Origin of the sequence: Citrobacter sp. Cf088 (assembly GCF_030334295.1) — a bacterium.
In the GTDB taxonomy this organism is placed as follows: domain Bacteria; phylum Pseudomonadota; class Gammaproteobacteria; order Enterobacterales; family Enterobacteriaceae; genus Citrobacter; species Citrobacter freundii.
Map to the genome: position 1 here is coordinate 113208 of NZ_JAOWEE010000054.1, position 57671 is coordinate 170878.

At 51.9% G+C, this 57671-nt stretch carries 52 protein-coding genes and 1 tRNA gene (2 of these 53 cut by a window edge); 24 read left to right on the forward strand and 29 right to left on the reverse strand.

Going from position 1 to position 57671, the window contains the following annotated elements; translation table 11 throughout:
• The 4 genes in view from OGV71_RS19085 to OGV71_RS19100 are tightly spaced (at most 21 nt apart) and all read left to right on the forward strand, a layout consistent with a single transcriptional unit that may run on beyond the window.
• Nucleotides 1-324, forward strand: partial view of an amidohydrolase/deacetylase family metallohydrolase gene (locus OGV71_RS19085; protein WP_032948404.1) — the 3' portion only. It extends 810 nt beyond the left edge of the window; only the last 324 of its 1134 coding nucleotides appear in the window; the start codon falls outside the window, past its left edge; its stop codon occupies nt 322-324.
• A complete protein-coding gene (locus tag OGV71_RS19090) occupies nt 308-1426 on the forward strand; it encodes a DgaE family pyridoxal phosphate-dependent ammonia lyase (RefSeq protein ID WP_048219848.1) in 1119 nt (372 codons plus the stop codon). The genes OGV71_RS19085 and OGV71_RS19090 overlap by 17 nt, the downstream gene beginning before the upstream one ends.
• The gene (gene dagF, locus OGV71_RS19095) at nt 1423-2163 is read left to right on the forward strand and encodes a 2-dehydro-3-deoxy-phosphogluconate aldolase (protein WP_003025772.1); all 741 of its coding nucleotides are present in this window, start codon (nt 1423-1425) and stop codon (nt 2161-2163) included. Before OGV71_RS19090 ends, dagF begins: the two co-directional genes overlap by 4 nt.
• Nucleotides 2164-2184: 21 nt before the next feature.
• Nucleotides 2185-4098, forward strand: a complete 1914-nt coding sequence (locus OGV71_RS19100) for a BglG family transcription antiterminator (RefSeq protein WP_204584196.1) — start codon at nt 2185-2187, stop codon at nt 4096-4098.
• 33 nt (nt 4099-4131) lie between these two features.
• On the opposite strand, the gene nrdG is transcribed toward OGV71_RS19100, so the two are convergent.
• From nrdG to OGV71_RS19130, 6 genes are all read right to left on the reverse strand, one after another.
• On the reverse strand, nt 4132-4596 hold the full coding sequence (gene nrdG, locus OGV71_RS19105; protein WP_003839580.1) for an anaerobic ribonucleoside-triphosphate reductase-activating protein: 465 nt from the start codon (nt 4594-4596) through the stop codon (nt 4132-4134).
• Between the two features lie 184 nt (nt 4597-4780).
• Nucleotides 4781-6919, reverse strand: coding sequence for an anaerobic ribonucleoside-triphosphate reductase (gene nrdD / locus OGV71_RS19110; RefSeq protein ID WP_048234081.1), 2139 nt, complete (start codon nt 6917-6919; stop codon nt 4781-4783).
• Between the two features lie 377 nt (nt 6920-7296).
• A complete protein-coding gene (locus OGV71_RS19115; RefSeq protein ID WP_071696505.1) occupies nt 7297-7881 on the reverse strand; it encodes a fructose PTS transporter subunit IIA in 585 nt (194 codons plus the stop codon).
• Between the two features lie 3 nt (nt 7882-7884).
• Entirely contained in the window at nt 7885-9594 is a 1710-nt protein-coding gene (locus OGV71_RS19120) for a sugar phosphorylase (RefSeq protein ID WP_199400142.1), read from the reverse strand.
• Complete coding sequence (locus tag OGV71_RS19125) at nt 9591-12200, reverse strand: glycoside hydrolase family 38 N-terminal domain-containing protein (protein WP_204584194.1); 2610 nt, start codon at nt 12198-12200, stop codon at nt 9591-9593. The genes OGV71_RS19120 and OGV71_RS19125 overlap by 4 nt, the downstream gene beginning before the upstream one ends.
• A gap of 1 nt (nt 12201) precedes the next feature.
• On the reverse strand, nt 12202-13611 hold the full coding sequence (locus OGV71_RS19130; RefSeq protein ID WP_204584192.1) for a PTS fructose transporter subunit IIC: 1410 nt from the start codon (nt 13609-13611) through the stop codon (nt 12202-12204).
• Between the two features lie 180 nt (nt 13612-13791).
• Here OGV71_RS19130 and OGV71_RS19135 point away from each other — a divergent pair, with 180 nt between their 5' ends.
• Nucleotides 13792-14451: a MurR/RpiR family transcriptional regulator gene (locus OGV71_RS19135; RefSeq protein WP_003844915.1), complete on the forward strand. Its 660-nt coding sequence runs from the start codon at nt 13792-13794 to the stop codon at nt 14449-14451.
• A gap of 4 nt (nt 14452-14455) precedes the next feature.
• Here the strand turns inward: OGV71_RS19135 and OGV71_RS19140 are convergent, their stop codons facing one another.
• The 5 genes from OGV71_RS19140 to treR all read right to left on the reverse strand — a co-directional run bounded on the left by OGV71_RS19140 (nt 14456) and on the right by treR (nt 20215).
• A complete protein-coding gene (locus OGV71_RS19140) occupies nt 14456-15199 on the reverse strand; it encodes an oligogalacturonate-specific porin KdgM family protein (RefSeq protein ID WP_071696509.1) in 744 nt (247 codons plus the stop codon).
• 193 nt (nt 15200-15392) lie between these two features.
• Nucleotides 15393-15827, reverse strand: coding sequence for an IS200/IS605 family transposase (gene tnpA, locus OGV71_RS19145; protein ID WP_041162689.1), 435 nt, complete (start codon nt 15825-15827; stop codon nt 15393-15395).
• A 163-nt stretch (nt 15828-15990) separates the two neighbouring features.
• Complete coding sequence (gene treC / locus OGV71_RS19150; RefSeq protein ID WP_204584190.1) at nt 15991-17643, reverse strand: alpha,alpha-phosphotrehalase; 1653 nt, start codon at nt 17641-17643, stop codon at nt 15991-15993.
• Nucleotides 17644-17692: 49 nt separating this feature from the next.
• On the reverse strand, nt 17693-19111 hold the full coding sequence (gene treB, locus OGV71_RS19155; protein ID WP_003025786.1) for a PTS trehalose transporter subunit IIBC: 1419 nt from the start codon (nt 19109-19111) through the stop codon (nt 17693-17695).
• A 156-nt stretch (nt 19112-19267) separates the two neighbouring features.
• Nucleotides 19268-20215, reverse strand: coding sequence for a trehalose operon repressor TreR (treR, locus tag OGV71_RS19160; RefSeq protein ID WP_003025788.1), 948 nt, complete (start codon nt 20213-20215; stop codon nt 19268-19270).
• Between the two features lie 191 nt (nt 20216-20406).
• Between treR and mgtL the strand changes: the two genes are divergently transcribed.
• The 4 genes from mgtL to OGV71_RS19175 all read left to right on the forward strand — a co-directional run bounded on the left by mgtL (nt 20407) and on the right by OGV71_RS19175 (nt 24620).
• Nucleotides 20407-20460, forward strand: coding sequence for a mgtA regulatory leader peptide MgtL (gene mgtL / locus OGV71_RS25520; RefSeq protein ID WP_191229402.1), 54 nt, complete (start codon nt 20407-20409; stop codon nt 20458-20460).
• Nucleotides 20461-20604: 144 nt separating this feature from the next.
• On the forward strand, nt 20605-23313 hold the full coding sequence (mgtA, locus tag OGV71_RS19165; RefSeq protein WP_048216915.1) for a magnesium-translocating P-type ATPase: 2709 nt from the start codon (nt 20605-20607) through the stop codon (nt 23311-23313).
• A gap of 181 nt (nt 23314-23494) precedes the next feature.
• Complete coding sequence (locus OGV71_RS19170; protein WP_286533840.1) at nt 23495-24211, forward strand: hypothetical protein; 717 nt, start codon at nt 23495-23497, stop codon at nt 24209-24211.
• Nucleotides 24204-24620, forward strand: coding sequence for a hypothetical protein (locus tag OGV71_RS19175; RefSeq protein ID WP_286533842.1), 417 nt, complete (start codon nt 24204-24206; stop codon nt 24618-24620). The genes OGV71_RS19170 and OGV71_RS19175 overlap by 8 nt, the downstream gene beginning before the upstream one ends.
• 414 nt (nt 24621-25034) lie before the next feature.
• On the opposite strand, the gene ridA is transcribed toward OGV71_RS19175, so the two are convergent.
• The 5 genes from ridA to pyrL all read right to left on the reverse strand — a co-directional run bounded on the left by ridA (nt 25035) and on the right by pyrL (nt 27078).
• A complete protein-coding gene (ridA, locus tag OGV71_RS19180) occupies nt 25035-25421 on the reverse strand; it encodes a 2-iminobutanoate/2-iminopropanoate deaminase (protein ID WP_071696512.1) in 387 nt (128 codons plus the stop codon).
• A 108-nt stretch (nt 25422-25529) separates the two neighbouring features.
• Complete coding sequence (pyrI, locus tag OGV71_RS19185) at nt 25530-25991, reverse strand: aspartate carbamoyltransferase regulatory subunit (RefSeq protein ID WP_003025816.1); 462 nt, start codon at nt 25989-25991, stop codon at nt 25530-25532.
• Between the two features lie 13 nt (nt 25992-26004).
• Nucleotides 26005-26940, reverse strand: a complete 936-nt coding sequence (pyrB, locus tag OGV71_RS19190) for an aspartate carbamoyltransferase (RefSeq protein ID WP_003025818.1) — start codon at nt 26938-26940, stop codon at nt 26005-26007.
• Between the two features lie 2 nt (nt 26941-26942).
• Nucleotides 26943-26996, reverse strand: a complete 54-nt coding sequence (locus OGV71_RS25525) for a pyrBI operon leader peptide (protein ID WP_106875647.1) — start codon at nt 26994-26996, stop codon at nt 26943-26945.
• Nucleotides 26977-27078 (reverse strand): pyr operon leader peptide, encoded by a 102-nt coding sequence (pyrL, locus tag OGV71_RS19195; protein ID WP_003025819.1) that lies wholly within the window; start codon nt 27076-27078, stop codon nt 26977-26979. The genes OGV71_RS25525 and pyrL overlap by 20 nt, the downstream gene beginning before the upstream one ends.
• Between pyrL and OGV71_RS19200 the strand changes: the two genes are divergently transcribed.
• Entirely contained in the window at nt 27058-27180 is a 123-nt protein-coding gene (locus tag OGV71_RS19200; RefSeq protein ID WP_085951582.1) for a hypothetical protein, read from the forward strand. The two genes, pyrL and OGV71_RS19200, sit on opposite strands and share 21 nt — an antisense overlap.
• On the opposite strand, the gene OGV71_RS19205 is transcribed toward OGV71_RS19200, so the two are convergent.
• The 5 genes from OGV71_RS19205 to arcA all read right to left on the reverse strand — a co-directional run bounded on the left by OGV71_RS19205 (nt 27177) and on the right by arcA (nt 32484).
• The gene (locus OGV71_RS19205) at nt 27177-27656 is read right to left on the reverse strand and encodes an arginine repressor (protein ID WP_003839609.1); all 480 of its coding nucleotides are present in this window, start codon (nt 27654-27656) and stop codon (nt 27177-27179) included. The two genes, OGV71_RS19200 and OGV71_RS19205, sit on opposite strands and share 4 nt — an antisense overlap.
• Nucleotides 27657-27800: 144 nt before the next feature.
• Nucleotides 27801-29204, reverse strand: a complete 1404-nt coding sequence (locus OGV71_RS19210) for a YfcC family protein (RefSeq protein WP_204584188.1) — start codon at nt 29202-29204, stop codon at nt 27801-27803.
• 55 nt (nt 29205-29259) lie between these two features.
• Nucleotides 29260-30264, reverse strand: a complete 1005-nt coding sequence (argF, locus tag OGV71_RS19215; RefSeq protein ID WP_003025826.1) for an ornithine carbamoyltransferase — start codon at nt 30262-30264, stop codon at nt 29260-29262.
• A gap of 57 nt (nt 30265-30321) precedes the next feature.
• A complete protein-coding gene (gene arcC, locus OGV71_RS19220) occupies nt 30322-31254 on the reverse strand; it encodes a carbamate kinase (protein ID WP_088902785.1) in 933 nt (310 codons plus the stop codon).
• 9 nt (nt 31255-31263) lie between these two features.
• On the reverse strand, nt 31264-32484 hold the full coding sequence (gene arcA, locus OGV71_RS19225) for an arginine deiminase (protein ID WP_003025834.1): 1221 nt from the start codon (nt 32482-32484) through the stop codon (nt 31264-31266).
• A 672-nt stretch (nt 32485-33156) separates the two neighbouring features.
• Between arcA and OGV71_RS19230 the strand changes: the two genes are divergently transcribed.
• Complete coding sequence (locus OGV71_RS19230; RefSeq protein WP_003839618.1) at nt 33157-33609, forward strand: YhcH/YjgK/YiaL family protein; 453 nt, start codon at nt 33157-33159, stop codon at nt 33607-33609.
• A gap of 106 nt (nt 33610-33715) precedes the next feature.
• Here the strand turns inward: OGV71_RS19230 and argF (OGV71_RS19235) are convergent, their stop codons facing one another.
• Nucleotides 33716-34720, reverse strand: coding sequence for an ornithine carbamoyltransferase (gene argF, locus OGV71_RS19235; RefSeq protein ID WP_003844898.1), 1005 nt, complete (start codon nt 34718-34720; stop codon nt 33716-33718).
• Nucleotides 34690-34785: a putative translational regulatory protein ArgL gene (argL, locus tag OGV71_RS25630; RefSeq protein ID WP_370766361.1), complete on the reverse strand. Its 96-nt coding sequence runs from the start codon at nt 34783-34785 to the stop codon at nt 34690-34692. The genes argF (OGV71_RS19235) and argL overlap by 31 nt, the downstream gene beginning before the upstream one ends.
• Before the next feature lie 98 nt (nt 34786-34883).
• Here argL and rraB point away from each other — a divergent pair, with 98 nt between their 5' ends.
• The 3 genes from rraB (at nt 34884) to OGV71_RS19250 (ending at nt 37114) form a co-directional block, all read left to right on the forward strand.
• On the forward strand, nt 34884-35309 hold the full coding sequence (gene rraB, locus OGV71_RS19240; protein WP_003025845.1) for a ribonuclease E inhibitor RraB: 426 nt from the start codon (nt 34884-34886) through the stop codon (nt 35307-35309).
• 51 nt (nt 35310-35360) lie between these two features.
• Nucleotides 35361-36119, forward strand: coding sequence for a tRNA isopentenyl-2-thiomethyl-A-37 hydroxylase MiaE (miaE, locus tag OGV71_RS19245; protein ID WP_204584186.1), 759 nt, complete (start codon nt 35361-35363; stop codon nt 36117-36119).
• Between the two features lie 164 nt (nt 36120-36283).
• The gene (locus tag OGV71_RS19250; RefSeq protein WP_086504852.1) at nt 36284-37114 is read left to right on the forward strand and encodes a topoisomerase II; all 831 of its coding nucleotides are present in this window, start codon (nt 36284-36286) and stop codon (nt 37112-37114) included.
• Between the two features lie 26 nt (nt 37115-37140).
• Here OGV71_RS19250 and OGV71_RS19255 read toward each other — a convergent pair whose 3' ends face one another.
• The 4 genes from OGV71_RS19255 to pepA form a co-directional block, all read right to left on the reverse strand.
• Entirely contained in the window at nt 37141-37644 is a 504-nt protein-coding gene (locus OGV71_RS19255; protein WP_003025856.1) for a GNAT family N-acetyltransferase, read from the reverse strand.
• A gap of 218 nt (nt 37645-37862) precedes the next feature.
• On the reverse strand, nt 37863-40718 hold the full coding sequence (locus tag OGV71_RS19260) for a valine--tRNA ligase (protein WP_032948415.1): 2856 nt from the start codon (nt 40716-40718) through the stop codon (nt 37863-37865).
• The gene (holC, locus tag OGV71_RS19265) at nt 40718-41161 is read right to left on the reverse strand and encodes a DNA polymerase III subunit chi (protein WP_003025862.1); all 444 of its coding nucleotides are present in this window, start codon (nt 41159-41161) and stop codon (nt 40718-40720) included. The genes OGV71_RS19260 and holC overlap by 1 nt, the downstream gene beginning before the upstream one ends.
• Nucleotides 41162-41297: 136 nt before the next feature.
• Nucleotides 41298-42809 (reverse strand): leucyl aminopeptidase, encoded by a 1512-nt coding sequence (gene pepA / locus OGV71_RS19270; protein ID WP_204584184.1) that lies wholly within the window; start codon nt 42807-42809, stop codon nt 41298-41300.
• Nucleotides 42810-42962: 153 nt separating this feature from the next.
• Here pepA and OGV71_RS19275 point away from each other — a divergent pair, with 153 nt between their 5' ends.
• The 3 genes from OGV71_RS19275 (at nt 42963) to lptG (ending at nt 45258) form a co-directional block, all read left to right on the forward strand.
• Nucleotides 42963-43013 carry a hypothetical protein gene (locus OGV71_RS19275; RefSeq protein WP_212723231.1) on the forward strand — a complete coding sequence of 17 codons (51 nt, stop codon included), beginning with the start codon at nt 42963-42965 and terminating at the stop codon, nt 43011-43013.
• A gap of 62 nt (nt 43014-43075) precedes the next feature.
• A complete protein-coding gene (lptF, locus tag OGV71_RS19280; protein ID WP_032948416.1) occupies nt 43076-44176 on the forward strand; it encodes an LPS export ABC transporter permease LptF in 1101 nt (366 codons plus the stop codon).
• Nucleotides 44176-45258, forward strand: coding sequence for an LPS export ABC transporter permease LptG (lptG, locus tag OGV71_RS19285; protein ID WP_003025875.1), 1083 nt, complete (start codon nt 44176-44178; stop codon nt 45256-45258). The genes lptF and lptG overlap by 1 nt, the downstream gene beginning before the upstream one ends.
• Nucleotides 45259-45359: 101 nt before the next feature.
• Here the strand turns inward: lptG and OGV71_RS19290 are convergent, their stop codons facing one another.
• The gene (locus OGV71_RS19290; protein WP_003025876.1) at nt 45360-46862 is read right to left on the reverse strand and encodes a helicase HerA-like C-terminal domain-containing protein; all 1503 of its coding nucleotides are present in this window, start codon (nt 46860-46862) and stop codon (nt 45360-45362) included.
• A 147-nt stretch (nt 46863-47009) separates the two neighbouring features.
• Nucleotides 47010-48029: an NADPH-dependent aldehyde reductase Ahr gene (gene ahr, locus OGV71_RS19295; RefSeq protein ID WP_003839634.1), complete on the reverse strand. Its 1020-nt coding sequence runs from the start codon at nt 48027-48029 to the stop codon at nt 47010-47012.
• 220 nt (nt 48030-48249) lie between these two features.
• Between ahr and OGV71_RS19300 the strand changes: the two genes are divergently transcribed.
• The 7 genes from OGV71_RS19300 to dpdF form a co-directional block, all read left to right on the forward strand.
• Nucleotides 48250-48334: transfer RNA gene (locus OGV71_RS19300), tRNA-Leu, on the forward strand.
• 199 nt (nt 48335-48533) lie between these two features.
• Nucleotides 48534-49781: a tyrosine-type recombinase/integrase gene (locus OGV71_RS19305; protein WP_174349140.1), complete on the forward strand. Its 1248-nt coding sequence runs from the start codon at nt 48534-48536 to the stop codon at nt 49779-49781.
• Between the two features lie 540 nt (nt 49782-50321).
• Complete coding sequence (locus tag OGV71_RS19310) at nt 50322-51173, forward strand: hypothetical protein (RefSeq protein ID WP_050487632.1); 852 nt, start codon at nt 50322-50324, stop codon at nt 51171-51173.
• A 73-nt stretch (nt 51174-51246) separates the two neighbouring features.
• Nucleotides 51247-52497 (forward strand): tRNA-guanine transglycosylase DpdA, encoded by a 1251-nt coding sequence (gene dpdA / locus OGV71_RS19315; protein WP_032175786.1) that lies wholly within the window; start codon nt 51247-51249, stop codon nt 52495-52497.
• Nucleotides 52494-53621, forward strand: a complete 1128-nt coding sequence (gene dbpB / locus OGV71_RS19320; RefSeq protein WP_032175787.1) for a DGQHR domain-containing protein DpdB — start codon at nt 52494-52496, stop codon at nt 53619-53621. The genes dpdA and dbpB overlap by 4 nt, the downstream gene beginning before the upstream one ends.
• A 313-nt stretch (nt 53622-53934) precedes the next feature.
• Nucleotides 53935-56997 carry a protein DpdE gene (gene dpdE / locus OGV71_RS19325; protein WP_077762940.1) on the forward strand — a complete coding sequence of 1021 codons (3063 nt, stop codon included), beginning with the start codon at nt 53935-53937 and terminating at the stop codon, nt 56995-56997.
• A 3-nt stretch (nt 56998-57000) separates the two neighbouring features.
• Nucleotides 57001-57671: the 5' portion of a protein DpdF gene (gene dpdF, locus OGV71_RS19330; protein ID WP_174349141.1), read on the forward strand. The gene runs 1810 nt beyond the window's last position; the window shows 671 of its 2481 coding nt (coding positions 1-671); its start codon is at nt 57001-57003; its stop codon lies beyond the right edge, outside the window.

Below are 57671 nucleotides of genomic sequence, written 5' to 3' on the forward strand. Positions count from 1 at the left end.
CGCAACCGTATCAGCGGCCCGGTGCATTCTCTGGCGAATGTGATGTCGAAATTTCTCGCCATTGGGATGTCGCTTCCGCAGGTTATTGAGTGCGTTACCGCCAATGCTGCCGACGGCCTGCGCCTGAAACAGAAGGGGCGACTGCAGGTCGGTCTGGATGCTGATTTAACCCTCTTTACGCTTAAGCGCCAGCCAACCGTGCTGGTAGATGCAGAAAACGACAGCCTGCAGGCTGAACAACTGCTGGTGCCGCTTGCCGCAATACGTGCGGGCAAGGGCTATATGACCGAACAAGGGAGCGCGGAACATGCCTTCGATTTTTGAGAAATACGATTTAAAACAGGTGATTAATACCTCCGGCCGCATGACGGCGCTTGGCGTTTCCACGCCGCGACCAGAAGTGGTTGAAGCGGCGATGGCGGGGATGAATCAATACTTTGAGATGAAAGACCTGGTCAATAAAACCGGCGACTACATCGCGAAATTGCTGGAAGTGGAAGGGGCAACCGTTGTCTCCTGCGCCTCGGCGGGGATCGCCCTGTCGGTGGCTGGCGTATTGGTTAAAGACAGCGACTGGCTGCTGGAGAACCTGCACGTCACGCCCATCGAGAACAACGAAATCGTGCTGCCCAGAGGCCACAACGTCAACTTTGGCGCTCCGGTGGGTACCATGGTGGCGCTTGGCGGCGGTAAGTTAGTGGAGGCTGGTTATGCCAACGAATGTTCCGCGGCGCAGCTGGCTGCAGCCATTACACCGCGTACGGCGGCCATTCTGTATATCAAATCTCACCACTGCGTCCAGAAAAGTATGCTCAGCGTGGAGCAGGCTGCGGTGGTGGCGCGTACGCATAACCTGCCGCTGATCGTGGATGCGGCGGCGGAAGAGGATTTGCAGTGCTACTACCGGGTTGGCGCAGATCTGGTTATTTATAGCGGCGCGAAGGCGATTGAAGGACCAACCAGCGGTCTGGTGATAGGTAAAACCCAATATGTTGAGTGGGTGAAGCGCCAGACGGCGGGAATTGGCCGGGCGATGAAGGTGGGGAAAGAGGGAATTCTTGGCCTGACCTGCGCTATCGAACTGTATCTGAACGCACAGAAAGAGAGTGGCGCGGAGATGGTCGAGAAAATGACGCCGTTCATTAATGCGTTGAACCAGCTTAACGGCGTGAGCGCCCGCGTGGTGTGGGATAGCGCAGGGCGCGACATCGCACGCACGGAAATTAAGTTTGATGAAGCGGTAACCGGGATCGCCACGGGCGAACTGGTTGAAGCCCTGAAACAAGGCGAGTACGCGATTTACTTCCGTGGTTACAAAGCTAACGAAGGCATTATCGAAGCCGATGTGCGCAGCGTCGATCGTGCGCAGCTGGAGATTGTGGCCCGTCGAATTGGTGAAGTGATTTCGCAGGAGAAAGAAGTATGAAACTGACCCCTAACTTTTATCGCGACCGCGTCTGCCTGAACGTGCTGGCAGGCTCCAAAGAAAATGCCCGGGATATTTACGCGGCGGCGGAAGGACACGTGCTGGTTGGTGTGTTGTCAAAAAATTACCCGGATGTCGCAAGCGCAGTAGCGGATATGCGTGAATACGCAGCGCTTATCGACAATGCGCTCTCCGTGGGGCTGGGGGCGGGCGATCCTAACCAGTCGGCGATGGTCAGTGAAATTTCCCGTCAGGTACAGCCGCAGCATGTTAATCAGGTCTTTACCGGTGTGGCCACCAGTCGCGCGCTGCTGGGCCAGCAGGATACAGTAGTCAACGGTCTGGTCTCGCCAACCGGCATGCCGGGCAGGGTGAAAATCTCCACCGGTCCGCTGAGCAGCCAGACGCCGGACGGTATTGTGCCGGTAGAAACCGCGATTGCGCTGCTCAAAGATATGGGCGGTAGCTCGATTAAATACTTCCCGATGGGCGGCCTGAAATGCCGTGAAGAGTACATTGCCGTAGCGCAGGCCTGCGCCCGTCATGACTTCTGGCTGGAGCCAACCGGCGGTATCGATCTGGATAATTTCACTGAAATCCTGCAGATTGCCCTCGATGCCGGAGTGAGTAAAATCATTCCTCACATCTATAGTTCGATTATTGATAAGGTGAGTGGTAACACTCGTCCGGATGACGTACGCCAGCTGATGGCGATGACCCGGGCCTGCGTAGGCTAACTGACTGATGAGGAAACTGACGTGCGATTCCCCAACCAACGTTTAGCACAGCTGTTTGACATGTTGCAAAACGAAGCGCTTCCACAGGACGAGCTGGCGCAGCGGTTGTCGGTTTCCACACGCACCGTACGGGCGGATATCACCGCGCTAAACGCGCTGCTCACCCAGTACGGCGCACAGTTTGTCCTCAGCCGGGGTAACGGTTATCAGCTCAAAATTGACGACCCGGCAAGTTATAACACCCTGCAAACGCAGCAGCCTAACGCGTTGCTACGCATCCCTCGAACCAGCCAGGAACGGATACACTGGCTGGTGGTGCGTTTTCTGACGTCGGCTTTCTCGCTAAAGCTGGAAGATTTGGCTGATGAATGGTTTATCAGCCGCGCGACGCTGCAAAACGATATGGCTGAGGTGCGCGAGCATCTGCAATGTTATCATCTGACGCTGGAAACGCGTCCCCGTCACGGCATGAAACTGTTCGGCAGCGAAATGGCGATTCGCGCCTGTTTGACCGATCTGCTGTGGACGCTGGCACAGCAGGATCCGCAGCACCCGTTAGTGACGCAAGAAGCGCTGAATGCCGGGATCCCTGAGCAGTTACAGCCCGTTTTGCAGGACATTTTTGCCCGTTTCCATATTCGTCTGACCGATGAGGGCGAGCTGTTTTTACGCTTGTACTGCGCGGTGGCGGTACGGCGGATTAGCGAAGGGTATCCACTCCCGGATTTTGCCGCAGAAGAGGCCGATCAATCGGTGTGCCTGGCCACGCGGGAAATCGCGGCGGTATTGCACCGCCTGGCAGACAAACCGCTTTCCGTTTCCGAAGAAAACTGGCTACAGGTGCATATTGCTGCCCGCCAGGTACAAGAGATCGCGCCCAGTGCTATCAACGCGGATGATGACGAAGCGTTGGTCAATTACATCCTGCGTTTTATCAACACCCAGTACAACTACAACCTGTTGAATGACAAACAGTTACATGCTGATCTGCTGACGCATATTAAGACGATGATCACCCGCGTGCGTTACCAGATAATGATCCCCAATCCGCTGCTGGAAAATATTAAACAGCACTACCCCATGGCGTGGGACATGACGCTGGCTGCCGTCTCGGGATGGGGAAAATATACGCCGTACACCATCAGTGAAAATGAGATCGGCTTCCTCGTGCTGCATATTGGCGTCGGGCTGGAGCGTAGTTACAACATCGGTTACCAGAGACAGCCGAAGGTTCTGCTGGTATGCGATGCCGGAAATGCGATGGCGCGGATGATTGAAGCGGTGCTGGCGCGTAAGTATCCGCAGATAGAGATCGTCGATACCGTGACGCTGCGTGACTACGAACAGCGGGAAAGCATTAGCGAAGATTTTGTTATCTCTACCGCGCGGATCGGTGAGAAAGATAAGCCCGTAGCGATGATTGCGCCGTTTCCGACCGATTATCAACTCGAGCAAATTGGCAAACTGGTGCTGGTGGACAGAACCCGCCCGTGGATGTTGAACAAATTCTTCGATGCCGCCCATTTTCGTGTAATTGACGAGCCAATGGATCAACAAACGTTGTTCAAAACCTTATGCCGTCAGTTGCAGGATGAAGGTTTTGTCGACGCGGAGTTCCTTGATTCAGTGGTTGAGCGTGAGGCCATCGTCAGCACCATGCTGGGTGACAGCATTGCCCTGCCGCACGCCCTCGGTCTGCTGGCCAAGAAAACGGTGGTTTACACTATCCTCGCCCCGCAGGGCATTGCCTGGGGTGATGAAACCGCGCACGTGATCTTCCTGCTCGCCATCAGTAAAAGCGAGTACGAAGAAGCGATGGCGATCTACGATATTTTCGTCACCTTCCTGCGTGAACGCGCCATGACGCGGCTCTGCGCATGCCGGAATTTCACCGAGTTCAAAACGGTCGCCATGGAGTGCGTGAGCCGTTTTTGATAGGCGGATAACAGAATGTTTACCGCCTGAAAATTAACGCAAATGATGCACAACCTGGTTGCTGCTACCTCGCCAGATCAGCGCCGGGTCTTTAAGATCCTGCACGTATTTGCCATCGACCAGTACGTTGATGAGATCGACCACCTGCATTTGCGCGGCGTTGAGTTCATCGAGCTTGTAGCCGGTCCACACCCAGATATCTTTGCCGGGGCACTCAGCGCGAACGCGCTGCACTAGTTGCAGGATTTCCGGCACGTTTTGCGGATGTAGCGGATCGCCACCGGAGAGCGAGATCCCCTGACGCTTGATTCGCGTATCGTTCAGATCGGCAATGATCTTGTCTTCCATCTCTTTGGTAAATGGCTCGCCGGAATTGAGCCGCCAGGTGCTTTTGTTATAGCAACCGGGACATTCATGCACGCACCCGGACACAAACAGCGTGCAGCGGGTACCGGGGCCGTTAACGATGTCGACGGGATAGTATTGGTGAAAGTTCATTTTCGCTTCTCATCCGCTTATCAATTCGCGCCATAGCTGCGTTAGCTGCATTCGTGCGCCCGAGTCACTTACTTATGTAAGCTCCCCGGGACCCACTCATTTGCTGCCTTGCTATGACGTGAATTGCGTTGCGGAAAAAATGGCCCGAAAAGCATCGCATTGCCGGGCAATAATACTGTCGAAATTAACCTATCTGCCCATTACCCAAATGCTTAACGCGGCGCTTCACTTCTTCCTGCTTACCGGCGTTAAACGGACGGGCGTCCGGGCTGCCTAAATATCCGCAGACGCGGCGGGTGACCGACACGCGCGCGGCGTCGTGGTTACCACATTTCGGGCAGGTAAAGCCTTTGCTGGTGCACTCGAACTCACCGGTAAAGCCGCACTCGTAGCATTCATCAATTGGCGTGTTGGTCCCGTAATACGGCACGTGCTGATAGCTGTAATCCCAGACGTCTTCCAGTGCTTTCAGGTTGTGCTGAATATTCGGGTATTCGCCGTAGCAAATGAAGCCTCCATTCGCCAGCGGCGGGTATGGCGCTTCGAAATCGATCTTGTCGTACGGGTTAACCTTTTTCTCCACGTCGAGGTGGAAGCTGTTGGTGTAGTAACCTTTGTCGGTGACGCCTGGCACCACACCAAACTCGGCGGTATCCAGACGACAGAAACGATCGCACAGGTTTTCGCTCGGCGTGCTGTACAGGCTGAAGCCGTAGCCGGTCTCGTCTTTCCACTGATCGACTGCCTGACGCAGGCGTTCGACAATGGCGATAGCTTTGGCGCGAAGCTGCTCGCTGTCGTACAGATGTTTGTCACCAAACAGTGCGTTAATGGTTTCGTGAATGCCGATGTAACCCAGCGAGATAGACGCGCGACCGTTTTTAAAGATTTCTGACACGTCATCGTCCGCTTTCAGACGCACGCCGCAGGCACCTTCCATATACAGGATTGGCGCCACGCGGGCTTTCACGCCTTCCAGACGCGCAATGCGGGTCATCAGCGCTTTACGTGCCAGCACCAGTCGATCGTCGAGCAGTTTCCAGAAGGTGGCTTCATCGCCGTGGGCTTCCAGCGCGATACGCGGCAGGTTGAGGCTGATAACGCCGAGGTTGTTACGCCCGTCGTGAACCTGTTCGCCGTTCTCGTTTTCCCACACGCCGAGGAAGCTGCGACAGCCCATCGGCGTTTTGAACGAACCGGTCACTTTCACTACCTGATCGTAGTTCAGGATGTCCGGATACATACGCTTGCTTGCGCACTCCAGCGCCAGCTGTTTGATGTCGTAGTTCGGATCGCCAAACTTGTGGTTCAGGCCGTCGCGAATGGCGAACACCAGTTTCGGGAACACGGCGGTTTTACGATTTTTACCGAGGCCCGCAATGCGATTACGCAGAATGGACTGCTGGATCAAACGTGATTCCCAACTGGTTCCCAGGCCAAAACCGAAGGTGACGAACGGCGTCTGACCGTTAGCGGTATGCAGGGTATTCACTTCATACTCGAGGGACTGGAATGCGTCGTAGCACTCTTTCTCGGTACGGGAATGCGCATAACCGTCGGCATCCGGGATCTGCCACTCTTCAGCGGTTTTGCGATGCTTGTTAAAGCTCTCGGTCACGAATGGTGCGAGAACTTCGTCAATACGGTTAATGGTGGTACCGCCATAAATATGGCTGGCAACCTGCGCGATAATTTGCGCGGTGACGGCCGTCGCGGTGGAGATGGATTTTGGCGGCTCAATCTCCGCGTTACCCATCTTAAAGCCCTGCGTCAGCATGCCTTTCAGGTCGATCAGCATGCAGTTAAACATTGGGAAGAACGGAGAGTAGTCGAGATCGTGATAGTGAATATCACCACGCTCGTGCGCCTGGACGACATCACGCGGCAGCAGGTGCTGACGCGCATAGTGTTTGGCGACGATACCGGCCAGCAGGTCACGCTGGGTCGGGATCACTTTGCTGTCTTTGTTGGCGTTTTCGTTCAGCAGAGCAGAGTTGGTTTGCTCAACCAGACCACGAATTTCCTGGTTCAGACGGCCACGCTTTTCACGCTGTATATCACGGTCGTGGCGATATTCGATGTACGCACGGGCGAGTTGTTTGTACGGACCAGACATCAGCTGGTTTTCTACCGCTGTCTGGATCTCGTTGATATCGACCTGGCTGCGCTCATTCATCTGGCTACTAACGACTTCTGCGACGGTGGCACAGTAATCTGCGTCATCGACTCCCGCTGCTTTAGCTGCACGCAGAATGGCTTCTTTGATGCGCTCTGATTTAAACGGCACTTTACAGCCATCTCGTTTCATCACATGCGGTGTCATGATCACTCCATATTTATAAGAACAGGTTATCCACAGAGGTTGGGGAAGCGGCCATGGCTTTATTCATCTCTATTGCCAATGACTTCCCGCAATCCTGACCCACTTTATCCACAATTTCACCGTAAAGCGGTGCACTGTAGTTGTAGCAATTGTAGTCGATTAATACAACATATTGGGTCGGCGTGCATTTTAAGTTCTATATGTAGTGATTTGCATCAAGGATGTTTACGGTTTATTTGATGTAGCGCAAAGTAAAAATCGGAGCGTACAGATGACGGGCAGTACAGCGATTGTAAATTATGGGCAGAAAATTCTGATTAATTATTCAACAAAAACAGTAGGGTAAAGCCGGGCAGGCATCTGCTGCCCGGAACACACTATGACGGCAGCGACTGCATCCAGTGGATACCTGCATTAATGAAGGCTGCCGAGGCGACGAGACCCAGAATGAGTGGTACAAGGTAACTGCTCTTCACGCGGTTTTCTGGCACTTCCTGAGCTGGTGTCGTTCCAGTCGAGAGCAGCGCCAGTACTTCTTCGGCAGACGTAGCGTTAAGCATGGCGTTTCGCATCTCATCCTCAACCAGCGACGAGGTGAGCTGGGTGAGCAGTTGCATATGCGTTGTACCCGCTTCATTTGGCGGGATCGCCAGCAGGAACACTAACCGTACTGGTTCAGGTCCTTCAAGACCCGGCCACAGTATTGGCTCGGGAAAAAGGGCGACGCAGAACGACGCCTGCACGACGGAATCACATTTTCCGTGAGGGACGGCCAGCTCTTCTCCCAGCGCGGTCGGTCCTTCATTTTCACGGCGCAGAACGCTGTCAATAAAAGCGTCTTTATTGGTAATGAGTCCGCATTCAGACAATGCTGAAGACATATACCGGATGATCGCATCGGGGGACGATTGCGGCGGATCGATAAAAATTAACGCCTGACGAGTCAGTGTGGACAATTCCATGTTTTATGCCTCCGGTTGTGCCTTGACGTGGATCCAGATCGTTTGCCAGCCCGCCAGTTCGCAAACGCCATTAAAGGGGGTTCCTGTCAGGAGATCTGTCCCCGTCACGGGTAAGAGAAGTGTTTGTGATGCGCCAGTGACATTCACAATACCGTAGACAGTTTCTTCCTCTGTCTGGTGGTGGCGTTTGACGCCAAATAGCGCATCCGGCAGTGTAAGGACTTGTTGAGCGGCTGCCGGTGAGAACGCGGGATGTTGTTGGCGAATGCGCAGTAATGTCGTTAGTGCGGCATAGATCTTCGCTTGTCGGGATTCTGGCGTGACTAATGCCTGATGCGTGGCGGCGAAATCTAGTTTTTCACGGTTAATACGGCGATTGATCCCTGACGCGTTCAACCCTGCGATATCATTTTCGCTACCGAGAAGGCTGTGGTAGTAAATTGCAGGAACGCCCTGCAACATAAAGAGGATGGCGTGAGCGGCGGCAAATCTGGCAACCTGCGTGTCGGGAGCTTCTCCCGGTTCGCTTAACGCGCTCAGAAAGTTAATGTTCATCTCGTACGGCGACTGGCTGCCGTCTGGATTGGTGCGCCAGGAAATTCGTCCTTGCTTACGTTCTACTTCACTGACCAGGAACGCTTTTTCTTCCGTCGAGAGGATGTTTTCGACAGGTCGCAGGCCAATGCCGTCATGGCTAGCGAGGAAATTGAAAAATGTGGTGTTGGCAGGAAAGGTTTCTTGCTCCAGGCTTTGCGCCCACTGGCGTAGCCAGCGTGCGTTGCCGCGCAGGCAGGCATGCAGTGTCAGCGGTGGTAGCGGGAATTGATACACCATATGAGCCTCATCCCCGGCACCCAGATAGCTGATGTTCTCCTGATGTGGCACATTGGTTTCGGTAATCAGCAGGCAGTCAGGCCAGATCTCTTCCAGGATCGCCCGCCAGAGTTTGATTACCTGATGGGTTTGCGGCAGATGAATGCAGCGGCTGTTTTTCTCTTTCCACAAGAAACCGACGGCATCGAGTCGAATTGCCTGGGCACCGCGTGAAGCATATTCCAAAAGAATATCAATACTTTCCAGTAAAACCTCGGGTTCACGGAAGTTAAGATCAATTTGATCGGCGCTGAATGTGGTCCATATATGCGCCGTTTCCCCTGTTTTAAGCGTGAATGGCGTTAATAAAGGAGATGTACGCGGACGTGTGATCCGGCTGTAATTTTCATCCGGATCGGCGTTGATAAAGTAGTTCTGGTAGCGAGGCTCACCATGCAAATAGCCCTGGAACCAACGGCTTTGCTGTGAAATATGGTTAATCACAAAATCGAACATTAAATTGAAATCGCCCGCCAGCGCGGCAATATCTGACCACTGCCCAAGATGGGGATCAACCTGTCGGTAATCCACCACGCTAAAACCGTCATCGGAGGTCCACGGGAACATCGGCAGCAGGTGAATGTCACTGATCGTCCCCTTCAACCACAGTTTTGCAAACTGGTGGAGAATCGATAGGGGATTTTCCCCTTGCGCGCAGATGCTATCGCCATAGGCGATCATCCAGATACGGCTTTGATCTAACGGAATCGTCGTTTGCGTTTTGGGTTTCCAGCGTTGGATAAGCTGTTCAATCTTCGCTGCGATTGCCTGATGATCCGCTTGCGGATAGAGCTGTGCCAGCGTGTCGCGGATAAATGCTTTATGTGGGGAGATATTCATACTTTTGCATCACGCTCCGGCAGTGAGAAAAGGAAATCGCATGTGGCGAAAGGCGCAATTTCGCGGCAGTGCTTAACGGGTTCTTCCAGATAGTTAATCTGCGGCATTTCTTGCAGCAATGGTGGTAGTTCAACAGGATGCTCACCGGCATTGAAAATACGTAATATTGTTCCATTTATCGTCTGGGCGTGTGGCAGCGCCGAGAGCATAAGCGGCTCAGGCAACGTCAGCAGACTGAAAGTTTCTGGCAGTGAACGCGGTGTGAAATTGAGCGTGAAGCGCTCCAGACGGTTGTCCAGCGTATTCAATTTCTGGTTCTGCCAGCTGAAAGGCTGACGTAAAGCTCTGGCCTCAAGGCGGCGTAATGTCAGATGGTCGGCTCGCTCGCTAAGTGTCAGGGTCAGGCTAAAGATCAGGGGCTTGTGGAGCTGGGCCTCGGGCGTGTAAACGACGGTATTATTGATGCCGGAAGCGCGTCCGGGGCGCCAGGCCAGATCGTCGCGTCCCAGAACGCCTGTCGATTTGAAGAGCGTCAGCGCCACCTGTGATGTTGCGTTTTGCAGGATCTGATACTCTTTCATGCCCAGGCTGTTTATGACCAGCGCGTTGTCGTTTTCCGCAATGGCGATAATTCCCTCGCTGGTTTCAATATCGACGGGCTTCTCGCGATAGTGTTGCTGCCAGTTCGCAGGGGCGTCGGCAATGGGGCGGTGAATAATGCCGAAAGGCTGCGAGGCTATCGATTCCTGGGTATGAATATCGCTGTTGATCAGCAGGCGCAGGCGGTGGTCACAAACGTTGTTTTCCAGACTGACATCAATAAAAAGATGGGTTTCGCCCTGGCGGAGTTCGCAAACAACCTGTATCGGACACGCTTGTGTCGCGCGTTGGCTTAATGAATAAGGCAGGCTGAGCGTGATGCCCAACGTTAAGCGCTCGACGTGCTGGCTCTTTTCGCAGGCGAGAAGCGTGAAGTCATTGAAATTTTTGGGGATATCACCTTGCAGCGGTGAAAAATCATAACTGTCACCTGCATCCGCACAATCTTCGAAGGTCAGCAGGTCGGAGAGCGTTCTGCCGGTACGTTTATCCCGTAGCGTCAGTGTTCCGTCATCAAGGCTGAGTCGATAATGGTCATTTTCAATATGGTTTTCGGCATAAGGGCGCAGCGTAGAAACCGTGTGCGTGCCCTCGCGAACGGCAATATTGATATAACCCAGTGCGGGCAGTTCCTGCGTGTCGATAGCGACCTGCGAGCGATAATAAGGCGGAAGCTCAACCTCTTTTTCTCCCTGCGGCGTAACCTGAATCACGCGTCCACCGGAAAGCTCTGTTTGTTCAATAATGCTAAATGAGAGAGTCTGCTCGCCAGCGCAGAGTTCAAGGGATGGTGTGCTGGTATATAGCGTGGCGTTAACAACCCCGGACCAGGGCGTCGCGCCAGGGTTCACCACAAAGAGGTCGTTCTCCTGGCTGCTGGCAATGGCCAGCTCTTTAATCACCAGATTCCACAGGCTATGGCTGAGCTGCTCCGTCTGTTCCAGGCGATGCAGGATATCCCGGTTGGTGGCATCACTGTTACACCCGCCTATGGAGTCATGGGCATGGTTGCGTAACAGGTTTTTCCAGATTTGATCAACCCACTGGAGGTTGACATCAATATCATGATGGCGGGCCAGCGCAATAGTCGGTTCCAGCTTGCCCAACAAAAATTGTTCGATATCGTAATTTTTCTTTTTAATGTCGTAACGAACGGAGCCGATGGTTTTGTGGATCCGGGTATAGCGCGGGGATTTCAGTTCGCCTTGCCAGCAGGTAAATCCATCTGCTTGCTGACGAAGCGTATCAACAAACGCTTCCAGCGATGATATCTGGAACCGATCGCCTGTAGGGGAGCGTTCGCTGACCGTCTGCAGAATCTCGGGTAACAGAGGATCAATATTGACCTGATCGCCGCCGCAGGGCAGGAGTAAGTCATGCAGACCGGCGCGTTGGCGGATGAGATTCACCATTGGAAAGATTTTTTCCTGCAGGTGGGCATCGTCCGGTTGAATATTTTTGGCTGCCCCGTAGCCAAACAGCATTGCGCAGGCAATGACTTGCGAACCTGACGGAGCACGCCAGATAAACTGGCTCTGTGCAACCTGCGTGTCATGATCAATGCCGCGCCAGAACACGATGTTGTCCAGGTTGCATCCGCGAAGCAGCGTCGGGAGCTGGCTGTTATGACCAAAGGTATCGGGCAGATATCCCACCATCATGGCGTGGCCCAGTTTACGCGCGGAAAGTATGCCGTACTTCAGGTTGCGGATAATCGATTCGCCGTGAACGTTGAACGTATCCGTCTGGGTGTACCACGGGCCGATGTAAAGCCGCTTGTTTTTGACTAGCAGCTTCAGGCGGTCAACGTATTGCGGATTGACGGCCAGAAAATCCTCAACCACGGCGGTTTGTCCGTCGAAATGGTAACAGGTGTAATCGGCGTAACGTTCTAATGTATCAATAACATCAGCAAAGTTTCGCGATGCCAGGATATTGCTGTCCTGCAAGGTGAAATACCACTCTTGATCCCAGTGCGTGTGGGCGATGACATGGATATGACTCATTTTACTTTCCTGAATTTGTTGCCAGTTTCGGGCTGAAGAAAAGTACGCCCAACGCGCACACCAGAGAGCCTGCGAAAACGCTTACCAGATAGCCGGTGACGTTGGTGGCGAGCGGCCATCCCCAAACGGCAGGTAGCGGTAAGGATTGTTTGACACCTAACGTTGTGGCGATGAATGCGCCAGACATTGCGCCGACCATAAAGACGGGGATCAGACGCGGGTTTTTCAGAATAAAGGGGATCGCGCCTTCGGAAATGCCAATGAATCCCAGCAGTAGTGAGGTACTACCGATAGTTTTTTCTTCATTATTGAACACATCAGGAAGACCGAAGCGGTTATTGAGCAATGCGGCAATGCCGACGCCGATTGAAGGGATGACGATAGCCAGTTCTCTGGCTGTTAAATCGAAGGTATCGCTCACGCCGTTAAGTCCCAGCGCCACCGACCCCGCAGCTTTGTTAATTGGCCCGCCGAGGTCGAAAGCGGTACCTGCTGCGATCATCAGCGAGTAAAAGCTGCGCCCGGAGTCTCCGGCGGAAGTAAAAAAGGCCACCATCGCCTGATTCAGCGCGCCAAAAATGGGGTTAATCAGATACTGCATCACAATAACCAGTGTAATACCGGTACACAGTGGCACGATCAGCATGGTTTTTATGGTGGTGATTTGCTGACGTACTTTTATTGTATCGTTGAGCCATTGCACCAGATGACCGACAAAAAAACCGATGGCGATTGCGCCAAAGAATCCCGAGGGCATAAAACCTTCGAGATTAAAAAAGCGCTTGTAGACTTCGTCAGACATAATTCCGCCGATAAGACCAGGTATCAGAGCGGGTTTCCCGGCAATTGAAAAGGCGAGGTACATGGCAAATACCGGGTACATAAACTTGATGACCATAAAGCCCAGTTTATCCAGCACCTCGAACGGCGTTCCGGCGATGGGAATAAATTGCCCGGTTATTTTCGCCACCGCCATAAGTAGTCCACCGAGAACGACAACAGGCAGCATATAGCTGATTGCTGCCATAATATGGCCAATAAATATTTGCCATGTGGAATGATGCTCTTCGGGTTCGTCAGTTATTTGGGTGGAGCCTTTGCTCAAGGCTAGCGCCTGGCGAATATAGCGCTCGGTATTCTTAATCAGTTCCTGGGTACGAATTTTAAGATGTAGCGTGTTTGCGAATCGTTCAGCATCCTGGATAGGAACGTCCGTTGCCAGTATGACAGCGTCAGCGCTGGCGATATCTTGCCGGGAAAGCTTATTTTTGACCCCATCGCTTCCTTGTGTTTCTACCTTAACATCAAAGCCATTTTCTTTCGCCCAGGTGACAATTTTGTTGGCCGCCATAAATGTATGGGCGATACCTGTAGGGCACGCCGTTACTGCAACAATTTTTAGTTTTGTCATTGTAAAATCTCTAAAAATAGGACTGCGGAAATTATAAAGAGAAATAAAAGAACCATTAAACGTTTGGTGATACTAATTGCGTATGGGCATACCTGTATCCTGATAGTGTGATTCGCATTGCAGTGTCAGGTATAAGATACGAGTATGATTATTCTATCTTTAGTTAAAGAGTGCTGTTTTATGAATTCTTTTCAAGGTAGTGAAAGATTAATATTCGAATATATACAGTGCCATGCGCATGAAATTTCTGATATTTCCGCTAAAGTGATTGCGACCGAGACCTTCACGACGACGACGTCGGTGAATCGGGTGTGTAAGAAAATGGGGTATCAGAGTTATACCGAACTGCGTTATAAATTTTCACGAGACAGACGTGTTGCCGAACCGGTAAAATATAGTGTTGGCAACGAAAAAACAGAAGTAATTATACAATTATGTAACCTGCTGAGTAATTCAAGTCATATATTTTTATATTCACGTGGTGCATCGCTGACCAGTTTGAATTACCTTTCTCGCTTTCTTTCACTGGCGAGTTTACCCCATTTGATTCTCAATGATATTCATCAGCTTACCCGGGTCTCGCGAGGAACGCTGGTGCTGATCAGTAAATCGGGAGAAACCGCTTCTTTAGTTGAGATGGCAAGAAATGCTTTGCGAAAAGGGCTAAAAATAATTGCGATTACCAGGAGAGAATCGTCGTTAGCGGCGCTGGCTACGCTGTGTTGGCCCCTGGACATTGATATAGATGCGATTTCCTTATACCAACGGGAAGGCCAACTGGAGTTGTTGACCGTTGTTGACCGCATCGGTTGCTATTTGTTGCAACACGATGCGGCGTAAAACATCAGAGTTGCTTAACGATACCCAGACGCACGGCGTAATCATTTTCATGATTTCCGTTGTCATTGATGTAGGTTTTATCAAGAGACACTAGCTCAACATACGGGGTCCAGCCATCGTCCAGTTTATAATTGAACGCCACGGTATGTTCCCAATACGTATCATCACCCGTTCCCTGGTCGACACCATCCTGCCAGCGGAAGCGGGGATTATAAGACATGCCAAACTTGCCGATATTATAGGCAAACCAGATATCGAACTGGTGAGATTGACGGCGAGTGTAACCGCTGCCGTCTAATTCTCTGTCACTGTGTGAGTCATTTACGGTGTTATAGCGATAACGCGCGGAGAGATTAAGTCCATTATCAAAAGACTTCCATCCTTGAATAAAGGGACGGTAATGCGTGTTGCTGGTGGTAAATACAGTAACCATCCCCGGCGCAATTGCATAACCATCGCCTAAATCAAAACGCCAGCGTGTTTCTATTTCTTGAGCGGCTTCAGTGACACCTTTATCATCGGGGTCGTTACGATCGGTATCGCCAAAAAATGTGTCATTGTGATTTTGTGCAGCCTCAACGGAAAAATAAAATCCATTATCGGCCTGGTGCATGACTTTAATACGTGAGTCATTAACGTCAGAGTTGGTGTTATGACCAAAGCGTAAATCAACTGCAGTATTTCCACACCATCCCTGGCTGCTAATCATTAATGCTGAAAGAGAACATGTTCTAATAAGGTTTTTCATAATATCCTGCCGGGTTATATAATAAGAGGCAGGGGTATTTTTGTTTTATTCTCCAGCGCTTGTAAATTTTATCATGGTACATTTCAGGTATCGCTATACGTCACTCCTGAATTGAATAGTAAAAGACCACCTTCTTAGAAGGTGGCTTTTGAAAATGCCCCCTGTAAGGGGGGCTACTTTCACCTTCCGCTTACTACTCTAGCAATTCCATCTGTTGTTCATGTGTTTGTTCCGTTTTCTCCTGATGCCGCACATATCTTCTGATAATTTCCTCGTTCACTCCTACCGTATCTACAAAGTAACCACGCGACCAAAAATGGTTTCCCCAGAGCTTCTTCCTGATGTGTGGAAAACGATTGTAGAGCCTGATGGCACTGCGACCTTTCAAATGGCCCATTAGCGTTGATATTGAGATTTTAGGTGGGACGATGACGACTAGATGTACATGATCTGGCTGGACATTTAACTCCAGAACTTCACAATCCTTGATTCCGCAGAGAATGTAGATTGTCCTGTAAAGCTCCTTGCCCAGCTTGTCTTTGAGGATCCTGAATCGATATTTTGGTGTCCAGACTATGTGGTATTTGCAACGCCAATATACATGTGATGAACTCCTGTAAAGCCCCATGTTGGTTTGTCTCCTTTTACTTGTGGTGAGTAAGCAGAGATATTCCGGCATGGGCATTCTTCAGGCTATAGCCTTACAGGATCAATCACCACCTCCCTAGGAGGTGGTTTAGGGGTGACAATAAAAGATACGGATAAAGATGCTTATCCGTATCTTTGCGGCGTTACTTCTGCAACCACCAGACGGCCTCAAAAGGACGCAGTGTCATGTCCCCAGGTTGGCTGGCGACCTCGGCATAGTTGTGCATCAGCACCTGCCAGTTTCCATCGGCTTGGGCTGGTTGCCAGTTCTGGAAGGCATCGCTCAGATTAGCAATGACCAGCAGCCGCTGCCCTTGCCACTCGCGTTGGTAACACCACAGATGTGGGCTGTCCGGTAACAGATCCTGATAGTCGCCCCAGGTTATAACTGGCTCCGCTTTGCGCAATGCGATAAGCCGCTGATAGGTGTAGAACACCGAGTCGACATCACTCAGCGCAGCCGCCACGTTGATCTCCGCCGCGTTGTCACACAGATTGATCCATGGCTCGCCCTCGGTAAAGCCCGCGTGTTGGCTGGCATCCCACTGCATCGGCGTGCGGCTGTTATCGCGGGATTTACTGGCGAGGATCGCCAGCAGTTCGTCGGCATCCCGCCCCTGACCGTTCAGTTCGGCAAACATGTTATGGCTTTCCACATCGCGATAATCGGTAATCTGGCTGAAGTGCGGGTTGGTCATGCCGATCTCTTCACCCTGGTAGATATAGGGCGTGCCCTGCATGCCATGCAGCACCATCGCCAGCATTTTGGCCGACGGAATGCGGTATTTACCTTCATCGCCAAAACGCGACACGATGCGCGGCTGATCGTGGTTACACCAGAACAGCGCGTTCCAGGCCTGATTGTGCATGCCTTGCTGCCAGTGACGGAACAGGGTTTTCAGCGCGACATAATCGGGTTTGGCTAACGTCCACTTCTCACCGTTGGGGTAATCCACTTTCAGGTGGTGAAAGTTAAAGGTCATCGACAGTTCGCTGCCATCGAGTGCGGCGTACTGCTGGCAGTTTTCCAGTGTGGTGGAAGACATCTCGCCCACCGTCATCAGGCCGCGTGGCGTGAAGACGTCACGGTTCATCTCGCGTAAAAACGCATGCGCGCGCGGGCCATCTGTATAAAAACGCCGCCCATCGCCGTCGGGATCGTTCGGGTAGTCCTGATCTTTAGAGATAAGATTCACCACGTCGAGGCGCAATCCGTCCACGCCGCGATCGGCCCAGAACTCACAGACTTTTTTTAGCTCGGCGCGTACCGCCGGATTTTCCCAGTTCAGATCGGCCTGCTCCGGAGCAAAGAGGTGCAGATAGTACTGCTCGCTTTCGGCGTGCCAGCCCCAGGCGTTACCGCCAAATTTGGAACGCCAGTTATTCGGCGGGCTGTCTGGCGTGCCGTCGCGCCAGAGATAAAACTGACGATACGGGCTGTCTTTATCCAGCGCTTCACGAAACCAGGCGTGCTGGGTTGAGGTGTGGTTAAACACCATATCGAGAATAATACGGATGCCGCGCGCTTTCGCCTGCGTCACCAGTTCGTCAAAATCTTCCAGCGTACCGTAGGCCGGATCGACAGACAGGTAATCTGCGACGTCGTAACCGTTATCAACCTGCGGCGAAATATAGAATGGCGTCAGCCAGATGGCATCGACTCCCAGTTTTTGCAGATAGTCGAGGCGCTGCGTCACGCCGCGTAAATCGCCGGTGCCGCTGCCGGTAGTGTCCTGAAAACTCTTGGGGTAAACCTGATAGATAACGCCGTTTTGCCACCAGTGGGGAATATTCATGGTTGTTTCCTGGAAATACGCTGGGGCGCAACTGCGCCCCGAAGAAAAGTTAGATAATTTGTAATGTGCCCAGACGGTATTTACGCTGGTAAACAAATGAGGTCAGTATCATTGGGATAACAATCGCAATGACCATCGCCATGCCAAATACCTGCCAATAAGTCGGCTGGATGGAGAGGATGCCCGGCAAACCGCCGACGCCAATCCCGTTTGCCAGCACACCGTTCAGGCCGCACAGCAGTCCGGCGAGACCGGAGCCGATCATCGCGCACAGCATCGGGAAGCGGTATTTCAGGTTGATCCCGTACATTGCTGGTTCAGTTACTCCAAGATAAGCAGAGATCGCGGCAGGAACGGAGATTTCACGTTCGTTGTGCTTGCGACTGGAGATAATGATCCCGACCACCGCAGAAGCCTGAGCGATATTCGACAGTGCGATCAGTGGCCATACCGGCGTGCCGCCCATGCTCTGAATCATCTGCATGTCGATAGCCAGTGTGGTCTGATGCACACCGGTGATCACCAGCGGGGCGTACAGGAAGCCGAACAGGGCCGCGCCAATCGGAGCAAAACTGCCGGTCAGCAGATGGCGGACCGCAAACGCGACACCGTCGCCGATCATGCGACCAAACGGACCGATGAAGGCGTGCGCGAGGAACACCGCAATGATCAGCGAGCACACCGGGACGATCACCAGATACAGGTAATCCGGCACGATGCGCTTCATGCGTGTTTCAATAAACCCGAGCGCCAGACCAGCCAGCAATGCCGGAATGACCTGCGCCTGGTAGCCCACTTTCTCAATGCTGAACAGGCCGAAGTTCCACACTTCCGGTACCTGCTGACCGAGCAAATAAGCGTTCATTAACTGCGGTGAAACCAGGGTTACGCCCAGCACAATACCGAGGATCGGCGTACCGCCCATTTTCTTCACCGCCGACCAGCAGATCCCGACCGGCAAATAGAAGAAGATCGCCTCGCCAATCAGCCACAGGAAGTCGTAAAGGGTTTTCAGCGAAGGATGCATCTGCGCCAGCGTCTGGCCATTGCTCATCGGCAGATCGCCGATCACGTTACGGAAACCTAAGATCAAGCCGCCGCTAATCAGCGCGGGCAGCAGCGGGAAGAAGATCTCCGCAAAATGAGAAATCAGCTGTTCATGCCATTTCATATTCTGCCGTGCCGCTTTTTTCGCCTGCTCTTTGTCGGCGCTGGCTTGTCCGGTAGTCGCCAGCAGCGCTTTGTAGTAATCACCTACCTCGGTGCCAATCACCACCTGAAATTGCCCGGCGTTGGTGAAGCAGCCTTTGACCATCGGCAACTGTTCGATCTCTTTCGGCCTGGCGTTCGCAGGCTGATTCAGCACAAAACGCAGGCGAGTAATGCAGTGGCTTACCGTGGCGATATTGTCGCGCCCGCCTACCAGCTCAATCAGCCGGTCGATGTCTGCTTGTTTTATTTTGCTCATGATGACGTGTGTTCCCCGTAGGCCGGATAAGACGCGTTAGGTCGCCATCCGGCAACTCTCGCGTTGTTGGCGCCAGAGTATATCGTCGATGAATATTTAAAAATGGGAACGTTCCCGAAACGCAGCGAAGATCACAAATTAACGCTCAGAAAGCGCTCAGGAGAGGGTGGAAGGAATAACGATTTGTCGTGGTTCGCTGCGGCCGTTGATCTGCTCGATCAGCTGCGAGGCCGCTTGTCGCCCGGCTTCGGCGTATCCTGGGTCGACGGTGATAATTTCCGGATGGAGGAATTTCATCAGCGGCGTGCTGCCCACGCTCGCCAACTGCAGGTTCTCAATTCGCTGCTCCTGCAGGTATTTGCTGACCCCAAGGGCGAGGGTGTCCGTCGCGCAGACTAGTGCGGTGGTTTCCGGGGTGATGACGCTGGCGGCCTGCTCATAGCCCTGCTTCATGGCCAGACCCGGCAGCGCGGCAACCGGATGCAGTTTGTGTTTCTTACAGAATGCCAGATAAGCTTCATGGCGGCGCTTACCGGTGGTCACGTCGCTATGAGGAACGCCAAGAAAGCTAATATGGCGATGCTCGCGTTCATATAAACGCTGCATCAGGGTGCGAATGGCACCCTCATCGTCATAGCAGACCGAGGCAAAGCCTTTGGCATCTCTTGCCAGCAGCACCAGCGAATCCTGCCAGGTGGTGAGCATGGATTCAGTAATGCCGGTAAAACCGAACAGCACCACACCGTCAATGTTGCGGCGTCGGAGCATGCCGAGATGTTCTTCAACCAGTTCGGGTGAGAACTGGCTTTCCATCATGATCGGATCGTAACCCTGTTCATAAAAGGCGGGCAGCATGGTCTGCACGGCGAGATTTTCCGAAAGCGAGTCCAGACGCGTGACGATAATCGCCACTACCTTGTCGCTTTGCCCACGCATGGCGCGTGCGGAGCGGGAAGGGGAAAAACCGTGCTGATTCATCACCGCTTCAACGCGCTCGCGGGTGCGTTCACTCACGCCGCTTTCATTGTTGAGCACACGGGAAACGGTTGATTTTCCCACACCGCTTAAGCGGGCGATGTCTTTAATGGTCAGCCGATTTTGCATCCTGTTTTCCCATGTTGCGTGTGAAGTTATGCCAAATAGAGAATAACTTTACTCAAGCGCAGTGCAATGGGCAAAGTCTGGTATACATTTGGTTTAGTTTCCGTGCTGTATCATACCGCCATAATTGCCACAAACCTTATGGTTTTCTGCGTATAATCCGCAGCGCAAATCTTTCACTTACCGGAGGCTATATGGATCCCGATCCCACCCCTCTCCCGAGACGGAGAAACAACCCTTTCCGGTAAGCCTGTCTTTCACTGTCTTACCGGATGCGTAAGACAGTGACGTTCTGACGTCCCTGTTACGATTTTGAGATTGCCATCAGGCAAGGCTTTGCCACGCCTGAAGGATTTACTGCGCCTGTTTATACTGGTGCAGGGGGACTGCCTATGTTCAAAAATATTACTCGCCAGCTATTTGCCCGGCTAAACCGCCATCTACCGCATCGTCTGGTGCATCGCGATCCGCTACCCAATGCGCAAACCGTTGCCAGCACGCCGATCCCACCCTCGCTGAGCGAACATTGCCTGAAAATGGCGCTGATGGACGAAGCCGCGCTGTGGAAAACGTTCGGCGCGCACCCAGAAGGGTTGAACGCCGCAGAAGTCGAGAACGCTCGCGAAATCCATGGCGAAAACCAGTTGCCGGCGCAGAAGCCGTCGCCCTGGTGGGTGCATCTGTGGGTCTGCTACCGCAACCCGTTTAATATTCTGCTGACTATCCTTGGTGCGATTTCCTATGCCACCGAGGATCTGTTCGCTGCTGGCGTCATCGCTCTGATGGTCGCCATCTCGACGCTGCTGAATTTTGTGCAGGAGGCGCGTTCCACCAAAGCGGCGGATGCGTTGAAAGCGATGGTCAGCAACACCGCCACGGTGCTGCGCGTTATCAACGAGAAAGGGGAGAACGGTTGGGTTGAACTGCCGATCGATCAGTTGGTTCCTGGCGATATTATCAAACTGGCGGCAGGGGATATGATCCCGGCCGATCTGCGCGTGGTACAGGCTCGTGACCTGTTTGTGGCTCAGGCTTCGCTGACCGGTGAATCGCTGCCGGTAGAGAAAGTTGCAACCAGCCGCGACCCGCAGCAAAGCAACCCGCTGGAATGCGATACCCTGTGCTTTATGGGCACCAATGTGGTGAGCGGCACGGCGCAGGCCATCGTGATTGCGACCGGGGCCAATACCTGGTTCGGGCAACTGGCGGGCCGCGTCAGCGAGCAGGAAAGCGAGCAGAATGCCTTCCAGAAAGGGATCAGCCGCGTCAGCATGCTGCTGATCCGCTTTATGCTGGTGATGGCGCCGATTGTGCTGATCATCAACGGTTATACCAAAGGTGACTGGTGGGAAGCGGCGCTGTTTGCGCTGTCTGTGGCGGTGGGACTGACTCCAGAAATGCTGCCGATGATCGTCACCTCGACGCTGGCGCGTGGGGCGGTGAAGCTGTCAAAACAAAAGGTTATCGTTAAACACCTCGACGCTATCCAGAACTTTGGCGCGATGGATATTCTGTGCACCGATAAAACCGGCACTCTGACACAAGATAAAATAGTGCTGGAGAATCATACTGATATATCTGGAAAGCCCAGCGAACACGTCCTGCATTCTGCGTGGCTGAACAGCCACTACCAGACCGGGCTGAAGAATCTGCTGGATACGGCAGTGCTGGAAGGCGTGGACGAAGAATCCGCCCGTCGGCTCTCTACCCGCTGGCAAAAAATCGATGAGATCCCGTTTGATTTCGAACGTCGCCGCATGTCGGTGGTGGTGGCAGAAGAAACCGATGTGCACCAGTTGGTCTGTAAAGGCGCGCTGCAGGAGATCCTCAGCGTGTGTACCCAGGTGCGTCACAACGGCGAGATAGTCCCGTTAGATGACAACATGCTGCGTCGGGTGAAACGCGTCACGGACACGCTGAACCGCCAGGGGCTGCGCGTGGTGGCGGTGGCGACGAAATACCTGCCAGCGCGTGAAGGTGATTACCAGCGTATTGACGAATCCGATCTGATCCTCGAAGGCTATATCGCGTTCCTCGATCCGCCGAAAGAGACCACCGCACCGGCGCTTAAGGCGCTGAAAGCCAGCGGTATTACGGTGAAAATTCTGACGGGCGATAGCGAGCTGGTGGCGGCGAAAGTGTGTCATGAAGTGGGGCTGGATGCGGGCGATGTGGTTATCGGTAGTAGCATTGAGGGGTTAAGTGACGACGAGCTGGCAACGCTTGCCCAGCGCACCACGCTGTTTGCTCGCCTGACGCCAATGCACAAGGAGCGTATTGTCACACTGCTCAAGCGCGAAGGTCATGTGGTCGGCTTTATGGGGGATGGCATTAACGACGCTCCGGCGCTGCGCGCGGCGGACATTGGTATCTCCGTTGACGGCGCGGTTGATATTGCCCGTGAAGCGGCTGATATCATCCTGCTGGAAAAGAGCCTGATGGTGCTGGAAGAAGGGGTAATCGAAGGACGCCGCACCTTCTCTAACATGCTGAAGTACATCAAAATGACGGCCAGTTCTAACTTCGGTAATGTGTTTAGCGTGCTGGTGGCGAGCGCCTTCTTACCGTTCCTGCCGATGTTGCCGTTGCACTTACTGATTCAGAACCTGCTGTACGATGTATCCCAGGTGGCGATTCCGTTTGATAACGTTGATGAAGAGCAGATCAAAAAGCCGCAGCGCTGGAATCCCGCCGAGTTGGGCCGCTTTATGATCTTCTTTGGACCGATCAGCTCGATCTTTGACATTCTGACTTTCTGCCTGATGTGGTTCGTCTTCCATGCCAATACGCCTGAACATCAGACATTGTTCCAGTCTGGCTGGTTCGTGGTGGGCCTGCTGTCGCAAACGCTGATTGTGCATATGATCCGTACCCGTCGCGTGCCGTTCATCCAAAGCCGCGCCGCATGGCCGCTGATGCTGATGACGCTGGTGGTAATGGTGGTGGGCATTGCATTACCGTTCTCGCCGTTGGCCAGCTATCTGCAATTGCAGGCGCTGCCGCTGAGCTACTTCCCGTGGCTGATTGCGATTCTGGCGGGTTACATGACATTAACCCAGCTTGTGAAAGGTTTTTATAGCCGCCGCTACGGCTGGCAGTAATCTTTTTATTTCTCTGCCGGATGGCGTTCACGAAGCCATTCGGCATTTCTGGATCTGCATAAAAACCATCTCCTATGGAGGTGGTCAGCAACAGGTTTTGGTTTTGCCTGTTCAATTCTTCTAAATTTATTCTGAATTATGGAATTGCTAATGCCCTTCAACAGAAGAGGGTACATTGTAAATGTTAACATCAGAGTATGTTAATTATTTACAGGGAATGATTGTGTCAAATTATATATTGGGAAAAGAAGATCCTGAATATATTATAGATGCTGGGAGTGGTGAATGGTGTGGTGCTGGTCACTTTTCTGAACAATTATATCACTATAAATGTTACTTAGAGCAATTGGTCGAGGGTAGCTTTTATTTAAAATATCGTTATCCCGTTGCTCGGGACCATTTATTACATTATCTGCAAAACACTGGTGAAGATGTACATATTAATTTATTCGACCTGATGAGCAAATCAAATCAGTTAAGAGATAATTATGTAAGTGAGTTGAATGAGGCGAAAGTATTTTGTCGAAATTTATCACCAGGGCAGCATTTTTTTACTTCTGAGTCTGTTAGTACAGATGATTTTATTTCCAGCGATCCAGATCTTTTTTATGCTATTGGTGGATATCAATATTGGGGCAAAGGACAGGTATTAATTTCTGAAGATAAGTATAAAAATACGATGAGCAATGGTAGTAGATTATGTAGCTATAATTTGAAATTTCAGTTTAAGTTTTTTGACAGGTATAACTGGAATGTTACTGTCGCAAATTCTGAGGTTCGTTTAGGTAGTGTTATTCCGGTTAGTGATGATTTCATGGGCAGATTTCATCAGGAATGCCTTGCCAGAGAGTACAATATTTTTGGTACCATTGAATCAGAGGTGAAATGGCATGACTGAGCATCGATGCTCTTTGTTTCTGGGAAGAATTCTCAGTGTTGCTACATTCTGCGCTTTTCTCTATATGATTTATGTTGTTTTGGCTTGTTGGGCTCCCATACGTGAAAGCTATCAACTTCTGGTTGTGCAATGGTGCCGTAATGATGATACCAGTATCCATTATGCGGAAAATATCTCGTGGCATGGCTTATATGTTTACCTGGAAAAATCGGCTGGAAACATTATATTAAGAGAAGTAAATACTCCAATTGATAACCCCTTCCAGCCTTACAGGTATATTTACAACATAATCGGTCATGAGCATGACCTGCGTTTGGCCAGTGAGAAGTGGGGAGCGATTGAGTGTCAGGCAGGAAATAAAGCTATTATTGGTTCATCCGGTTATCTCTTTTCATGGGGGCCGAACTGATGAAGTTTGCTTTACAACGATGCAGAATAAAAATTATCATGTTAATTGGTATTTTGTTGATTTGCATTTTTTTAATCGATTCAGTCGGTCGTTATAATAAACTTGTTAGCTTCAAAATTTATAATGGCGTGATATATACTTTAGAGAAGATAGATGATGATAGTATCTACGTTCTCAAGGCTAATGTTTATAGCTCAAAAGCTAATTGGCTATTAGGTCGAGTTTGTTTTTCAAAAAATATAGATTCGCAGAAAAAAAGAACAATGAAATTGTATCACTGGAATTTTAAAAAAATTGAGAATAAATCAGTTAGCGTAACGAACAAGGACAGAGAGCTGAGTTTTCCAGTTAGAGATTGCTTGTGAAAAAACAACGCGTAAGGAACCCTGCCAGAGCAGGGCTCTCTAATAAGACTTAGCGACGAACGGCGATCGCTTCAATCTCGATTTTCACGTCTTTCGGCAGACGGGCAACTTCTACGCAAGAACGCGCCGGGAAGGTCGCGTTGTGCTCGGTGAAGAATGCTTCGTAGGTCGCGTTTACGGTGGCGAAATCGTTCAGGTCTTTAACGAAAACGGTCGTTTTTACGATATCGCCCACTTTCAGGCCTGCAGCTTCTACGATAGCTTTTACGTTTTCCAGCGACTGACGCGCCTGAGCGGACACGTCTTCCGATACGGCACCGGTTTTTGGATCGACCGGGATCTGACCGGAAGTGATAATCATGCTACCCAGGTCAACACCCTGAACGTATGGGCCGATTGCTGCTGGTGCATTTTCCGTCGCGATAGTCTTGCTCATGATTTCTCCTGAATTACAGCGGTAAGGTAGGCTACATCCTTTCATCAGGGAATGCAGCCTTATGTTCCCGCTCATTATAGGGAGCCGGGATTTCATAACCAACCCTAATTAGTTGGCCAGCACCACATAATGCGAAAACTCTTTTTCACAGTATTTGCATTTGAGTGCGATGTCATCGGCACGTTTTTTCACTGCAAAACTGGAAGAAACCGGCTCAGCATGACTGATGCAGTTGCTGTTCGGGCAAACCAGCACGTTATCGATACGCTCAGGCAGGCTCGGACGTGATTTACCCACCACGTCGTAATCGTCAATGCGGTTTACCGTTGCCTGCGGGGCGTACAGGGAGAGCTGGTTTACCTGCTCGTCGGTCAGGAACGTGTTTTCGATTTTAATCAGATCCTTACGACCCATCTCGCCAGACGGCAGGTTTAGACCGATGGTGATACGTTGGTCGGTTTCCGTCAGTTTGAACAGCGTCAGCAGCTTAAAACCAACCTGTGCGGGAATATGGTCAATCACGGTGCCACGTTTGATGGCTTCAACCTGCAGTTTGTTATCGTGTGTCATCTCTTTTTCTCCCTTACAGTGCCAGTTCGCTATTCAGTACCAATGCCAGTAACGCCTGGCGGGCGAAGATGCCGTTGCCAGCCTGCTGGAAATACCAGGCGTGCGGCGTCTTATCGACGTCGGTGGTGATTTCATCGATGCGCGGCAGCGGATGCAGCACCTTCATGTTCGCTCTGGCGCCGTTCAAATCGCTGGCGCGCAGGACAAACTGTGCTTTCACGTTGGCGTATTCGGACGGGTCCAGACGTTCTTTTTGTACGCGGGTCATGTAGAGGATATCGACCTCCGCCATCACTTCTTCGATGGTGCCGTGCAGGCTCCAGGCAATACCTTTTTCATTCAGCATATCCAGAATGTATTGCGGCATGGCCAGCGCGTCCGGGGCGATAAAGTAGAAGCGATTACCTTCGAACTTCGCCAGCGCCTGGGTCAGGGAGTGGACGGTACGGCCATATTTCAGGTCACCCACCATGGCGATGTGCAGATTGTCCAGGCGACCCTGAGTTTCCTGAATGGTAAACAGGTCCAGCAGCGTTTGGGTGGGATGTTGGTTGGAGCCGTCGCCTGCGTTCAGTACCGGAACGTTACCGGAGAACTCCGTAGCCAAACGCGCGGCGCCTTCCTGCGGATGACGCATGACGATGGCGTCGACATAGGTGCTGATGACGGAAATGGTATCGGCCAGGGTTTCGCCTTTTTTGCCCAGCGACGTGTTGCTGCTGTCAGAAAAACCCACCACGCTGGCGCCCAGGCGGTGCATGGAGGTTTCAAAGGATAAACGGGTGCGGGTTGACGCTTCAAAGAAGCAACTGGCGATAACCTTATGCTTTAACAGCTCCGGCTGTGGGTTAGCTTTTAATTTCGCCGCCGTCGCGAGGACCAGATTGAGGTCATCGCGGCTGAGGTCGTTTATGGAAATGATGTGTTTTTGATAGAGCGGGTTAGCCATGTTTATCTCCTGACGCCTGGGCAAAAAAAAAGCCCCTCAATTGAGGGGCTCGGAATGGGTGATCAACGGAAAGAAAAACGGCAGGCCAGCGTCCTTTTTCAGACGCGGTAAGACAAAATGTCGTACACACTGAACCATACATCCTCCCGGCAAATTGTCCGCGATTATACTCAGCTCCGTTATGGGATCAAGCGGAAAATGCACAATTTATTCACCGCAAACGGTTCTTATGAATTTTAATTCATTTTAAATAGATAGTTAATCTGCTTGTGCACCAGCCCCGTTCGCTGCACAACTCGCGGCGCAACCCAGACAATACTGCTGCCAGCGATGACACCCAGAATCTCTGGTAACGCGTGGTAATCGAGGATTCTGGCAACGGCACGGCCATAACCTGCCGCCGTGTGGATGAGGATAAATTCGCTATTGTGCTCAACGCTGACCACCATTTCAGCAATCGATCGGGCAGCATCAGGAGCGGGTCGCGATTGCGGATTTACAGAATAAATTTTTTGCCCTTTTGTATTTCTTATTTTTATAGCCCCGAGCAGTTTCAGCAGACGGGATACCGTTGACTGGCTAATTCCGGTAAAACCATGGTGTTGGAGATCGCGGCGAAGCGCTTCCTGAGAAAGGTAGCTTTTTTCGCTAATCAGGCGCTGACAAATCGCCAATTGTTTCTGCTCTTTGGTCGAGTAATCATCGAATTCCTTCATAAATACACCCTAAGTTTATCATTTGTATCAATGTGATGGCGAAATTCACCACATTTGCAGTATCAATAACGGCTCAAACGGGCGGTTGCGCAGAAAAACGAGAGTGCGCTCAAAAAAGCCGTCGGGATCCGACGGCTAAAAGGGCTACAACATCGCGCCGATACTCAGGACGGCCATGTTCAGTAACGTCAAAATGAGCAGGAGCGGGGCGACCCATTTCAGGTATCGCACGTAAGGAACACGGGCGATGGCTAACCCACCCATCACGACGGCTGAGGTGGGTGTAATCAGATTCACAATGCCGGAAGCGGATTGATACGCGGTGACGACCAGATCCCTGGGGACATGCGCGAAGTCGGCCAGCGGGGCCATAATGGGCATCGTGAGCACCGCCAGGCCAGACGAGGAAGGGACCAGGAAGGAGAGCAATACTTCCAGCCAGTAGGTCACATTGATGAAAATGGTGGTGGACAGACCGGAGACTAAATTTTCGGCGCTGTGCAAAATAGTGTGGGTGATCATGCCGTTGTCCATCACCACCACGATTCCGCGTGCAATGCCGATAATCAGCGCCACGCCAAGCAGATCCCGCGCACCGTCAATGAAGGTACTGGTGAAGGCTTCTTCACTCATGCGGGCAATCACGCCGACGATAATGGCAGAAGCCAGAAAGACTGCGGATATTTCTGCCATCCACCATCCGAGTACCGCGACGCCATAAATCATTACCGCAAAGGCGGCGGCGAATATCAGCAGGATCCACTTACGCGTGGCTGTGAATTCAAGATTGGTATTGCCGCGATTGCCGAGAAAATGCGCACGGTTTTCCTCCATTTTATCCGCCACAATCGACAACTCCGGGTGATTGCGGACTTTGCGCGCATAACGCATGACCCACACCACACAGATAACATAGCCGACGATCAGCAGCAGAATGCGCATCAGCATTCCCTGGGTGAAGGGGATCCCGGCGGCGTTAGCCGCGATAACCGTTGCGAAAGGGTTGATTGTCGAGCCGAGTGTGCCAATGCCCGCGCCGAGCAGAACAGTGGCGGCGGCAACCAACGGATCAAAGCGTGCGGCCATCATGACCGGAACCAGCAATGTGTAGAATGGGAGTGATTCCTCCGCCATCCCGTAAATCGTACCTCCGGCGGCGAAGAGTCCCATTAGAATGGGGATCATCCACTCCTCTTTACCCTTCAACCTGACCGTCACGCGCTCGATACCTGCGTCGATGGCGCCTGTTTTGTTTACTACGCCGAGAAACCCACCAATAATCAGGACAAACAACGCCACATCAATTGCGCCTGCGGTATAGGTTTCGTGGTTGTAAAGACCGTCAATCGGGGCCAGCAGTACAGCGGTAAAACCTTGCGGGTGCGCCTCTGTGGGGGCATAAGTACCGGCAACTGGCACTTCTTTGCCCAGAGTAGCATTCATCGCCATCTGGTATTTCCCTGCCGGGACTATCCAGGTCATAACCGCGACGAGTGCAATGAGAATAAACAGGATGGTATATGCGCTGGGAAATTTGAATTTGCCCATGATGTTCTCCGGATAGCTTGGGCATATGCCGTCAGGCGACATACGCCCGCTGGGGTTAGTCGCCGAGGGTCGCTACCATTACCGCTTTAATGGTATGCATCCGGTTCTCTGCTTCGTCGAAGACGATGGAATGAGCTGACTCAAAAACCTCTTCCGTGACTTCAAGCCCTTTCAGGCCGTAGGCCATTTCGATTTCACGTCCAACCTTTGTGTGCTCGTTATGGAAGGCGGGCAGACAGTGCATAAATTTCACATTGGGGTTACCGGTTGCGTTGATGACCCGCTGGTTAATTTGATAGGGCGTCATCAGGCTAACGCGTTCTGCCCAGGCTTCTTTGGGTTCGCCCATAGAGACCCAGACATCGGTGTAGAGGAAATCGACGTCGTATACGCCTTCCTCAACATCCTCTGTGAGCGTAATGCGTGCGCCAGTCACGCTGGCAATTTCACGGCATTCGGCAACCAGTGCCTCGTCAGGCCAGAAGGATTTAGGTGCGACCAGACGGATATCCATCCCCATTTTCGCTGCGCCTACCATCAGGGAATTACCCATGTTATTGCGGGCGTCACCGAGATAAGCGAAACTCAGCTCCGGCAAGGTTTTACCCGGGGCGTGTTCCAGCATGGTCATCAGATCCGCGAGGATCTGGGTGGGGTGAAATTCATTTGTCAGTCCATTCCAAACAGGAACTCCGGCAAATTGCCCCAGTTCCTCCACAATGTCCTGGCCGTATCCGCGATATTCAATGCCGTCGTACATGCGGCCTAGCACGCGGGCAGTATCTTTCATTGATTCTTTATGGCCGATCTGCGATCCGCTTGGGCCGAGATAGGTCACCTGTGCGCCTTGATCGAAAGCGCCGACTTCAAAGGCACAGCGGGTACGGGTTGAGGTTTTTTCGAAGATCAGCGCGATATTTTTACCGACCAGCGTCTGTCTTTCGCGCCCGGCCTTTTTTGCCGTTTTTAACTCGATAGCCAGATCGATCAGGTACTGGATTTCCGTCGGGGTGTAGTCCAGCAGTTTGAGAAAATTGCGATTTTTCAGGTTAACAGTCATGAAAATGTCCTTATGTAGGCCGGATAAGGCGAAGCCGTCATCCGGCAAAAAAAAGTCCTACGCGTTAGCGTCGGTGGTTTCGAGACGAATTAGCGTGCCTTTGTCGCCGGCGAGAATGGCCGAGCCGTCGGCCAGTGAACCGATGCCAGCAATCCCACGACAGTGAGAGACGAATTCCGCGCAGGCGGTGACTTTGGGGCCCATTGAACCGGCGTCGAATTGCATTTCACCGAGCAGTTCCGGGGTGACCTGGGACAGTGGGCGCTGGGTAGGTTTGCCCCAGTCGAGGTACACGGCATCAGCATCGGTGAGGATCAGCAACGCATCGGCATGGAGTTGGCGGGCGAGTAGGGCGGCGGAGAGATCCTTGTCGATCACCGCTTCAATGCCGTGGTAGCCATCGGCTTTTTCCACCACCGGTACGCCGCCTCCGCCGTTGCAAATCACCAGATGATCGCGGGCGATCAATGTACGAATGGCATCACTTTCAACGATACGTTTGGGTTGTGGAGAGGGCACAACGCGGCGGAACGCTTTGCCGTCGGCTTTGAAAATCCAGCCCTTTTCCGCGTGTAGCGTTTTAGCCTGAGCGTCGTCGTAAATCGGTCCGATATATTTGGTCGGATTGCTGAAGGCTGGATCGTGGGCATCGACTTCAACCTGAGTCAGCAGCACACTAATTTCACGCTGTGGAAGCTGGTTTTTCAGCGCCTGTTGCAGCATATAGCCAATCATTCCCTGACTTTCCGCGCCGAGAATGTCGAGCGGATAGGGGGTGACGCTGGCATACGCACTGTTTTGCAACGCCAAAAGTCCAACCTGCGGGCCATTGCCGTGCACCAGAATCACGCGCCATTGCTGTGTGAGCTGAGCGATAGTTTTTGCCGCCAGCTCAATGTTCTTGCGCTGGATGTCAGCTTCCAGCGGCTCGCCGCGTTTGAGCAGCGCATTGCCGCCCAACGCCACAACCAGGGTAGGTTTGTTTTCCATGACTTCTCCTTAAATACCGTCGCGTTCCAGTGGGCAGCTCATGCAGCGTGCGCCGCCGCGTCCACGTCCAAGTTCGTCGCCAGGAATGGGTAAAACGGTGATGCCTGCTTTGTCGTATTTCTCGTTGGTCCAGATGTTGCGCTCGTAGCCCACGACCACACCGGGGCGTAGCGTCAGGACGTTGTTGGCGTCATTCCACTGTTCGCGTTCAGCTTCGAAGGCGTCGCCTCCGGTGGTTATCAGCGTGATTTGGTCGAGGCCCAGCGCTTTTTCGAGGGCATGTACCAGAGTACTTTCCTGGGTGCGTTTCAAGCCGCCGCGCCCGTCTGGCGTCAGGGTCCAGCACTGGACATCCGGGCGTACCACTTCCGGGTAGACGGAGAAGGTATCAATATCAATGTGGGTCATGACGGTATCGAGGTGCATACAGGAGCGATGTTTCGGCAGTTCAACCGCGATGACGCGTTCAGCCTGGCGATGCTTAAACAGCGACTGGGCAAGGAATTCAATGCCCTGCGGCGTGGTGCGTTCCGACATACCGATGAGTACCGCGCCGCGACCAATGACCAGCACATCTCCACCTTCTAATGTGGCGTGGTCGTAATTAATATTTTCATCGCCGAAATATTTAATAAATTCACCATCAGCAAATTGAGGGTGCCAACGGTAGATCGCCCGCAGGTTATTGGTTTCTCTTTGCCGCGCGGTTTTTGCCATTGGGTTAATTGACACACCGTTATATATCCAGCATGAGGTGTCGCGGGTAAATAAGTGGTTTGGTAATGGCTTCATAATAAAGTCATTAATATCGTGAGTATCGACCACCATATTTTTGATTGAGGCAGGAATTTCTCCGTAAGTTAGCCCACCGCTTAAATGCCGGGCGAGTTCCCGATGCTGCATATCTGCAAGCCAGGCGCGAATATCCGTGGCGAAAGCGGGGCCAAGGCGATAATCAGAGATTTGTGTCTCCAGCAACCAGTCTTTGGCATCTTGGACATCTAAGGTTTGTGTCAATAAATCAGTGAGTAACAGAACCTCAATCCCTTGCTGACGTAACGTGTTGGCGAAAATGTCATGCTCTTCTCCTGCACGTTCTACCGAAAGAACATCATCAAAAAGCAGTTCCTGGCAATTTGATGGCGTCAGCCTTTTTAAGCTGAGATTAGGGCGATGTAGCATTACGCTACGTAATTGACCGATTTCAGACCCGACATAATGCTTTTCCATCATTATTCCTTTAATACGATTTTAAAAAATAAAGAGGATGTGCCTGCAAATAATATTTATTGCAGTCATGACTTTTCAGCTGATTTCGGAATCTATATTTAGATCTTATTTGATGAGGAAACGTGATTTATTTCACAGTCAGGTCGATATTTGACTTTTGATGTTTAATTTATGATATGGCTCGGAGAATTAATAAAATAAAAATATGAATAATTGAATTACTACGCGGGAATATGTCTTGTTATTTATCGGTGTTAATTTTATGTACACTTTTAGTGTGCTGCAATATAAGTAATGCATTGATTTATTTGTGCTTTTTTCTGTGTTGTGAATTATTATGCGAATATATGATTTTATTATTTGCGCGGTAAAGTTTATTTCAAAATAAATATGACGATGAAGAAGGATAGCGAAGGAGAGGTGAACTGTGATCGATAGCTGGTTTTTCTAATAAAACTTTTAATAACAGTTGGTTACTGATCTGGTTGAAAAAGGGTGGCCGAAAGTTATGCAAGGTTTATGCATAACCTGTTGCTGAGAGTTAGCAATTATTTAACACCATCAGCGATAAACATGCGTTGACGCAAAATATCGGCAAATAGCAGTAGTATGGCAGGCCGTTTTTTCGTATAACAACTAAAATGAAACGATGTTTTAATTAAGGGGTTTGAGATGATTGTTGGCAATATTCACAACCTGGATGCCTGGCTGCCGGAAGAGCTGCGTCAGGCAATTGAACACATTAAAGCGCATGTGACGGATGCGACGGAAAAAGGTAAGCACGACATTGACGGCGATCGCCTGTTTTATCTGATTGCCGAAGATATGACGGAGCCGTTTGCACAGCGCCGCGCCGAGTATCACGCCCGCTATCTGGATATTCAGATCCTGCTCAAAGGCCAGGAAGGAATGACCTTCAGCACGCAGCCTGCGGGCGCGCCGGAAACTGACTGGCTGGCGGATAAAGACATCGCCTTCCTGCCGGAAGGGGTACAGGAGAAAACGGTGGTGCTGAACGAAGGTGATTTCGTGGTGTTCTATCCGGGTGAAGTGCATAAACCGCTGTGCGCGGTCGGTGCTCCAGCGCTGGTACGCAAAGCCGTAGTGAAAATGCAAGTGGCATAAGCGTATTTGCCGGGGGCGGCTTCGCCTTGCCCGGCCTACGAGAGCGCGGTTGTAGGCCGGATAAGATGCTTAGCATCGCCATCCGGCATTCTTTTGATCCATGCCCTCACTTCGCCAGCGTCGCCACCATCACCGCTTTGATGGTGTGCATCCGGTTTTCCGCCTGATCAAATACGATGCTGGCGGGTGATTCAAAGACCTCATCGGTCACTTCCATACCGCCGTGCAGACCATATTCCTGTGCCATTTGTTTGCCAAGCGTGGTTTGATCGTCATGAAACGCGGGCAGGCAGTGCAGGAATTTCACCTGTGGATTGCCGGTCAACGCCATCATCGTGCTATTAACCTGGTACTTACGCAGCAGCGCAATACGTTCGGCCCACTTCTCTTTTGCTTCGCCCATTGATACCCAGACGTCGGTATAGATAAAGTCCGCACCTTTCACGCCCGCGGCGACATCTTCGGTCAGCGTAATATTGCCGCCGTTTTTCTGTGCCAGCGCTTTGCACTCTGCAACCAGACTTTCCTCTGGCCAGCAGGCCTGCGGTGCGACCAGGCGCAGATCCAGCCCGGTTAACGCAGCGGCTTCCAGCATGGAATTGCCCATATTGTTGCGGGCATCACCGGTGTAGACCAGCGTCATCTCATTAAACGCTTTACCCGGCAGGTGTTCCTGCATAGTTAACAGATCCGCCAGCAGCTGGGTGGGATGAAACTCGTTGGTTAATCCGTTCCACACCGGAACTCCGGCATATTCCGCCAGCGTCTCGACAATCTCCTGGCCGTGGCCCCGATACTGAATACCGTCGTACATGCGGCCGAGCACGCGGGCGGTGTCTTTGATCGACTCTTTATGGCCAATCTGGCTGCCGCTTGGCCCGAGATACGTCACGCGAGCACCCTGGTCGTATGCGGCAACTTCGAAAGAGCAACGGGTGCGGGTTGAGTCTTTTTCGAAGATGAGCGCGATGTTTTTACCGGTGAGCTTTGCGACTTCAGTGCCGTTTTTCTTATCTGCCTTTAGCTGCGCGGCGAGCTGGAGCAGTGACGTGAGTTCAGCAGAGGTGAAATCAAGCAGTTTCAAAAAATGTTTATGATAAAACGCAGACATGGTTCCCTCACATGGCTTAGGCCATTTATTGAATTAAAATTCAATTTATATGTATGTTTATTCATTTGCAACCTTGTTTAACAAATCTTTCCTGGAAAGGTGGAGGCAATGACAGCGGTATGTGACAATAAGAGTATCGGCAGGACATTATGAGGAACGAGCCATGGCAAACCCGGAACTACTGGAAGAACAGCGTGAAGAAACGCGCTTGATTATTGAAGAGTTACTCGAAGATGGCAGCGATCCAGACGCGCTGTACACCATTGAGCATCACCTTTCCGCGGATGACTTCGAAACCCTGGAAAAAGCGGCAGTAGAAGCCTTCAAGCTGGGTTATGAAGTGACCGAGCCGGAAGAGCTGGAAGTGGAAGAAGGCGACACGGTTATTTGCTGTGACATTTTGAGCGAATGTGCACTGAATGCGGAGTTGATCGATGCTCAGGTTGAGCAACTGATGAACCTGGCTGAAAAATATGATGTGGAATACGACGGTTGGGGCACCTATTTTGAAGACCCGAACGGCGAAGAAGGTGAAGACGGCGACGATGAAGATCTCGTCGACGAAGATGATGACGGCGTGCGTCACTAAGTCATCTACTGACCTGCGGTAGCCCAGGCTGCCGCAGGCCAAGGACAATGTATGGATTACCTGCAAATACTCTCCCCGATCCACAATTTCCTGCACTGTAAAACGCCCCAGGCCTGGCTTGATAAAGCGCGAGACCCGGCTAATCTGCCTCTGTTATTGACCGATCACCTCGTCTGTGAGCTGAAAGCGGCGCAAACGGCGATGCTGCTGGTGCGTAAGTATGTCGCAGATAAACAGGGATCTCAGGCGCTGCTGGACTGGCTGAAACCCTATGAAGCGTTTGCTTTCAGAGAAGGGGATGAGCCGGATTTTATCGCGCTGAATAAACAGATAAGCAAAAGCGTGATGCCGCAAACCGACGACCCGTGGGGACGCAAGCTTATCGACAGCATGGTTTTGCTGATCAAGGAAGAACTGCATCATTTCTGGCAGGTGCGTGAGGCGATGATGAGTCGCAACATTCCCTATATTAAGATTACCGCCAGCCGTTACGCCAAAGGCATGCTCAAAGAGGTGCGCACCCACGAGCCGCTGACATTAATCGATAAACTGATTTGCGGGGCTTACATTGAGGCGCGTTCCTGTGAACGGTTCGCCGCGCTCGCACCGTATCTGGATAACGATTTGCAGGCGTTTTATCTGTCGCTGCTGCGATCCGAGGCGCGGCACTATCAGGATTACCTGGCGCTGGCGCAGCAGGTTTCAATCGATGATATCAGTAGCCGGGTGCAGTTTTTTGGCGAAGTAGAAGCCGCGTTGATCACCTCTCCTGACGATGAATTCCGCTTTCACAGCGGTGTGCCAGCTTAGTTCCTTTCTTTGACGCGCGGTGCCCATCGCCGCGCGGTTTAATCCTTCCTGTTTCTGTTAGCAAAATCTGGTGGCTGGAAATAGCTCGCTGCTGCCGTAATAATCAAAACATCGAAGGGGAAATATATCCCTGTAACAGAGACGATTTGGCATAAGGATGGTTAATGAACTGGGCACACGTTTTGTTGGCAGGTTATATCGGGGCGGTGATTGCTATCGTCGTCGGCATGTTTCGCAAAAAAGGCTGGCTGGGCAAGGTCTCCGGCGCGGTGGTCTTTGTGGTGGCGATTATCGCGTGGAATCTGTTTGATGTGCACTACCTGATCCCACGCGAAAGCCCGGATTATGGTCTGACGGATGCGCAGAAATTTGAAAACGCGATGCTGTCCATGCCCGTTTATCAGGTGCTTAAGGAGCAGGAGCCAGCGCTGTGGCAGAACATCCTCACCCAGGCAACGCAGCTGAAAGAGGCGGGGAAAAACGAGCAACAGATTATCGACGCTATTCAGCCGCAGATCCTACAGGTACAGATGGCGCGTTTGCAGCAGGCGCCTGATGCCAACGTGATCGAGTATATGAAGATTAATCTCGAGCAGATTGCCGCGGTGGCAAAAGTGGGTAATGACGAATGTTTTCGCTTTTTGTTCCCGGCTGTGAAAGGCGGGATTAACCCGGTGCGTATTATTCCGCGCGAGCTCATGAACCGTCGTATGGCCAGCGACATGAGTATGATGCACGCGGCCTATGGCCCGAACAAACATACGGTTACGGCGGAAGAAAAACAGTTGGCGCTTCAGGATCTGCAATCCATCAGTCCGGGGCTGGTACAGCGCTTTGGACCGGATATCCAAATCATGGCCGATCCGAGTAAAGGCGTGGGCAAAGAGAAAGTCGTCTGTGAAATGGTGCAAGATTTATGGTCACAGGTGCTGAAGCTGCCAACCGCTCGTGCGGCTGGCGTTATTCGACTGATGCTCTCAGCCGAGATGCAGTAACGCGGCTAAAGCCTCTCGGCGTAAGGTCAGAGGGGCTTTAACATTCGCACTTCACAATCTACGTGCCCGGTACAGCCCAGCGCTTCGCTGATATGCTCAAAGCCTAAATGCTCATACAGGCGGATTGCCTCAGTCAGAAACGCCGTGGTCTCAAGATAGCACTGCTTGAAACCTTGCTCACGGGCATGTTCAAGCGCCATCAGCGCCAGTTTTTTCGCCAGCCCCTGACCGCGCGCGCTCGACAGGAAGTACATCTTTTGCAGCTCGCAAATGTCTGGTTCACTACATCCTAACGGTGCAACACCACCGCCGCCCACGACTTCACCGTTTTGCTCAACCACCCAGTAGGCCGCGCCCGGCTGGCTGTAAACCTGGAACAATTCGTCCAGATTAGGGTCGGCAACGGTGTAGCCTTTATCGGCGGTCAGGCCGTATTCAGCGGAAACTTTGCGGATAACGCGGGCAATTGCGGCGTTATCATCGGCAGAAATTCGGCGCAGCGTTGCCGCGACGGAGGTAATGGCACTCATAGCGAACTCATGACATAAAAGTGAGACATATGCAGTTAATACCACTGCGGTGAGGGGAAGCGCAAGCGAGGATAATTCAATAAAAAGCCTCTGAGCATATGCGTCAGAGGCTTTTATTGTCTGCGGCGTCGGATGCGCAACACTTATCCGACCTACGTTGACGGTGCCCGTTTGCCGGATAAGCGTAGCGCCACCCGGCAAACGTACGGGCACGATTTTTACAGCGCGGCGATAACTGCCTGCTGTTCAATCAGCTTAGCTTTGGCTTCTGCGTAACCGTCCAGCTTCTCACGCTCTTTGGCGATGACCGCTTCCGGTGCGCGGGCAACGAAACCTTCGTTGGAAAGTTTGCCTTCGATACGGGCAATCTCACCTTCGATTTTCGCCACTTCTTTCGCCAGACGCGCCAGCTCATCTTCTTTGTTGATGAGGCCAGCCATCGGGATCAGCAGTTCGGCGCCGTCGATGATTTTGGTCACGGAGACCGGACCTTTATCATCGGCTGGCAGCACAGTGATGCTTTCCAGACGCGCCAGGTTCAGCAGGAAGCTCTTGTTGTCGTTGACACGACGCATTGCATCCGCGCTGCAACCACGCAGCAGCAGCTCCAGCGGTTTGCCCGGGGCAATGTTCATTTCCGCGCGAATATTACGTACGGCAACGATCGCCTGCTTCAGCCATTCGGTATCGGCCAGCGCCGCTTCATCTACCTGAGCCGCGTTATATTCCGGGAACGGCTGCAGCATGATGGTATCTGCGGTGTTGCCACAAATCACCTTCACGCGCTGCCAGATGGTTTCGGTGATGAACGGGATAATCGGATGCGCCAGGCGCAGCAGACCTTCCAGCACGGTGACCAGCGTATTACGGGTGCCGCGCAGTTCAGCATCAGTTCCTCCGGTCATTACCGGCTTGGTCAGCTCCAGATACCAGTCGCAGAACTGGTTCCAGGTGAATTCGTACAGGATGCCCGCAGCGATATCGAAGCGGAAGTTATCCAGCGCTTCGCGGTACGCTTTGATGGTCTGGTTGAATTCAGCGAGGATCCAGCGGTCGGCCAGAGACAGGGTCATTTCGCCGCCGTTGAAGCCGCAATCATTTCCTTCAGTGTTCATCAGCACGAAGCGGCTGGCGTTCCACAGCTTGTTACAGAAGTTACGGTAACCTTCCAGACGCTTCATATCCCAGTTGATATCGCGGCCGGTAGAGGCCAGCGCCGCCAGGGTAAAGCGCAGGGCGTCGGTGCCGTGCGGCTCGATGCCGTTCGGGAACTGCTTCTCGGTACGTTTGGCAATCTTCTCAGCCAACTGCGGCTGCATCATGTTGCCGGTGCGTTTCTCCAGCAGCTCCGGCAGTGAGATACCGTCGACCATATCCAGCGGGTCGATAACGTTGCCCTTGGATTTGGACATCTTCTGGCCTTCGTCGTCGCGAATCAGACCGGTCATGTAGACGGTATGGAACGGAACCTGCGGCTTGCCGTTTTCATCTTTGATGAAGTGCATGGTCATCATGATCATGCGGGCAATCCAGAAGAAGATAATGTCGAAGCCGGAGACCATCACGCTGGTTGGGTGGAACTGACGCAGCGCGTCGGTGTTTTCCGGCCAGCCGAGCGTGGAGAAGGTCCACAGCGCGGAGGAGAACCAGGTATCCAGAACGTCTTCGTCCTGACGAAGCTGAACGTCGGCGCCGAGGTTGTTTTCCTGACGCACTTCGTCTTCGGTACGGCCAACATATACGTTGCCGTCGTTGTCATACCATGCCGGGATACGGTGACCCCACCACAGCTGACGGGAAATACACCAGTCCTGAATATCGCGCATCCAGGAGAAGTACATGTTTTCGTACTGCTTCGGTACGAACTGGATGTCGCCGTTTTCAACCGCTTCAACCGCCGGTTTTGCCAGCACGTCGGCACGGACGTACCACTGGTCGGTCAGCATCGGTTCGATAACCACACCGCCACGGTCGCCGTAAGGAACGGTCAGATCGTGAGGTTTGATCTCTTCCAGCAGGCCCATCGCATCAATGGCAGCGACGATCGCTTTACGCGCGGCAAAGCGTTCCAGCTTCTGGAACTCAGCCGGGATTTCATTGGAGTAAACGTCGGACTCTTCACCTTTGGTGTCGTACACTTCCGCGGTTTCACGGATGTCACCGTCAAAGGTCAGAATGTTGATCATCGGCAGGCCGTGACGTTTCCCGACTTCGTAGTCGTTAAAGTCGTGTGCCGGGGTGATCTTCACGCAGCCGGTGCCTTTTTCCATATCGGCGTGTTCGTCGCCGACGATCGGAATACGGCGGTCAACCAGCGGCAGAATAACGAATTTGCCGATCAGATCTTTATAGCGCGGATCTTCCGGATTCACGGCCACGCCGGTGTCGCCCAGAATGGTTTCCGGACGGGTGGTCGCCACGACCAGGTAATCTTTACCGTCTGCGGTTTTCGCGCCGTCGGCCAGCGGATAGCGGATGTGCCACATCGAGCCTTTAGACTCGCGGTTTTCCACTTCCAGGTCAGAAATAGCGGTGCGCAGTTTCGGGTCCCAGTTGACCAGACGCTTGCCACGGTAAATCAGATCTTCTTTGTACAGGCGAACAAAGACTTCTTTCACGGCATTGGAAAGACCTTCGTCCATAGTGAAGCGCTCGCGCTCCCAGTCAACGGAGTTGCCGAGACGGCGCATCTGACGGGTAATGGTGCCGCCGGATTCCGCTTTCCACTGCCAAATTTTATCGATAAACGCTTCGCGACCGTAGTCGTGACGGGTTTTACCTTCTTCAGCGGCAATCTTACGCTCAACCACCATCTGGGTAGCGATACCCGCGTGGTCGGTACCAGCCTGCCACAGGGTGTTTTTACCCTGCATGCGCTGGTAGCGAATCATGGTATCCATGATGGTTTGCTGGAAAGCATGACCCATATGCAAACTGCCGGTGACGTTCGGCGGCGGGATCATGATGCAGAAGGACTCTTTGCTTTCATCGCCGTTAGGTTTGAAATAGCCCTGCTTTTCCCAGTGCTCGTAAAGCGGCTGTTCGATATCTTGTGGGTTGTATGTCTTTTCCATTATTTCCAGGTTGCCGTATTCAGGTTAAAACCAGCCACGCGGTAAGCTTTGTAGCGATCGCGTGCCGATTGTTTCAAAGAATCTTCGTAAGGAACGAAGTCTATCACTTCTGTGAAAGCGGTGGCAAAATCTGCAAAGCCAACGCGCAAACTGATGAGCAGGTCGCGCGGGCTGCTATTGCGTTTCTCCGGCCAGGCAATTTCTACCGGCGCGCCGCCTCTGGGGCCTTCGCCCGCCAGATTATGCGGAACAAAGCTTTCTGCCGGTCTTGCCCACAGGGCTTCATCCAGTCGAAGAGCCTGCTTTTCGTTTTCACAGGCGATAAGCACGCGCTTGCCAGCCCGCCAACGTTCTGCGGCAATTTCACACACCAGTTGCTCGACGGCGCTTAAACCATCTTGTTGTGTGTCGTTGTCCAGAAGATAGAACGTCGCATTCTTCATATATGGGGCTTCTTGTGGTGGATTTAAATGCGTTGCCATGATGCACACCGTAGGCCTGATAAGGCGTATTAGCGCCGCCATCAGGCGTTTTGCCGGATGGCACTGCGCTTATCCGGCCTACGGGGCAATCTTAAACTTACTCTTCGCCGTTAAAACCCGCGCGATTGAGCAGGAACTGCGACAGTAACGCGACCGGACGACCGGTTGCACCTTTGGCTTTACCGGAGCGCCATGCGGTACCGGCGATATCCAGGTGCGCCCAGTTGTACTTACGGGTAAAGCGTGACAGGAAGCAGCCCGCGGTAATAGCGCCGCCAGGGCGTCCGCCGATGTTCGCCATATCCGCAAAGTTAGACTCTAACTGCTCCTGGTATTCATCACCCAGCGGCAAACGCCACGCGCGGTCGCCAGCCTGCTCGGACGCACCGATCAGCTCATGTGCCAGCGGGTTGTGGTTCGACATCAGGCCGGTGATGTGATGGCCCAGCGCAATCACGCACGCGCCGGTCAGGGTCGCAACGTCAATCACCGCCTCCGGCTCAAAGCGCTCGACGTAGGTTAACACGTCGCACAGCACCAGACGGCCTTCGGCGTCGGTATTGAGCACTTCAACGGTCTGACCAGACATGGTGGTCAGCACGTCGCCTGGGCGATACGCGCGGCCACCCGGCATATTTTCGCAGCCCGCCAGTACGCCGACGACGTTGATGGGCAACTGAAGCTCGGCCATCATGCGCATTACGCCGTACACAGCCGCCGCGCCGCACATGTCGTACTTCATCTCATCCATGCCTTCGGCTGGTTTGATGGAGATACCGCCGGAGTCGAAGGTTAACCCTTTACCGACCAGCACAATCGGACGCGCGTCTTCGGACGGATTGCCTTTGTACTCGATGACTGACATCAGCGACTCGTTCTGCGAACCGTGACCGACGGCGAGATAAGAGTGCATACCCAGCTCTTTCATCTGCTGCTCGCCGATCACGCGGGTCACAACATTTTTGCTGTAGCTGTCTGCCAGCTGACGCGCCTGAGAGGCCAGATAAGCTGCGTTACAGATGTTCGGCGGCATGTTGCCGAGATCTTTCGCCGCTTTAATGCCAGCGGCGATTGCCAGACCGTGTTGGATCGCACGCTCACCGCTGGTCAGCTCGCGGCGGGTCGGCACGTTGAAGACCATTTTACGCAGCGGGCGACGCGGCTCGCTTTTGTTGGTCTTCAACTGGTCAAAGCTGTACAGCGTTTCCTGTGCCGTCTCAACGGCCTGGCGCACTTTCCAGTAGTTATTGCGCCCTTTGACGTGCAGCTCAGTCAGAAAGCAGACGGCTTCCATTGAGCCAGTATCATTCAGCGTATTGATGGTTTTCTGAATGACCTGCTTATACTGGCGCTCGTCAAGTTCGCGCTCTTTGCCACAACCAATGAGGAGAATTCGCTCAGACAGAACGTTAGGAACATGGTGCAGCAACAGGGTTTGACCCGGTTTGCCTTCCAGTTCGCCACGACGCAGCAGTGCGCTGATGTACCCGTCGCTGATCTTGTCGAGCTGCTCTGCAATCGGAGAGAGGCGGCGTGGTTCAAAGACACCCACGACGATGCACGCACTCCGCTGTTTCTCCGGGCTACCGCTTTTTACACTGAACTCCATGCACTACGCTCCTGAATCTTAAAGACAACAGCGGTGGCTACGGATAGAATTGCAAGCTTTCGTAACTCATACCCGCTGTTGCGGTGACTTCGTGTTAATCTTAACGTTATTACGGCATTGGCACGTCAGAACAATTTCTGAGAGGTGGATCCGTTGAGTATAATGATCTTAGCGACGATTTCGACGACTCAAGAGAATAAATGACGTTTAAGCCATGAAACAAGCTAAATTCCGGCAAAAGACGGGTTTTTACGGGCGTATTTAAAGTGATAATCATAAGATATCTGGTTCGGGAAACGCTCAAAAGCCAACTTGCGATCCTATTCATCCTGCTTTTGATCTTCTTTTGTCAAAAGTTGGTCAGGATCCTTGGTGCGGCTGTTGACGGTGATATCCCGGCAAATCTGGTGCTCTCGCTGCTGGGGCTGGGCGTGCCAGAAATGGCGCAACTTATCTTGCCCTTAAGCCTGTTCCTCGGGCTGCTGATGACGCTGGGCAAACTGTATACCGAAAGTGAAATTACGGTCATGCATGCCTGTGGGCTGAGCAAGGCTGTGCTTGTTAAAGCGGCGATGGTGCTGGCGTTGTTTACCAGTATTATTGCGGCGGTCAACGTGATGTGGGCCGGACCGTGGTCCTCCAGACATCAGGACGAAGTCCTGGCGGAGGCGAAAGCGAACCCCGGTATGGCGGCGCTTGCCCAGGGGCAATTCCAGCAGGCGACCAACGGCAGTTCGGTGCTGTTTATCGAAAGCGTTGACGGCAGCAACTTCAAAGACGTGTTCCTCGCGCAAATCCGCCCGAAAGGCAACGCTCGTCCTTCGGTCGTCGTAGCCGATTCCGGACATCTTACCCAGATGCGTGATGGCTCTCAGGTTGTGACGCTAAACCAGGGGACGCGCTTTGAAGGTACCGCGCTGCTGCGCGATTTCCGCATTACCGACTTCCAGGATTATCAGGCGATTATCGGCCATCAGGCCGTGGCGCTGGATCCAAACGATACCGAACAGATGACCATGCGTACGCTGCTGGCGACCGACACCGATCGTGCCCGCGCGGAGCTGACATGGCGTATCACGTTAGTATTCACCGTATTTATGATGGCGCTGATGGTTGTACCGCTGAGCGTGGTAAACCCGCGTCAGGGTCGCGTGCTGTCGATGCTGCCGGCAATGCTGCTCTATTTGCTGTTCTTCCTGGTTCAGACATCGCTGAAGTCGAACGGTGGCAAAGGTAAGCTGGATCCGGTGTTCTGGATGTGGGTGGTTAACCTGGCTTATCTGGCGCTGGCGATTGTGCTTAACCTCTGGGATACGGTGCCGATGCGCCGCTTGCGTGCCCGTTTTATGCGTAAAGGAGCGGTATAATGCAGCCTTTTGGTGTACTTGACCGCTATATCGGTAAAACCATTTTCACCACCATCATGATGACGCTGTTCATGCTGGTGTCGCTCTCCGGGATCATCAAGTTCGTTGACCAGCTGAAAAAAGCCGGGCAGGGGAGCTACGATGCGATGGGCGCCGGGCTGTATACCCTGCTCAGTGCGCCGAAAGATATCCAGATCTTCTTCCCGATGGCGGCGCTGCTGGGGGCATTGCTGGGGCTGGGCATGCTGGCCCAGCGCAGTGAACTGGTGGTGATGCAGGCTTCTGGCTTTACCCGTATGCAGGTGGCGTTGTCGGTGATGAAAACCGCGATTCCGCTGGTGCTGCTGACGATGGCCATTGGCGAATGGGTCGCACCGCAGGGTGAACAGATGGCGCGTAACTACCGTGCGCAGCAGATGTACGGCGGCTCGCTGCTCTCTACCCAGCAGGGTTTGTGGGCGAAAGATGGTGACAGCTTTGTCTACATCGAGCGGGTGAAAGGCGAGGCCGAGCTGGGTGGGATTAGCATCTACTCGTTTAACGACAAGCGCCGTCTGCAGTCTGTACGCTACGCTGCGAGCGCGACGTTTGACCCGGAACAGAAGGTCTGGCGTTTGTCGCAGGTGGATGAATCCAACCTGACCGATCCGAAACAAATCACCGGCTCGCAGACGGTGAGCGGCACCTGGAAAACCAACCTGACGCCCGACAAGCTCGGCGTCGTGGCGTTGGATCCTGACGCGCTGTCGATTAGCGGTCTGCATAACTACGTGAAGTACCTGAAGTCGAGCGGCCAGGATGCCGGACGCTACCAGCTCAATATGTGGAGCAAAGTCTTCCAGCCGCTATCAGTGGCGGTCATGATGCTGATGGCGTTGTCGTTTATCTTTGGTCCGCTGCGTAGCGTCCCGATGGGTGTGCGTGTGGTGACGGGGATTAGCTTCGGTTTTGTGTTCTATGTGCTGGACCAAATCTTTGGCCCGCTGACGCTGGTGTACGGCATTCCGCCGATTATCGGTGCGCTGCTGCCAAGCGCCAGCTTCTTCCTGATAAGCCTGTGGCTGATGCTGCGTAAATCGTAATCATAGTAATCGTAGGCCTGATGGCGTTGCGCTTTTCAGGCCTACTCCGGACCCGTAGGCCGGATAAGGCGTTAAGCCGCCATCCGGCAACGTAATACGGGCTAGCGTTTTCTCCCGCCCATCAAACTCCCCAACATGCCGCGGATTATCTGATTAGTAACCTGTCGCGCCGCGCTTTTCGCCACGCTCTGTACCACGCCATCGCGCTTGCCGCCGCGCGGCCCTGTGCTGCCAAATAAAATATCCTTCAATCCACCGAGGATACCGCCGTCCACCTCGACCGCTTTACCGTTGGCGGGAGGCGTATTTTGCTGCTCGGTACTGGCCTGCACGCCCTGCTGTAAACGTTCATAGGCGGACTCTCGGTCGATATCTTCTTCATATTTGCCGTACAGCGAAGAGTGATTAATCAGCCCGTTGCGCTCGTCGTCCGTCACCGGTCCCATCCGTGAGCACGGCGCAATCACCATCGCCCGTTCAACCACCGACGGGCTGCCTTTGGCGTCCAGAAACGACACCAGCGCCTCGCCGGTTCCCAGCTCCTGAATGGCTTTTTCGGTATCAAATGCCGGGTTGGCGCGCATGGTTTGCGCCGCGGTTTTCACCGCTTTCTGATCTTTCGGCGTGAACGCGCGCAGGGCGTGCTGCACGCGGTTCCCCAACTGACCAAGCACGTTGTCCGGAATATCCGACGGGTTTTGCGAGACGAACCACACGCCGACCCCTTTCGAGCGGATCAGACGGATCACCTGTTCGATTTTATCCAGCAACACCTGCGGGGCATCGTTGAACAGCAGGTGCGCTTCATCAAAGAAGAACACCAGTTTTGGTTTCTCCAGATCGCCCGCCTCCGGCAACTGTTCGTACAGTTCAGAGAGCATCCACAGCAGGCTGGCGGCGTACAGTTTGGGCATCTGGTAGAGCTTCTCGGCGCTGAGAATATTAATCATCCCTTTGCCGCTGGCGTCGGTACGCATCCAGTCTTTGATGTCCAGCATCGGTTCGCCAAAGAAGTGCGCCGCTCCCTGCTGCTCCAGCGACAGCAGTCCGCGCTGGATAGCCCCGACCGAAGCGCTGCTGATATTGCCGTACTGATTCTGGAAGGATTTAGCGTTATCGCCGATGTACTGAGTGATGGCCCGCAGGTCTTTGAAATCGAGCAGCAGCAGGCCCTGGTCATCGGCAATGCGGAAGATAATATCCAGCACGCCGGACTGAACGTCGTTGAGATTCAACAGACGAGCCAGCAGCAGCGGCCCGAGGTCAGATACCGTGGCTCGCACCGGGTGACCCTTTTCGCCGAAGATATCCCACACCGTGACCGGATTACCATGCGGTTGCCAGTCGGTAATGCCGATGTTTTTCAGGCGGGCGAGCAGCTTTTCAGAGGCTTGTCCTTCCTCGGCCACGCCGGTTAAGTCACCTTTCACATCGGCCATAAATACCGGTACGCCAATCTCGGACAACGATTCGGCCAGCTTTTGTAGTGTGACGGTTTTACCGGTCCCGGTCGCGCCGGTAATCAGCCCGTGACGGTTGGCCATGCCTGGCAGTAAAAACAGTTCGGTGTCCGGCGTGCGGGCAATTAGCAGGGGTGCGCTCATTGAGATTTCCTCCATTTATCCTGCCTGGAGTATAGGCAACCGTGACGCACTCTTCACCGCTAAATTGCGGAGATTGTGAGGAGAATTTTACCTGCCTGGAATAGCGGGGAGAATAGCCGGGAAGCTTACGCCTCCCGACAAAGACGATCAGAAGTCGGCTTTCAGCACCACGCGGTAGCGGGCTTTGCCGTCACGCACATGCTGGATTGCTTCGTTAATTTGCGACATCGGGTACAGCTCGGTGGTAGGCGACACCTTGCTGCGCCCGGCAAACTTCATCAGCTTGCGCAGCTCGAATGGCGTCCCGGTCGCCGAACCGGAGATGCTGCGATCCCCGGCAATTAAGGTAAACGCCGGAACCGGCAGCGGCTTCAGCACTGCACCGACGGTATGGAAGTTACCGCCGTAGGCCAGCGCTTCAAAATAGGGCTGCCAGTCGAGATCGACGTTAACCGTGTTAATGATGAGATCGAACTGGCCCGCCAGCGCTTTTAGCGCATCTGGATCGCGGCTGTTGACCACCTTATCTGCCCCCATCGCCAGCACTTCCTGCTCTTTCGCCGGATTGGAGCTGAACGCGGTCACTTCGCAGCCCATCGCGTGTAACAGCTTAATGGCGATATGCCCCAGCCCGCCGATGCCGATCACCCCGACGCGGCTGGTGGCGGTGATATGGTGCATCAGCAGCGGTTTGAACACCGTAATGCCGCCGCACAGTAATGGGCCAGCTGCCGCCAGATCGATACTCTCCGGTAGCGGGATCACCCACTGCCAGTCGGCCCGTAGCTTCTCGGCAAAGCCACCGCGATTAAGAATAGTGGGAACGGAACCTTCCAGGCAGTTGATCTGATTGCCGCTGATACAGGCGTCGCAGTGCCCGCAGCTGCGCGCCGTCCAGCCAATACCGACGCGCTGACCAACCTTCAGACCCTTATCCTGCGCCGCGCTGCCGAGCGCCGCCACGCGACCAATCACCTCATGCCCGGCAACCAGCGGATACTGAGAGAACCCCCATTCGTTGTCGATCATCGACAAATCGGAATGGCAGATACCGCAGTAATCGACCTGGACTTCGACATCTTCCGGCTTGAGCTCTCCCGCATCATATTCATAGAGTTCGAGTTCGCTGCCCGCCGCTTTTGCAGCGTAGCTTTTTATCATCGACATCGTGTTTCCCTCAGTGTGGTGTTGAACTGGAAGTGTAGAGCATGGGGAAACGGGCCGCTTCGCAGAAGGGGGGATTAAGAAGCGGGTAAACTGTGATGAGGGTTACAGGTAAGAAAGGTAATGCTGAAATTTTCAACACTTAGCGAGCCAGACACACGCTGGCGCTTGCATGGTGGCGCACGACAGGTATAATCCACAACGTTTTCCGCATCCCTTCCGTGCCGGAGTGGCGAAATCGGTAGACGCAGTTGATTCAAAATCAACCGTAGAAATACGTGCCGGTTCGAGTCCGGCCTTCGGCACCATCGGAACATCAATAGACGTCAACGGACGTCTTTTTTTGTGCCTGAAATCCGCGCCACACAAGGCTTTCCGCGATTTTCCTTTCAACAGAAGTCAATCTGAGTCAACCCACATCAAGTCGCTTGTGAGTATAGAACCGAGTATATATGCTGGTTCGATAATGGTTGTATACTCACAGCGGCACATGGAAGGAGAACTTTTATGGCTCTGACAGATATCAAAGTGCGTTCTGCAAAACCGCAGGAAAAGGAGTACACCCTTGTCGATGGGGATGGCATGTTTTTGCTGGTTCATCCTAACGGCTCAAAATACTGGCGGTTCCGCTTTCGCTTTGGTGGTAAGCAGCACTTGATCGCATTTGGTGTTTATCCTGAAACATCATTAGCCGATGCGAGGCAGAAGAGGGAAGAGGCAAGGAGGCTTGTTGCTGCTGGAATCGATCCTCGCGAGCATAAACGTGCTGTGAAAGAAAAACAGGCGAAAGAGGCTATTACCTTTGAGTCTGTTGCCCGAGAGTGGCATGCAACTAACAAGAAATGGTCTGAGGAACACAGCCGACGGGTGCTGAAGAGCCTAGAAGATAATCTGTTTCCAACTATTGGCAAGCGTAGCATTGAAGAGCTGAAGACTCGCGATCTGCTTGCACCTATTAAAGTTGTCGAAGCAACAGGCCGCCTTGAAGTTGCTTCTCGCCTTCAGCAGCGAACCACAGCCATCATGCGGTACGCCGTGCAAAGTGGGTTGATTGATTACAATCCGGCCCAGGAAATGGCTGGGGCTGTAGCTTCAAGTAATCGTGTCCATCGTCCAGCGCTTGAGCTGAAACGCTTATCAGAACTACTCCGCAGAATTGATGGTTACACAGGTCGCCCTATGACTCGTTTGGCCGTCGAACTTACGTTATTGATCTTTATTCGTTCCAGCGAATTGCGCTTTGCTCGGTGGTCTGAGATCGATTTTGAAACATCAATGTGGACGATTCCAGCTGAGCGAGAAACTATTGAAGGGGTAAAACACTCCCAGCGTGGCTCAAAAATGCGTACGCCTCATCTGGTGCCGCTATCTCAACAAGCGTTAGCAATCCTTAAACACGTTCACAAACTTAGTGGCGATCGCGATTTTGTTTTCATTGGCGATCACGACCATCGCAAACCTATGAGTGAAAACACGGTGAACAAGGCCCTGCGCGTTATGGGTTATGACACGAAGGTAGAGGTTTGCGGACATGGTTTCAGGACAATGGCTTGTAGTTCATTGATCGAATCTGGATTGTGGTCAAGGGACGCAGTGGAACGGCAAATGAGCCATATGGAACGTAACTCAGTACGTGCTGCTTACATTCATAAGGCTGAGCATCTTGATGAGCGGCGACTGATGCTGCAGTGGTGGGCTGATTTTTTGGATGCGAATCGGGCAAGGGAAGTTAGCCCTTATGATTTTGGTAAATAGTATAATTCCTGGCGCTTGCTATGCGTGAATTTGAAAAGCCGGCTTGAACTATAATCAATACTTTTTTATAACTGTATTATTCAGGCGACTCTGAGGTGCACTATGAAAACTTTCGATGCCCAACTTGCGATGAGCATTGTATCGCACTCAACTGGAGGTTTTAGTTATGACACTCTTGCTAGAGCGTTGATTTCTAAAGATAAAAATGAAAGCCCTGACGTCCTTCTTGAGTCATGTCGAAGCTTTTGTTTATCGCTTGAGGAAAAAGGCATTTTGAGACGATGCCACAGATGTTCTCATTCTCAAGATGAGTATTTCGAGTATATTCCCCACTAACATCTGTCCCTGAAAAAATTTTCAGGGACAGATAACTCCGTTCTTGTCATCCCCCTTTTTCTACTGTAGCTTGTGTAACACGATTCGGGGGGGGCGATTGTGAGCAACATCAACTTAATAACTACATGTACAAATGGAAAACACTTCGGTTGCGGAGATATATTGAGCCTGAGTCAATTTTCATCAGGCCGAATTTCTTCAAGTGTGCTCGTAAATTCTTGGTGTAATGCTCTGAATGAAGCTATATCTACATCTGCAACAGTATGTGTAGAGGATCTTTATAAAGGTGGGCACTGGGCGACGGCTAAAGTGATTTTAAATGATTATCCTATTGATTTATGGGTGCTTTCTGCTGGCTTGGGCCTCCTTCACCACAAAGACAATGTAGTACCGTATAAAGCGACCTTTGCTGTTGGATATGATGAATCAATACCATTATATTCTCAAGAATATGTAGGGAAAAGTTTTCATAGAACATGGTGGAAAGAAATAACCAATAGGTCTATTTTTAAATCTAAGCATCCTACATCTATTGTAGAGTTAATGAAAAAAAGAAAAAAAGACTATTATATTATCTGTGGTTCTCCAGATTATATTAATGCAATTGAACTGGATATTATTAATGGTCTTGAGTATCTGGTTGATGCAAAAAAACAACTGCTTATTATCACTTCCAAAAAAATCAATGGCAGGTTGACTGCATATCTTTTCAAAACCAACCAAAATATGGCTCAGTGGTTAAGATGCAATATGCTCATGCTTAATATCAGTGTGGCAAAATACATTGTGAAGGAATTTACGTCAAAACAACTTAATGATTTAAATGAGTTATCTCAAAAGTTAGTAGAAGAACTCAAGGAGTTACCTGAGCGTGAAGTAAAAAAAGGAATTCGCCGCAGCCCAGCGGAAGTTAAGTCTTTCATTTTAAAGCTTATGCAACAAAAACCTGGTATCAGTGCAACACATGCGTTGCGAGAGTTTCGCGACGCGGGAAATTCATTTGAGGAAAAACGTTTCCGGGCTGAGTTTAAGGCCCTGATGGAAGCTAAACCTTAATTCTACTTGCCTGGGTTTCATGGTAGAATCCCCCGTTTTTTGAGGCTTTGCAGTGGCATCACAGGAGAGTAAGTTGTCGAAGCTAAAGTATTTTTTCCCTGATAGTCAGGATTTTATCGATCCCAGTTTCGACTTCTTCCGCGAAACGCGTAACGAACATCGCGTGCGTCAACGTGACGATCATTATCCGCATGAGGTTTTTCCTCATCCTTACGATGGTATGCTGGTTTCTAAAGCTGTAGTAGATGGTCTTGGCGGTGGTGAGAGTAAATATACTCGTGCCCAGCGTTTGCGTTACTTCCGTAATGGAATGAAGCACTTTTTCCGCCTGCCGGAAAATATGGAAACTATGGGTGATTGCGGAGCCTTCACCTATGTTAACCAGGACGTCCCGCCATACCGTGTGGAAGAGGTAATTGAGTTCTACGAAACTTCCCGCTTTAACTATGGCGTTTCTCTCGATCACATCGTCTTTGGCTATGAGAAGCCAGGTGAAGTATTCAGTGGTGACGTGTTGGCTGAATGCCGCCGACGCCAGGATATCACGCTGACCTTGGCTCAAGAGTTTTTGAACAAGTCCCAAAGATCTTGTTTCACCGCCTTTGGCGTTGCACATGGATGGAGCAAAACCTCCTACCGTCAGTCTGTAGAGGCTCTGCTGGCCATGGGATATAAAAATATCACCATGGGGGGGATGGTGCCGTTGAAAACGGCGCAGATCCTTGAGACTCTCGAAGAGATTAAACCGTTGCTGAAAAGTGATACGCGTGTCCACTTGCTTGGCATTGCCCGTCCAGAGAGTTTCGCCGACTTTATCAAGTTTGGTGTGACCAGCATTGACTCAACTACACCTCTGCAGCAGGCTTTCAAAGATCGGAAAAATAACTACCATATGCTTGATGGCCCGGCCTATACCGCTGTGCGTGTCCCTCAGTTTGATGCGAATCCAAGTTTGAGTCGCAAAATAAAATCTGGCGTGATTGATCAGGATATTGCACGGCATCTGGAAAAGGATGCCATGAATGCCCTGTTCGAATACGATAAAGGGGCTTTGTCCCTTGAGAAGACTCTTGATGCAGTCCTGGCTTATGAACGCCTGCATTCGGGTGAAAAAGAGGCCGACAAAATCCGTGCGGATTATGAACGCACGCTGGGAGAACGCCCCTGGAAACAATGCCAGTGCAATATTTGCCAGGCCATCGGTATCAACGTCATCATTTTCCGCGGAGCAGAACGTAACCGTCGCCGCGGTTTCCATAATATTCAGGTGTTGTACAACCGTTTACAGCACACATTGTCATTACGCTCAGAGGAACTGTCATGAGTGAATATCGTGTTCCCGCCCTGAGAATCCGACAGGGTGAGGAGAGGCAACTCTATAGCCTTGCGATAGAAGGTAAACAGATCAGCAAAATTGCAGCGATTTCGCGTATTCGTCGCGGCGAAGAGAGTTTGGTTGGTTATCAGCGTCCAGAAGTACGTAACCATATTCGCGAAATTCAGCGCTACATTGAGAGCGCAAATCCGATGATACCAAACCCGGTGATTATCGCTTTTGATAAGCGTGTGCGTTTTGAACCGCTTACAGATAATGGCGACATGGGGCATCTGGTGATACCTTTCTCCGAAGATAAGGATTTTGAGAAGCCAGGGTTTATTGTGGATGGTCAACAACGTACCGCTGCTTTGCGGGATGCGGAAATCGACTCGTTTATGATGCCGGTCTCCGCTTTTATCGCTAATGACGCAGAAGAACAGCGTGAACAGTTTATGCTGGTTAACTCCACAAAACCGTTGCCCAAAACGTTGTTATACGAACTGGCACCGCATACCCACGGCCGTCTGCCATCCGATCTGCAAATGCGTAAGTTTCCTTCACTGCTGACTCAACGACTGAACTTCGGCGAAGGTCCACTTGCGGGGCGCATCAAAACGGCGACCAATCCTGATGGGGTTATTGCTGACAACTCGATGATCAAAATGATTGATGCCAGTCTTCGTGAGGGAGCATTGTATCGCTTCCGTGATCCGGCGACAGGGTTGGGGGATGAAGGGAAGATGGTGAAGCTGCTGAACAACTTCTGGTCAGCTGTGGAAACCGTGTTTACTGATGACTGGGATAAAAAGCCTCGCTATTCCCGCTTGTTACATGGCGTTGGTATTCTTGCGCTTGGAAGCTTGATGGATGAAATCGATCATGTACATCAGGACTATAAAGGTGAACCTGGTTGGACTGAGATCCCTTCCTATACTCGTTTTGTCGAAGAGTTAAACCGAATTAAGCCGCTTTGCGCATGGAGTAGCGGGGTATGGAACTTTGGAACAGACATTGATGGCCAGCCCGTTATTCGTAAATGGAATGAACTGCAAAATCTTTCAAAAGATATATCTTTGGTCACTGATTACTTAGTAACCAGCTATATGAAAACCGTAAATGCAGATATTTAATCCATAAGTTAAATAAAAAGCCTTCTATTGTTAATAGGGGGCTTTTTAATTGTTAATGCAATAATCTCATGTTGGGATTATTTCTGCATAGTATTCATTTTTCATCTCAAAACATGAGCTGCAATCCATAAGTATGATTGATTTCATTGTCTTTTTTGTTATGTGAACTATATCACACCTTCTCAGTCCTCTTGCTGGCGGCAATCGTCTGCTTGAATTGATCAAACTTATCTTTCACGTGTATTATTTTTTCATTATGGAATGCTATTTTTCCGATCGTAACAACGATTCCCTTCATGGCTGAAAAAATACAATGACTACACAACCTGGTACATTATCAGAAGGTGACTTGGTTACTTCTCCGTTATTTAGTGGGATTGCTAAAATTCTGCGTTTATACTCAGCTGAAAAGGCTGAAATCGCATGGTTTGTTTCACCTCTGGAATCAGAGGTTAATCGCCAGATGGCAGAGATTTGTACGCTGGCGCCAGCAAAACTTTATGACGAAAGTACCGTCTACTTTCGATCGGCGGAAAGTGGGTTATGGTGCCGCGGACGCTATGGCGGACCAAGGCCTGGTAATAAGCATCTGATAATTATCCGTTCTGGCCAGAATGTCGTTGTGGATCTGGCAGACATATTTTATCCCAACTATGGGCAGGGCTTAGCAATGAACCCAGCCCATTTTCTTGCTGCCCGTTCAAACGATGCTCCGTTTTTTTACCCTCTGCGCGAGCGATTTGTCAGCGCGTGGATTAAGCAGCGTGCAGCATGCCGATCTATGTCTTCGTTGATCAGCAGTCGCGTTGAGGTCGAGCCTCATCAGATTGCTGTTGTTCGTCGAATTCTCCAGGACCAAAACCCCAAATACCTGTTGGCAGACGAAGTAGGACTGGGCAAAACCATCGAAGCGGGGCTGGTCATCCGCGAGCATATTCTGGAATGTAATCGCGACGCCAGGGTTTTGGTAGTCGTGCCGCAAGCGTTAAAAGGCCAGTGGAGTGAGGAGTTGATCGGACGCTTTGCATTAGGTGAAGTGATGATGGGAGGAGGGCGGACGCGGCAAATCCGGCTTTGCAACCATGATGAGATTACCGACTCCTTGATGCAAACATGGGGGCCGACGTTGATTGTGGTGGACGAAGCCCACCAACTCGCACGTCACGCTTGGGCTGAAGACGTTGCTAAACGCGCTCAATATACCGCTTTGACAACACTTTGCCATCAAACGGGCATTGTGTTGTTACTCTCAGGGACGCCGATGCATGGCAACGAACTGAACTTTCTTGCGATGTTGCATTGCCTCAATGAAGAAGCCTGGCCACTGGACCCGGCAGGTTGTGAGCATTTTATCCAACGCGTGGCAGAGCGTGAGAGCCTTGGCGGGATCTATACCGCGCTCCAGCCTGAAAACGACAACGGGATTATCGAAAGCTGTCTTGAGGAGTTGTCCGCAAAGTTTCCTGATGATGAGGAACTTCAGGGTTTAATTGATGAGGTGCGGCCGCTTGTTGATTTTATCGCCGATGAAGAAGGCGAAGAGCGTAGCGAGAAAATTTTGGCGCTTCGCAATTGGTTAGGTGAGCATTACCGTCTGTTTCATCGACTGTTACGTAACCGCCGCGAAGATCCTTCTCTTGCCTGGCTTTTCCCTGGGTTAGCGGGGCTGAATATCGCGCACTGGGCCGTCAAGCCTGAAGATGTCACCTTAGACGAACTTCTTGAAGACTGGCGTTCTAGTGCCAAAAATTCTCCTGAGAAGCATCGCCATATCACCACGGAGAATCTGAGCGATTGGGTGGATGCGCTGTTCACCAGTCCCCTGACATTTTCACGTCGGGCACGCTTAGCGCTGGAACAGGGACCCGCCAGCATAGATGAACAAAATTACCTTGAACAAGCGCTGGCAATTGCGAAGCAAGAGCAACGCCAAAAAGACGAGCAATTGATGATCGCCCTTAACGCATGGTTTGCGAATCACAAAGAAGGGAAAGCGGTCATATTCTGTAGTGAAGAAGCGGAATCCGCTCATCTTTTCACAAAGCTGGATCTACAGTCCACTTGGAAAATCGTCCGCCACGCGCCGGATAAGTACGCGCTTAACAACCACTGGCAGGTGCTGATATGCGACAGGCGTGGGGAAGATGGCCTTAATCTTCATGGGAAAAATCGTCTGGCCGTTCATTACAGCCTGAGTCGCGATTTCAACCGTTTTGAGCAACGTCTTGGGCGCTTCAACCGCTACTCAGGCAACTTAAGGGGCATCAAGCCGGTAGAAAGCCTCGTCATCCTGCCTGGAAGAGATGGCCTGTCATCGGAGTGGACCAGGCTTTTAGATCAGGGCATTAACCTGTTCAGACAAAGCGTAGCCAGCCTGCAGTTTGTGTTGGATGAGCAAATAGAGGCTATGTGGCGGCGTTATTTTGAGGGCGGTCTTGCCGTCATCAGTACTACCATCGATGCCCTGGGGGGAGAAAAAGGGTTCGTAGCCGTTGAGCGTAAAAAAGTGTTTGAGCAGGAGAACCTGCTTTCTATGGAGCAAGAGGTCATTGCTTCACAGGCATTTTCTGAGGCATTGCTGGAGTCTGAAGATGATGCGGAACAGCGTGCGCTTGACATGCTGCAATGGATCACCAAAGCGCTCCAGTTTAATCAACAAATTGAGGAAGATAAAACCGGGTTCAGGTTACGCTTTGAACGAGATGAATATAAGGGGCGCACGCTCGTTGATGTGCAAACTTTCATCGACAACTGTTTGCTTGGACTGGATTTTTCAGAGGGCTATCCTCCTTCTACAGCAATCATGACCCTCTCGCGTACCCAGGCTAGTTTGCACAAAAATACTTATCCTCTCCGCTACGGGCAACCTTTCGTGGATACCGTCTGGCAACTTATGCAGAGTGATCCTCGCGGTACGACGATGGCGATCCTACGCATGATGAAAACGATTAAACTCCCGTCGCCACAGTTTTATTTCCATTTTCAATGGTTAAGCAGCGCTAGCCTGGATGGCGATAATAAGCTGGTAGCTCAACGTCAGGGAGATGAGCGTTTTGCCCCGCGGCTGGAAACCTTCTGGCTCGATGCTAATGGTCGCGAAGTTGATGAAAAGATTATCGCTGTTTTGGAAAAACCGTACGATAAAAAAGGGACTGTGCTCTACGAAGATATGAACCTGCGAACCGATGTATGGCCACAGATGACGCGTTGGTTTGATCCCGAAGCCTGGAAAAATACGGTGCTGGAGTTAACAGAAAAAGCGAAGCAGCGTCAGCAAATTCGCTACCCTTCGAGTGACGTATTGCCTATTGGGCACCAGTTGATGGCGGTGAAGGCGATAATTTTGTGCAGCAAAGAGACTTTCCAGATGGAGTAAAGAATGGAATTCCAATGGAGGCAACTCCGTGAGCTACTCGCGATGGACGAGTGTCAGGACAATAATTTTGTAATCCATCAGGATGACGGTCAGTTTTTCTATCGTCTCTGGCGATGTCTGAACGATGCAGGCGCGGGGATCTCAGACCGATTACATGGCTATTATGACGCTTTACAATGTGCCCGAGCTCATGGGCTTCTGCCGTTGCGGCTGCCGCTCAAAGAGCGAATCTTATCAGAGGATTTACTGCGTGCTGGCCTACGGCGCAGCCGGGATTATCCTGGTGAGGTTCTGTTAGACGAGAACGCATTACAGATCGCGCCAGAGTTATTGGCAGTGTGGCGAAAGGAGAAAAGACGTCTGCTCCAGACCCCGCCGCTGGATACGTTGTTACCGATTCTGTTGAATGACACTAAATACACTCATTACACATCTGTTGGGCAGCAGCTTGCTGTACGCACGGTGTTGACGAGTGATAAAGACTGTTTTTTGTTTATTAACCTGCCAACGGGGGCTGGTAAGACGTTCATTATCCATTCTCTGATGCTGGCAACTCCCGCAAGTCAACTGACACTGGTGATTGTTCCGACTATCAGCCTTGCTATTGAGCAGGCTCAGCGCGCTCAGTCCATGTTACTGCAGGCAAACGCCGACCATGGTGGCGAATACACTTG

Bases quoted from the DNA above. Each gene is read 5' to 3' on its own strand.
- OGV71_RS19090 (WP_048219848.1), top strand. From the start codon at position 308: ATGCCTTCGATTTTTGAGAAATACGATTTAAAACAGGTGATTAATACC.
- dagF (WP_003025772.1), top strand. From the start codon at position 1,423: ATGAAACTGACCCCTAACTTTTATCGCGACCGCGTCTGCCTGAACGTG.
- nrdG (WP_003839580.1), bottom strand. From the start codon at position 4,596: ATGAACTTTCACCAATACTATCCCGTCGACATCGTTAACGGCCCCGGT.
- nrdD (WP_048234081.1), bottom strand. From the start codon at position 6,919: ATGACACCGCATGTGATGAAACGAGATGGCTGTAAAGTGCCGTTTAAA.
- OGV71_RS19115 (WP_071696505.1), bottom strand. From the start codon at position 7,881: ATGGAATTGTCCACACTGACTCGTCAGGCGTTAATTTTTATCGATCCG.
- OGV71_RS19120 (WP_199400142.1), bottom strand. From the start codon at position 9,594: ATGAATATCTCCCCACATAAAGCATTTATCCGCGACACGCTGGCACAG.
- OGV71_RS19125 (WP_204584194.1), bottom strand. From the start codon at position 12,200: ATGAGTCATATCCATGTCATCGCCCACACGCACTGGGATCAAGAGTGG.
- OGV71_RS19130 (WP_204584192.1), bottom strand. From the start codon at position 13,611: ATGACAAAACTAAAAATTGTTGCAGTAACGGCGTGCCCTACAGGTATC.
- OGV71_RS19135 (WP_003844915.1), top strand. From the start codon at position 13,792: ATGAATTCTTTTCAAGGTAGTGAAAGATTAATATTCGAATATATACAG.
- OGV71_RS19140 (WP_071696509.1), bottom strand. From the start codon at position 15,199: ATGAAAAACCTTATTAGAACATGTTCTCTTTCAGCATTAATGATTAGC.
- tnpA (WP_041162689.1), bottom strand. From the start codon at position 15,827: ATGGGGCTTTACAGGAGTTCATCACATGTATATTGGCGTTGCAAATAC.
- treC (WP_204584190.1), bottom strand. From the start codon at position 17,643: ATGAATATTCCCCACTGGTGGCAAAACGGCGTTATCTATCAGGTTTAC.
- treB (WP_003025786.1), bottom strand. From the start codon at position 19,111: ATGAGCAAAATAAAACAAGCAGACATCGACCGGCTGATTGAGCTGGTA.
- treR (WP_003025788.1), bottom strand. From the start codon at position 20,215: ATGCAAAATCGGCTGACCATTAAAGACATCGCCCGCTTAAGCGGTGTG.
- mgtA (WP_048216915.1), top strand. From the start codon at position 20,605: ATGTTCAAAAATATTACTCGCCAGCTATTTGCCCGGCTAAACCGCCAT.
- OGV71_RS19170 (WP_286533840.1), top strand. From the start codon at position 23,495: ATGTTAACATCAGAGTATGTTAATTATTTACAGGGAATGATTGTGTCA.
- OGV71_RS19175 (WP_286533842.1), top strand. From the start codon at position 24,204: ATGACTGAGCATCGATGCTCTTTGTTTCTGGGAAGAATTCTCAGTGTT.
- ridA (WP_071696512.1), bottom strand. From the start codon at position 25,421: ATGAGCAAGACTATCGCGACGGAAAATGCACCAGCAGCAATCGGCCCA.
- pyrI (WP_003025816.1), bottom strand. From the start codon at position 25,991: ATGACACACGATAACAAACTGCAGGTTGAAGCCATCAAACGTGGCACC.
- pyrB (WP_003025818.1), bottom strand. From the start codon at position 26,940: ATGGCTAACCCGCTCTATCAAAAACACATCATTTCCATAAACGACCTC.
- OGV71_RS19200 (WP_085951582.1), top strand. From the start codon at position 27,058: ATGTCGTACACACTGAACCATACATCCTCCCGGCAAATTGTCCGCGAT.
- pyrL (WP_003025819.1), bottom strand. From the start codon at position 27,078: ATGGTTCAGTGTGTACGACATTTTGTCTTACCGCGTCTGAAAAAGGAC.
- OGV71_RS19205 (WP_003839609.1), bottom strand. From the start codon at position 27,656: ATGAAGGAATTCGATGATTACTCGACCAAAGAGCAGAAACAATTGGCG.
- OGV71_RS19210 (WP_204584188.1), bottom strand. From the start codon at position 29,204: ATGGGCAAATTCAAATTTCCCAGCGCATATACCATCCTGTTTATTCTC.
- argF (WP_003025826.1), bottom strand. From the start codon at position 30,264: ATGACTGTTAACCTGAAAAATCGCAATTTTCTCAAACTGCTGGACTAC.
- arcC (WP_088902785.1), bottom strand. From the start codon at position 31,254: ATGGAAAACAAACCTACCCTGGTTGTGGCGTTGGGCGGCAATGCGCTG.
- arcA (WP_003025834.1), bottom strand. From the start codon at position 32,484: ATGGAAAAGCATTATGTCGGGTCTGAAATCGGTCAATTACGTAGCGTA.
- OGV71_RS19230 (WP_003839618.1), top strand. From the start codon at position 33,157: ATGATTGTTGGCAATATTCACAACCTGGATGCCTGGCTGCCGGAAGAG.
- argF (WP_003844898.1), bottom strand. From the start codon at position 34,720: ATGTCTGCGTTTTATCATAAACATTTTTTGAAACTGCTTGATTTCACC.
- argL (WP_370766361.1), bottom strand. From the start codon at position 34,785: ATGAATAAACATACATATAAATTGAATTTTAATTCAATAAATGGCCTA.
- rraB (WP_003025845.1), top strand. From the start codon at position 34,884: ATGGCAAACCCGGAACTACTGGAAGAACAGCGTGAAGAAACGCGCTTG.
- miaE (WP_204584186.1), top strand. From the start codon at position 35,361: ATGGATTACCTGCAAATACTCTCCCCGATCCACAATTTCCTGCACTGT.
- OGV71_RS19250 (WP_086504852.1), top strand. From the start codon at position 36,284: ATGAACTGGGCACACGTTTTGTTGGCAGGTTATATCGGGGCGGTGATT.
- OGV71_RS19255 (WP_003025856.1), bottom strand. From the start codon at position 37,644: ATGAGTGCCATTACCTCCGTCGCGGCAACGCTGCGCCGAATTTCTGCC.
- OGV71_RS19260 (WP_032948415.1), bottom strand. From the start codon at position 40,718: ATGGAAAAGACATACAACCCACAAGATATCGAACAGCCGCTTTACGAG.
- holC (WP_003025862.1), bottom strand. From the start codon at position 41,161: ATGAAGAATGCGACGTTCTATCTTCTGGACAACGACACACAACAAGAT.
- pepA (WP_204584184.1), bottom strand. From the start codon at position 42,809: ATGGAGTTCAGTGTAAAAAGCGGTAGCCCGGAGAAACAGCGGAGTGCG.
- lptG (WP_003025875.1), top strand. From the start codon at position 44,176: ATGCAGCCTTTTGGTGTACTTGACCGCTATATCGGTAAAACCATTTTC.
- OGV71_RS19290 (WP_003025876.1), bottom strand. From the start codon at position 46,862: ATGAGCGCACCCCTGCTAATTGCCCGCACGCCGGACACCGAACTGTTT.
- ahr (WP_003839634.1), bottom strand. From the start codon at position 48,029: ATGTCGATGATAAAAAGCTACGCTGCAAAAGCGGCGGGCAGCGAACTC.
- OGV71_RS19305 (WP_174349140.1), top strand. From the start codon at position 48,534: ATGGCTCTGACAGATATCAAAGTGCGTTCTGCAAAACCGCAGGAAAAG.
- dbpB (WP_032175787.1), top strand. From the start codon at position 52,494: ATGAGTGAATATCGTGTTCCCGCCCTGAGAATCCGACAGGGTGAGGAG.
- dpdE (WP_077762940.1), top strand. From the start codon at position 53,935: ATGACTACACAACCTGGTACATTATCAGAAGGTGACTTGGTTACTTCT.